We start from the raw sequence: 56,481 nt of genomic DNA, 5'->3' as shown, positions 1-56,481 counted from the left end.
CCAACCCCGGCTCCGGCGGCACCGGGGGCAACGGCGGCCGCGGCGGCAACGGCGGCGGTGGCGGTGGCGGCGGCTGGCGCGGCGGTGGCGGCGGCTCCGGCGGCGGCAACCCCGGCAACCTCTACGGCGCGGGCGGCGGTGGCGGCAGCGGCTACGCGGCCGGAGCCGAGGCCGGTGTCTCCGGGGCCACCCTGGAGTCGGGGGTCCAGCGCGGCGATGGCAAGGCCGTCATCTCCTTCCGCTACGGGACGTCGACCACCCTCACCACGGACACCGCCACCCCGCTGTTCGGGCACGCCGTCGCCCTGACAGCGACCGTGACGGGCTCCGGGGACCCGGCTGCCGCCGCCCCCGGCGGCAGCATCACCTTCTCGGACGGGGCCACCCCGCTCGCCACCGTCGCACTCGACGCCGGACTGGCCCGCTTCACCACGAGCGCCCTGCGCCCCGGCGCCCACCGGATCAGCGCCGCCTACACCCCCGACGCCGACCACACGGCGAGCTCCACCGGTGAACCGGCCGAGGTCACCGTCGGGTTCAGCCGGCCCTGTATCACCACCGACCACCGCGGACCGCTGACCGTGGCGGGCGGGGAATCGCTGTGCATCGCCTCCGGCGGAAGCCAGAGCGGTCCGCTGACCGTCCGGCCCGGCGGCGCGCTGTCCGTAGCGGACGCCCGCGTCACCGGTCCGTTCTCCGCCGACGGGGCGCTCGCCGTGTCCCTCTGCGGATCCGCGCTGAATGGCCCGGTCGCCGTGCGCGACACCAGTGGTTCCGTGCTGATCGGCTCCGCCGCGGGCGAGGGGACGGGCCCCGACTGCGCCGGGAACACGATCACCGGTCCCGTCACCCTGGAGGCCAACACCGGGGGCGTCGAGGTGGCGGGCGGCCGGATCGTCGGACCGCTGCGCTGCGAGGCCAACGAACCGGCGCCGCGCGTCACCGCGACCACCGTGGCCGGACCCCGGTCCCGCCAGTGCCGGTGATCGCGGCCCCGTAGCGAGGCGGCCTCGTAGCGACGCAGCCCCTCGGCGACGCGGCCCCGTGACTCCGCGGGCCCGGCAGGAAGCCGGGCCCGCGGAGTTCAGAACGTCCGGTCCAGCAGCGCGAACAGCGCGGCCCAGTGCCGCTCGTCCGCGGCCGCGTCGTAGGAGCTCGTGTCCGCCAGGGTGTAGCCGTGCCCCGCGCCGTCGTACACCTCGGCCCGGTGGCGGACCCCCGCCTCCGCCAGGGCCTTCCCCAGCCGGTCGATCTCCTCGGCCGGCAGCGTCGGGTCCTGGTCCGCGTGGCCGAAGTACAGCTCGGCGGTGACCCGGTGCGCCACCAAGTGCGGACTGTCCGCCGCGTCCGTGGCCAGGAACCCGCCGTGGAAACCGGCCGCGGCGGCCACCCGTTCGGGATACGTACCGGCCGTGAGCAGGGCCAGCCGAGCGCCCAGGCAGTACCCCGTGATCGCCACCGGCCCGGCGGCCACGTCCGGGAGGCCCGCGAGCCGCTCCAGATAGGCCTCCGCGTCGCGCATCGCCAGCTCGGCGGTGAGCGATCGCAGGGCCGGTCCGATCCGGTCGGAGAGCTCCGGCTGCCGGTCGAAGTCGACGAACTCCGGCAGCTCGAACACCGGTGCGCGCCCGTGGCGGTAGAAGAGGTTGGGCATCAGCACCACGTGGCCGGCCGCCGCGATCCGGTCCGCCACCGACTTGACGTGCGGACGGATCCCGAGGGCGTTCACGTACAACAGCACGCCCGGGTGAGGGCCTTCGCCGTCGGGCCGGGCCAGATAGGCATCGGCGGTGCCGTCCCGAGTGACGACCTCCACCGTCGTCCGGACTACCTCGCATGCGGTCGTCATGGCCGTCCCCCTTTTTCGTTTGGCGAAGGCCGCAGACTACCGTGATCGGAGTCTTGCCCCGGAGTGTCCGGAAACCGCCCTCGCCGGGCCCCAACCGGGGGCGTACCGTGGTCCGATGCCAGTAGTGGACATCAGCGCCAGCGCGGAAGAGTTCGACGCCGACCCGTACGCCTTCTACGAGAGGATGCGTGCGGCGGGGCCCGTCCACCGGATCGTCCTCAATGCCGGCGATCCCGAGCCGAGCTGGATGATCGTCGGGCACGAAGAGGGGCGCCGCGCGCTCAACCACCCGGCCCTGTCCAAGGACTGGCGCACTTCGGGCAACTTCGCGGACGCCCAGATCAGCGCCGTGAGCTCCAACATGCTGGAATCCGACCCGCCCCACCACACCCGGCTGCGGCGTCTGGTCTCCAGGGAGTTCACCGCGCGCCGGATGGAGGGCATGCGGGCGCGGATCCAGCAGATCGCCGACGAACTGCTCGACGCGATGGCCACCGGGCCGGAGCGCGCCGGCGACCTGATCGAAACGCTGGCGTTCCCGCTGCCGATGACCGTCATCTGCGAGCTGCTCGGCGTCCCCGACCTCGACCGGGCCAGGTTCCGCCACTGGTCCAACGAGATCGTCTCCCCCACCTCGGTCGAAGCGAACGGCGCCGCGAACCGGGAGATGGGGACGTACCTCGTGGAGCTCATCGGGGCCAAGTCCAAGGACCCCGGCGAGGACCTGCTCAGCGCGCTGATCCGGGCCAGCGACGAGGACGGGGACTCCCTGTCCTCCGACGAGGTGATCGGGATGGCCTTCCTGCTGCTGATCGCGGGCCACGAGACCACCGTCAACCTCATCTCCAACGGGGTACGGGCCCTGCTCGCCCACCCGGAACAACTGGCCGCCCTGCGCGGAGACTTCGACGGACTGCTCGACGGCGCGATCGAGGAGATGCTCCGCTACGACGGCCCCGTGCAGCACACCACGTACCGCTACGCCCGCGAACCCCTCGACCTGGGCGGCACCGTCATCCCGGCCGGGGCCACCGTGTTCGTCTCCCTGGGCGGCGCCGACCGCGACCCCGCCCGCTTCGAGGACCCCGGGGCGTTCGACATCGGCCGCGCCCCGCAGGGCCACTTGGCCTTCGGTCACGGAATCCACTTCTGCATCGGCGCCCCGCTGGCCCGCATGGAGGGCCGCATCGCCATCCGTTCCCTGCTCGAACGCTTCCCCGACCTGGCCGAGGACCGGGCGGCCGGCCCGCCGGCCTGGCTGCCGGGCACCCTGATGCACGGCGTGAGCCGCCTTCCGGTCCGCTGGTAAGCCCGGGGACCGGCCCGTTCCGGACGTGCCGACGGACCGGACCGGGTGCAGCCGGGTCCGGCCCGTCGTCCGGTCGTCCCTACAGGTCGAGTTGGTACTGGACCGTCGTGTGCGTGGGCACGTAGGCGAGGCTGTCGCTGATGTGCCTCATGTGCGTGTTGCTGTCGGCGGTGTCGGTCAGGAGGCCGCCGAGGTCCGGATGGCGCGCGTGGGCCTGCCGGATGGACTCGGCCTTCATCCATCGGCCGAGCCCGTGCCCGCGGTGCTCGGGCAGCACGGCGGTGCCGTAGTGCTGGCCGTCACCCTTGCCGTCGCCGGGGACGACGAGCTCGGTGAACCCGGCGATCGAGCCGTCGGCCGTGTCGATGGCGACGACCGTGTGCAGCTGGTCCCCGCGGTCTTCGACGGCCTTCGCCGCGGCCCGGACCCGGTCCACGTCCCAGATCGTGATGCCGTGGTCGGTGTCCTCCATGGGCATGTCGTCCATGGCCCGGCGCGAGGCGGCGAACGTCCGGGCGAGGCCGTCGGGGACGGTTCCCCGCCATGACTCCAGACGGTAGCCGGGGTGCGGACGTTCGATGATCGCGGCGAGGGCGGCGGGGTCCACGTCGGCCAGCGCCAAGCGGGCGAACCTCAAGGTGAGCACCTTGCGGAAGCCGTGGGCCGGCAGGAAGTGATCGGCGGGCGATCCGGCCTCCGCCTGCGCGGTGACGCAGCGTCGGGCGTTGTCCCGAGCGGCGGCCACGGCGGCCTCGAGGAGCCTCGAGCCGATGCCCTCGCGCCGCTCCGTGGGATGGACGTGGAGGGTCAGCTCGGCCAGGTGCTCTTGTCCGCCGTCGAACAGGCGCAGGAAGGCCGTCCCGACGGGGATGGAGTCGGCGTCGGAGGCCAGCCACGCGAGGCGTCGGCTGTGTGCCCCGTGAGCGGGGTCGGTCAGTGGGGTGATGCGGAGCGACAAGGTGTCTCCGTCGTGAGGAGGCGGAAGGGATCGGTGCGCGGGCTCTCCTGCTGGGCACTCGTGCGCATGTGCTCCACACCTCCTCGTCGACAGTGCCGGGTCGGAACGCCCCGGACGGCTCGGGCGAACCTAGCCGGGCCACCGGTTCCTGGGCAATGGATTAACGGGACGGGACGGCCGGGGCTGGTCAGTCGGCGGCGCCCCGCGCCAGGAGGCGTACGGCCTGTTCCAGGCGGGCCCGCCGGGTCTCCGGGGTGAGGGCCTGGAGGAGGGGCAGGGCGACGAGGTAGCGCCCGGTCCGGTCCAGGGCCTCGAAGGCCGCCCGGGCGGCCGGGTCCCCGGCCAGGGCCTCGGCGAGGTCCGGCGGCACCTCCGCCGTCCGCTGGGAGGCGTAGGCCCCCGCCCAGCGGCCGTCCTCCTGCGCCTTGCGCACCTCGGCGAGCCCCGGTTCGCGCATCCGTCCCAGGGCCGTCAGCTCGGTCACCTTGTCGACATTGACCTGCGACCAGAGGCTCCTGGGCCTGCGGGGCACGTACTTCTGCAGGTAAAACCGCTCGTCCAGGGACCGGCGCTGCCCGGAGATCCAGCCGTAGCAGAGCCCGATGTCGACCAGCTCGTCCGAGGAGACGGAAGCGATCCCGGACGCCTTCTTCGCCAGCCTGACCCACACGCCCTCGTGCCGGGTGTGGTGCCCGGCCAGCCACTCCTCGAAGGCCGCGCCGTCGGCGAACGCGATGACCTCGACGCCGTCCGGCGCGTCCGGCTCCTCCAGCTCGTTCATGCGGCCACATTAGTGGCCGCCCCCCGGAACGGACCGGGTGCCCGGCTGCGGGATAATGATCGCCGGTGCGGGCCCGGTTCGCACCGGTCAGCGCAGCGACCCGAGATGGAGCCCCCGATGGACGTACGCCACTTCGAGCGGATCACCGCCTTCATCGAGGCGCGGCTCACCCCGCTCTTCGCCGAGGAGACGGGCGGCGAGAACGGCTTCGGGATGGACGACACCTCCCGCGCCCTGCGCGCCCTGCGCAACGCGGCCCTGGAAGCCTCGGTGGCCAAGAGCCTCATCGCGCAGCGGGAGACGGCCGAGCCGGCCGTCCGCCGGGTCATCGACCAGGCGGTGGAGCACCACTGGGACGTGCTGCGCGGCATCGCCCGCCAGTGGGAGGACCACGCCGACTTCGTCCGCGAGTTCAAGCGCCACGCGTGGGAGCTCGACGAGGCCCCCGCGGCGGCCGTGGCCCCGTAGCCCCTAGCCCCTAGCCCGTAGCTCCTCGGCCGGGCCCCGGCTCGCCGGCCGGGGCTACCGCAGGTCCATGCCCGGGTCGTCGATCACGCGCTCCTGCTCGCTCTGCTCGCGCAGCCGGCGCGCCTTGTCCCGCAGTCGCCGGCTCTCGTCGGGGTCGGTCGAGCGGGTGGCGGCCTCGTCGAGTTCCTGCGCCTTGTCGCGCAGCTGCCGGGACCGGCCGTGGGATTCGCCTGCACTCATGATCACTCCTGGGCGCTGTGGGGGGACGCCGGGCGGCTTTCAGCGAACCAGCAGGACACCGCGGGCGCATCTCGAACGCCGCCCGCGGTCACGTACGGTCACCACCAGTAGGCGGGGTACCTCGGCGCCTTGCGGCGCACGCGGGAGGCCGCGTACCCGGTCAGGACGATCAGGACCGTCGACCCGAACAGCAGCGGGACGAACCGGGCCGCCGCCGGACTCTGGAGCACGACCACCACGGCGGTGGCGCAGGCGGGTGAATGCGGGGTGCGCGCGGCCATGACCAGCGCCAGCGTCACACCGGCGGCCACGGCGGCCCCCCAGGCACTGCTTCCGGCCACGGCCAGCACGCCGTAACCGACGGCCGCTCCCACCATGTGCCCGATGATCACCCCGCGCGGCTGCGCCAGCGGCAGCGTGGGCGCGCTGTGCACGAGGGCGGCGCTGGCCGCCAGCGGGGGGATGAGGATCGGCTCGTGGATCATCGCTCCGACCGCCACGAGCCACAGCAGGACCGCCGTGGCGGCGCTGATGCTGTGGATCGCGGCGGCGGCCGTGGGCCGGGCCGGGGCCCGGCCGCCGCTCATCCGGCGGCGGGGCGCCCCGGGGACTTGGGCCCCGGGGGAGCCGGCGGCGTCCGGGGAGCCGGAGGCGTCGGGGGACGAAGCGGGGTGGAGCGCGGTACTCATGGCGGCAGGTTTCCGGGCAGGGCGGCCGTCGGCCGGGCAGGGGCGGTACGGGGACCCTATCCGGAGCCCCGTCGCCGCCCGTCCCCGGGTCCGCCCGGCGGGGCGCACCCGGGGACGGCGACCGTCACGCGTTGGGGTCGAAGGGGATTCCGGCCGGTTTGGCCTTGGCCAGGTGGCCGTTGAACTGGCCGTCCTTGATGCCGAGCAGGGCGCTGCCGAAATCGGCCTGGCTCAGCTTGTCGCGCAGCCCGGCGGGGTAGCCGTTCCAGCCGACCAGCGTCGGGTACTGCCAGGTCCCCTTGTGGTTCTCCGGCGGCTCGTCGTTGGAGTTCGCGGCACGGAAGCAGTGCGTGCTCCAGCCGTCCTTGTGGTAGACGATCTTCGGGTGGGTGCCGTCGAAGCGGATCTGCGAGGCGGCGTGGACCTTGAAGTTGCCGTGCTCCGAGGTGGAGACGTAGGCGACCTGGTTGTTCTGGATCCACACCACGACGTGCTCCCAGTCGTGCCGGTGCCCGGCGCTGCCGGGGCCGAGGGAGACCTGGTCCTTCTCGAAGTAGAGCGCGTACATGACGGCGCACCAGCCGTTGTTGCACTTCGCGCGGGAGTAGCCGTTGGTGTTGTCGAGGTCGGAGAGGTCGCGGCACTGGCCGTTGACGTCGCCGCCCATCTTCAGGCCCCCGTTGAGGGTGCCGTCCGGACCGATGGCGGGACTGGAGTAACAGCCGTCGCGGTCGTAGTCGTAGGCCGGCTGGAAGGTCTGCTCCAGCCCGTCCGCGTTGCCGGGCAGGGCCGGGGGCGGAGCCGCGTACGCGATCCCCGGGACGGCGAGGACCAGCGTCGCGGCCCCCGCCGTGGCGGCGAGCATCCTGCGGGCCCGCCGGCCCGGCCCCCTGCGGGAACGTTTCACGGGCGGTACGTCGGCCATCGTGTCCTCCTCATCGGTCACACGGGCAACGCCCGTGCGGGAATGCGGAGTTCAGCTTTCCCGGCTCCCGCCCCCAGGCCAAGGGGCGGGAGCCTCCCGGTGTCCGGGAATCGCCGTCAGCGGTTCTCGGGGAGGTCCGCCTCCGCCGCGGCCGGGGCGAAGGCGAAGCCGCGCGCGGCGGCCTTGCCGGCGACCGGCGCCTTGCCGCAGAAGGCGGCTTCCAGGGTGCCGCCGAGGGCGGTGTTGGCCTGGCCGCGGTTGGAGGTGTTCGCCATGGCGGAGAGGGAGCTCTTGCCGTCCCGGGTGGTGAACGCGTAGGTGTAGAAGCCCTGCACGGTGCCCGTGTGCCCGTAGACCTGCGCACCGCAGGAGAGGTCGTAGCGGCGCAGGCCCAGCCCGTAGAACCGGGTGTTCGTGGCGTCGGTCGGCGTCACGGTGAGCATGGCGTCCAGCGTGGCCGGGCGCAGCAGCTTCCCGCCGAGCAGGGAGGACATGAAGGTGCTGAGGTCGGCCGCGCTGGAGATCATCGCGCCCGCGGACTGCGCCCAGGAGACGGTCTGTTCGGTGGAGTCGACCAGCGGGGCGCCGGCCTCGTCCGGGTGGAGGTAGCCGTTGGCGTGCAGGCCCTTGATGGCCGTGCCGGGGTGGACGTAGGAGGTGTTCTTCAGCTTGAGGGGCTTGATGATGCGCCGCTCGTACTCCTTGGCCACGGACTTGCCGGTGGCCTTCTCGATCAGCATCCCGACCACGACGAAGTTGGTGTTCGAGTACTTGTAGGCCACCCCGGGCTCGGTGGTCCTCGGCTCGGCGAGCGAGAGGCCGACGAGCTCCTGGTACGTGAACACCTTGTTCCGCACCGCCTCGAAGCCGGGCACGGTGTGCTCGAACATCGCGTTTGTGTAGTCCGCCAGGCCGCTGCGGTGGGTGAGCAGGTGGCGCACCGTGATCCGGTCGTCGGGCAGCAGGCCCGGAAGATAGGAGTTGACCGGCCGGTCCAGCTCGATCCGCCCCTCGTCCACCAGTTGGAGGAGGACCACCGAGGAGAACGTCTTGGTGACGCTGCCGATGCGGAAGCGGGCCCGCGTGTCCATCACCGCGCCGGTGGTCCGGTCCCGTACGCCCTCGACCCGGGTCCGGACCCCGTCCGGACCGGTGAAGCGGGCCATCGCCCCGGGGGCCCCGGCCGCCGTCGTGTTGCGCAACGCCTGGGTCAGCGCCTCCAGATCGGGCGCGGCGGCCGGCTGGAGCGGAGCCTGGGCGGCGGAACCGTGCGCGGTCGCCGCGTGGGCGGCGGTGGCGGGCAGCGTACCGCCGGCCACGACGGCGAGCAGGGCGGCGCCGACGGCCAGACGCCGTGCGCGGGGGAGGGACGGAAGGGTGGACTGGTGCGACGGGTACGACAGGTACGCAGACGGGCGCACGTTGCTCCTCGAAATGGGCCGGGCCGGCCGGCTTGGGGGGTTTGTGGTTCGTTTCCGACCTTACGGATGATCAACGACAGGTAGGCACGTTTTCCAGCCAAGCCGCCCCGCGGACGTAAATATTCGTCATCCACGCCTGATAGTCCGGAAGGTAGGACCAGGCGTCATTGGTGTAGCCGTCCGAGGTCACGGACTCCGCGTGCTTCTGGCACCCGACGCGGATGGTCGTCGGCCCGGGGAAGGCGTAGACGCGGGCGGCCCCCGTCGCGGGCTGCTCCTTGGTCCAGACACCGGTGCCCCAGGTCTGGAACACGTGTCCCGTGACCGGGCCGGTGTCCACGCGGACCGCCCCGTGATAGCCGTTCGACAGCCGGGCGTCGGTGACCTCACTGACCATCAGCTTGGTGCCCGACTGGCGGGCCTCCGCGACCTTCCCCGCCCCGAGGTAGAGGGCGATGTGGTGCAGGTCGCGGGAGGTCCCCCACACCAGCAGGTCGCCGGGGAGCAGCGGCGCGAGCCCCTGGGCGGCCGTGAAGCGGGCGGCCGCCCGGTGCGTGTAGTACTGCGCACTGGCCACCCCGTCGAGCGGGTCCGAGCCGGTGGCCCGCGCGTACGCGTGGCGGACGAACCCCGAGCAGTCGAAGCCGAGCCGTTCGGGATCGTGCTCGCTCGCCGGATCGGTGGGGTCCACCTGCCCGTACGTGGCACCGGGCGTGGGGCCGTGACCACCGCCCCAGGTGTACCAGACCCCCTTTCCCACCTGTTCGCAGCCGGCGGCGACGGCGCGCTCGGCCGCCGCCGAGGCCCCGGGGGCCAGGACCCGGCAATCGCCCTCGGCGGCCGCCGGGACGGCGGGGGTGCAGAGGAGCACGGCCAGGAGCGCGAGGAGCGTGCCGATGAGACCTGTGCGGCGCCACACGGCGCGATGCACGGCGCGATGCACGGCGGGAGACACGGCGGGAGGCGAGAGAGGCGGCGAGAGGGGAGACGCAGCGGGAGGCGCCATGGGAGACCTCGTTTCACGGGGCGTGGTGGTGGCGAAGCGCGGCCGTCCGACCGGCATTCGACCGGCGGCGCCGCACTCGCGACCAGCCTGTCGGCCCCCGCCGCGCCCCGTCGAGAGCCGGACGCGGCACCACCCGAACGGGCAACGGGAAACCCTGGAGGAAACCCCGGACGGCTTAGGAGACGGCCTGGCAGCGGCGCGCCGCCCCGGCGGGCAGACCGGGCGCCAGAGCCTGCCGCTCCCGCGGTCCCAGGCGGCCCACCGTCCGGCAGATGGCCGCCAGTCGGGCGCCGGGGTCCGGGTCCCACAGCCGCACGGTGCCGTCGTTGCTGCTGCTCGCCAGGGTCCGCCCGTCGGGGGAGAAGACGACCCCCCACACCGCGTTGGTGTGACCCGACAGCGCCGCCAGCAGCCGCTGACCGGGGACGTCCCACAGCCGCACCGTACGGTCGTTGCCGCTGCTCGCCAGGGTCCGCCCGTCGGGGGAGAAGGCGACGGCCCGCGCCGATCCCGTGTGCCCGGTCAGCACCGCCGTGACGCGCCGCTGCTCCGCGTCCCACAGCCGTACGGTGCCGTCGTTGCCGCTGCTCGCCAGGGTCCGCCCGTCCGGGGCGAAGGCGACGGCCCGCACCGCCCCCGCGTGACCGCTGAGCGCGGCGAGCGGGCGGCGCCCGGCCACGTCCCACAACCGGACGGTCAGATCGTCCCCGGCGCTGGCCAGGGTCCGCCCGTCGGGGCTGAAGACCACGTCGTTGGCGAAGTCGGTGTGCCCGGTGAGGGTGGCGAGGGGAGTACGGGCGGCGGTGTCCCAGAGGCGTACGGTGCCGTCGGCTCCGGCGGAGGCGAGGGTGCGGCCGTCGGGGGCGAAGGCCACTGAGAACACGGTCCCGGTGTGTCCGGTGAGGGTGGCGAGAGGAGTACGGGCGGCGGTGTCCCAGAGGCGTACGGTGCCGTCGGCTCCGGCGGAGGCGAGGGTGCGGCCGTCGGGGGCGAAGGCCACCGAGAACACCGTCTCGGCGTGCCCCGAGAAAGTGGCCAGAACCCGCCGTTCGGGCACGTCCCACAGCAGCACGGTGTGGTCTGCGTCCGCCGTCGCCAGGAGCTTCCCGTCGGGGCTGTACGCGGCGTGCCACACCTCCGTGAACGGACGCGCCGTCAGCACCGGACCCCGCAGGTCCCAGAGCACGACGGACTGGTCGAACGCGGCGGTGGCGAGCACCGACCCCGCCGGATCCACGGAGACGGCGAGCACGTAGTCGGTGTGGCCGGCCAGCGTGGCCGTGAGCCGGCCGCCGCGGACGTCCCACAGCCGGGTGGTGCCGTCGCCGCCGCCGCTGATGACGGTGGTGCCGTCCGGCGTGTAGGCCACGGAGTTGACGTCGTCGCTGTGCCCGGCCAGCGTCGCGGCCGCGCGCCGCCCGCCGACGTCCCACAGGCGCACCGTACGGTCGACCCCGCCGGTGGCGACCGTACGGCCGTCCGGCGCGAAGGCCGCGCCCAGCACCTCCCCGGCGTGCCCCTCCAGCACACCGGCCGGCTCCGCCCGCCGCGTGTCCCACAGCCGTACGGTCCCGTCGGCGCCGGCCGATACGAGGCTCCGGCCGTCCGGGGCGTACGCCAGGGTGTTGACCCGCGCGGTGTGCCCGGTCAGGACGGCGCGCACGCCGTGTTCCCCGGCCGTGTCCCGCAACTGGACGGTCCCGTCGGCGGTGGCCACGGCGAGGGTGCCCCCGTCGGGGGCGAAGGCCACCGCCCGGGCGCCCGCCGTGCTCGGGGGCAGCAGCGACACGGAGCCGCCGCCCGCTCCGCCGTCCGCGCCGAGCGGCCAGAGCCGGACCGGGCCGTCGGTGGAACCGGCAGCCAGGGTCCGCCCGTCGGGGCTGAAGGCGACCGCGCGCACCCGGCCGGGCGCGGTGAAGGCGGCGACGGGGCTCCGGTCGGCCACCCGCCTCAGCAGCACCTTCCCGTCGGAGCCGGCCGTCGCCAGCAGCCGGCCGTCCGGCGCGAAGGCCACCGCGTTGACCGGCCCGCCGTGTCCGTCGAGCCGTGCCAGGAAGGGCTGGGACTGGGTACTGAGCAGGGCGCCGCGCGCCTCGGGCGTCGCTTCGGCCCGGTAGGCCTCCCCGGCGAGCAGCATGGAGGCCTCGGGCTGGCCGGCGGACAGCGACAGCGACCGGGCCGCCAGCGCCTGGGAACGGGCGGTCCGCTCCTGGGCGAGCGCCCCCGCGCGCTGCTGGTACGCCACCCCGCCGGCGGTCAGCGCCAGCAGCAGCAGGACGACGAGCGTGGCCAGCATCCGCTGGTGCAGGCGGACCCGGAGCAGCTCCTGACGGTGGCGGGTCTCCTCCGCGGCCCGGCTCGCGTCGAGGAAGGACGCCTCCCGGGGGCCCAGCCGGCTGCGGCCGTCCAGCTCGTCGGCCCAGGTGCGGGCGGTGGCGAGGCGGCTGCCGCGGTAGAGCACGGACGGGTCGCGGGCCTCGCGCACCCATTCGTCGGCGGCCTGGGCCAGGTGCTGGTGGACGAGCAGCCCGGCCCGGTCGGCGCGGATCCAGCCGCGCAGCCGGGGCCAGGCGTGCAGCAGGGCCTCGTGGGTGATCTCGACGGTGTCGCTGTCCGCGCTGATCAGCCGGGCCCGGACGAAGGCGTCGAGGGCGGCCGCGGCCCGCACGGTGTCGGCCTGCCCCTCCAGCAGGGCGGTGCGGCCCATCCGGCGCCGGGTCGGCCCCGTGCCGTCGGCGATGTGCACCAGCCGGACGAGGAGCCGCCGGACCATCCGCTGCTCGGCCGGATCCAGCTTGGCGAACACCTGCTCGGCGCTGCGGGCCACGGCGCCCTGGAGGCCGCCGGCGTACTCGTATCCCGCGACGGTCAGCGTGGCTCCCTCGCGCCGCTGCCAGGTGGCCATCAGCGCGTGGGACATCAGGGGCAGGGCGCTGGAAGGAGCCTCCCCGGGCCAGGCGTCCGGCCCGCCGCCGGCGCGGGCCCCGGGGTCCGCGGCACCGGGATCCCCGGCGCCCGGTTCCCGTACGGGGTCCCGTACGTCCGCGTCCCGCAGCAACAGCGGGACCAGCCCCGGCTCCAGGACGAGCCCGGCGAGCTCCGCCGGGCGCGTGATCGATTCCCGCAGCTCCGCCACGGACATCGGGGGCAGGACGAACAGCCCGTCGCTGAACACGGCGGCCAGCTCCGGCAGGTCCAGGCACTCCCCGGAGAAGTCGGCCCGCACACCGAGCACGACGACGGCGGGGTCGTACCCGGCCCCGGGCGGCGCGGCCGGTGGAGGAACCGGGGGAGAGGCCGGGGAAACGCCCGGCGGCGAGGCCAGGGCGAGGAGCACCCGTACGAAGGCCCGGCGCTCCTCCTCGTCGGAGCAGAGGGTGAACAGCTCTTCGAACTGGTCGACCAGCAGCACCGGCCGCACCGTCGGGAGCCTGCGCCCGCCCGCGCCGGGGAGGGGGCCGATGCCGGACGTCAGCCGGTGGACGGATTCGAGCAGCAGTTCCGGGCGGGCCCTCAACCGTTCCGGGTTGACGCCGAGATCGCCCCCCACCACCTTGGCGGTGGCGTCGAGCAGTTCCCGCAGCGGGTGCGCGGTGGGGGTGAACCGGACGACCGGCCAGCCGTCGGCCCCCGGCGCCGGGAAGCCGCCGCTCCGCAGCGCCGGTACCAGACCCGCGCTGAGCAGCGAGGACTTGCCCGCGCCCGATCGGGCGACGAGGAGCAACGGGCCCTGGCCGAGCCGGTCGTGGACCCGTTCGACGAGGGCGGCCGTGGCCCGCTCCCGGCCGAAGAACCACCGGGCGTCCTGCGGGGTGAACGCCGACAGACCGCGGTAGGGGCACGCGCCGTCCGCCTGCGGACCGCGCTGGTGGGGCGGACCGGCCGGACCGGCTCGCGATCCTGCCGGGGGCGGCCCGGACCCGTCGATGCCGGGGGCGAGTTCCGGTACCAGCCCCAGGAGTTCGCCCTCGGCCCCGAGGGCCCGGTCGCAACTGCGGGCCACGTCGTGGGTGACCGGCTTCGCGCCGGTCTCGATCTTGCTGAGGTAGCCCTTGCTGTAGTGCGTCCGGCGGGCGAGCTCGCCCAGCGACAGGCCGCGCTGCACGCGCAGCCTTCTCAACCGGGCGGGAAAGGCCGCCGCTGTCCCGCTCGCGCGGTCCGGATCCCCCAAGAGGTCCCCCATGGCAATGTGCGCCCAGGCTGTGAGAGGCAGGTGCCCAGGCTAGCGCGGGGGTCGGACGGCCGACCGGCCAAGCGTGCGGTGTGGCGTGAAACGACGGCGTTCCGGAGCCCGGCCGCGGGCCGGTCTCCGGAACGTCCTTGCGCGTGCCGAACGGGCGTACCCGCCCGTGAGCCGCTAGCGGTTGAGGGTGATCGAGTTGATCGGCCCGAGGTCGGCGTAGACCCCGGTGCCCTGGGCGATGGGGTTGCCGCAGTTGGCCCCGTTGGAGCCGGCGCACAGGCGTGCGGTGGCCCCGCCGTACTGGTTGTTGAGGACCCAGTGGTTGCCGAACTGGTTGCTCAGGTTGTGCGCCCCGTAGCTGTAGAAGACGTGGCTCGGGCTGACGGCCGGGTTCTGGTTCTGCGGGTAGATGCAGACCGCCCCGTCCGGGCACCCGGCCCACGTGTCGGCCGGCTGCGCGCCGGACGCCCCGGCGGCTCCGCTCAGGGCGACGACGGCGGCGGCGGCGGTGGCGAAGGCGGCGGCGCCGCGGATCATCTTGCGCATGGTGGGTGTCCCCTCGGGTCTTGCTCCGTGCTGACACCAAGAGCCTGTCCCCGGCGGGCACCGGGGTCGACGGGTTTCCCGTCGCCCGTCGCCGGTCCGGCCCGGGAAACCCCCTGTGACCAGCGCACTCGCCGAAGGAGGGGCAACGGCCGTGCCCGCTCATTCGGCTCCTTCGGCCCAACGGTGATGAGGCCTTCGGGCGAACGCGCTGCGCGGCGCACCGGGCCGCCGCCACCGGGGTGATAGCCCGAGGGGACCAACACACCCCGGAGGTGCGGCCGCACATGACCAGGCGACTCGTGACGCGGCCCGCCCGCCGGCTCCCGCCCGGCGGCCGTCCCCTCGGCGAAGGCCGGACCGGCCGGGCCCGTACCCCGGGGCGCACGGGGTCCCCGGCCGCGGCCCGGGCGGCGACCCCGGTCGCCCCGGCCCTGCGGACCGCGGCCGGCTACGCCTGGCGGCTGCTGGTCGTCGGCGCGGCGGCGTACGCGGTCTTCGCCGTCCTGGGACGGTTCCACGAGATCGCCCTGGCCCTCTTCCTCGGTCTGGTCGCGGCGGCCATGCTGCGCCCGCCGGCCGGACTGCTGGCCCGGGTGATGCCCCGCGGGCTCGCCGTGGCCTGCTCGCTGATCGGCAGCCTGATCCTCGTGCTCGGCGCCCTCGCGCTGGTCGGCGAGGCTGTCGCGGGGGAATGGCCCGCGCTGGTCGGCGAGTTCAAGGTCGGGCTGGAGCGCATCCAGAACTGGCTCCAGGGTCCGCCGCTGCGGCTCGACGCGCACGCCCTGAGCGATGCCCAGTCGAAGATCGGGGACTACCTCTCCAGCCACCGCTCCACCCTGCTGAGCACGGCGCTGAGCGGCGCGGGACGGGTCGTGGCGGTGTTCACCGTGGTGGCCCTGGCGCTGTTCTGCTCCGTCTTCTTCATCCACTCGGGCGACCGGCACTGGAGCTGGTTCTGCGGACAACTGCCGCTGGGCGTACGGGACCGGGTGGCCGTCGCCGGACCCGCCGCGTGGCGGACCTTCACCGGCTACACCCACGGCATCGTGCTCGTGGCCGCGACCAACGCCGTCCTCGTGGGCGTCGCGCTCTACCTCCTGGGCGTCCCGCTGGCCGTCCCGCTCGCCCTGCTGGAGTTCGTCGCCGCCTTCGTCCCGCTCATCGGCTCCCCGGTGGCCCTCGGCGTGGCCGCCGTCGTCGCCCTCGCCACCAAGGGACCGCTCGTGGCGGCCCTGGTGGTCGCGCTCATCGTGGTGATCGGCCAGATCGAAGGGCACCTGCTGCATCCCCTGGTGATGAGCTGGGCGGTGCGCCTGCACCCGCTGGTGGTGGCCCTCTCGGTGGTCGCGGGAGCCATCGCCGCCGGGATCGTGGGGGCCGTGGTGGCGGTGCCCCTGGTCTCGGTGGCCTGGTCCGTGCACCGGTCCCTGCGCAAGGCCGGCACGGGGGACTGACCCTCGGGAGCCGAGGGGGCCCGGCCCCGCCTCGGCCCACGGGTTCCGGGTCCGCCTCGGTCCAGGCGTTCCGGTCCCGCCTCGGCTGAGGGGTCCGGTCCCGCCTCGGCCGAGGCGTTCCGGTCCCGCCTCAGCCCAGGGCGTCCACGACGGCCTCGACGTGATCGGCGACGGCGACGAGCAGCACCCGCGTGCCCGCCTCCACCGCCCGCCATCGGTGCTCCACCCCGCCGGTGAGATACAGCGTGTCGCCGCGGCCCAGGCGGTGGGTCCGCCCGTCGGCCTCGACCTCGGCGGCGCCGTCGGCCACGTACATCAGTTCGTCGTTGCGGTGCCGGAACGCGCGCTCGGCGTCGTGGTCCCCGGTGAACTCCAGGGCGTGCATCTGGTGCTGACCGCGTACGAGCGGACGGACCCGGGCCGTCGCATCCGTCCCGGAACCTTGCCCGGAACCGACCCCGGATTCGAGCCCGGATTCGAGCCCGGGATCGGCGTCGGCCCGCACGATGTCCACTCGGCGCGGGGTCTCCCCGGCGGCCAGCAGCTGCACGGCCGTGGTGTCCAGGGCGTCGGCCACCCGCTGGAGCGAACGCATGCTGGGGCGGGCCCGGTCGTTCTCGATCTGGCTGAGGAAGGGCGAGGACAGCCCGCTGCGCACGGCCACCTCGGCGAGGGTCAGGTCCAGAGCCCTGCGCCGTCTGCGGATGCCCGCACCGATCCGCCGCTCCGAGGTCTCGTCTTCCACCTGGCCGCCCACCCCGTTCCTCGCTCGCCGCCGCCTCTGACGATCATCTTCCCGCACCTCGCCGCGGGCTTCGCACTCCCTTCACAGTGCCGCAACAATGCGCCGCTAACTTCAAAGGAGATTGCTCGCATCAAACAAAGTTTCACGCTCCACAGGAGGACACCCGCATGCCCCCGGTCGACCAGAACTTCCGCCGCCGCCGCGGCACCGGTCTCATCGCCCTCGACCCCGCCGCCTCCGAAGGCGGGTACACCCTCTACGCCCCGCTCACCGGCACCGGCGAGGTCTACCTGATCGACATCCACGGCGAGGTGGTCCACGCGTGGCACCTGCCCTACCGCCCCGGCCGGCACGCCCGGATCCTCGCCGACGGGAACCTGGCCTACAGCGGCGTGCTCCCCGGTGAGGAGGCCCTCTTCCCGATGTGGCACAAGTACCGCGGCGGCGTGATGCTCGAAGCCGCCCCGGACGGCACGGTCCTGCGCGAACACCGCGATCCGCTCCAGCACCACGACGCCCACCACCTCGGCGGCGGCCGCGTCCTGTACACCGCGCTCGAACCCCTGCGGGGCGCCGACGCGGCGGGTGTGCTCGGCGGAGTGCCCGGCTCGGAGGCGGCCGACGGCACGGTGTGGGCCGACACCATCACCGAGGTCGACGCCGACGGCTCCGTACGCTGGTCGTGGAGCGCGGCCGAACACCTCGACCGGGCCGAGTACGCCCTGCACCCCGACTACGCGCGCGAACACTGGCCGCTGATCAACAGCGTCGTACCGCTCGCCGACGGGAACGTCCTCGCCAGCCTGCGCAGCGTCTCCGCCGTGGTCGTCATCAGCCGGGAGACCGGCGAGATCCTCTGGCGCACCGAGCCCGGAGTCGTCTCGCAGCAGCACGCCCCCACCGAACTCGCCGACGGCCGGGTGCTGGTGTTCGACAACGGCGTCTTCCGGCCCGGATCGGACGTCCCCTACTCCCGCGTCATCGAGATCGAGCGCTCCTCGGGCAAGGTGGTCTGGGAGTACCACGACCCCGCCCGCGAGGCCTTCTTCGCCCCGTTCATGGGCAGCGCCCAGCGCCTCGCCGGAGGCAACACCCTGGTCACCGACTCCCCGTCCGGCCGCCTCTTCGAGGTGACCCCCGAGGGCTACCTCTGCTGGGAGTACGTCGTCCCCCACTTCGGCGCCTACCAGGAGTCCGAGGTGCGCGGGCTGTTCCCGTCCGAACCCAACGCGGTCTTCCGCGCCTACCGGTACACCGCCGAAGAGCTGCCCTGGCTGGACAGAGAGGCCGCCCGATGAGCGCCGCCCCCACGCGGGACGCGAAGACCGCGGACCCGGTGGGCCCGGCCGGCCCGGTGAGTCCCGTGGACGAGCGGGTGCCGCTGCGCCGACTGGCACCGCTGTCCGCCCAGCACGTACTGGCCATGGTGGCCGCGCCCGTCTCCACCACGTTCCTCACCGGCCAGGCCCTCGGCCTCACCGCCGCGCACACCGCCTCCCTGCTCAGCGCCACCCTCGTGCTCTGCGGAGCCGGCACCCTGCTCCAGTCCCTCGGGGTGTGGCGGTTCGGGGCCCGGCTGCCGTTCGTCATGCTCCCCGGCGGGGCGGCCACCGCCCTCTTCCTGCAGATAGCCAAGGACCACGGCCCCGCGACCGCGACCGGCTCGGTGCTCCTCGCCGCCGCGCTGCTCTTCGCCGTGCTCCCCTTCTACGCCAAAGTCGTACGGCTCTTCCCGCCCCTGGTCATGGGCACCACCGTGCTGCTCATCGGGATCGCCATGATCCGGGTCGCCGCCCAGCTGGTCACCGGCCGCCCCGGGAGCCCCGGATACGCCGCGCCCTCGGCCGTCGTGCTGGCCGGAGCCACCATCGGCTGCACCGTGCTCTTCCTCATGGTGCTGCGCGGGATCTGGCGGCAGACCGCCGTGCTCCTCGGCATGGGAGCGGGCACCCTCATCGCGCTCGCGACCGGCCTCGGCCACTTCGGGCCCGTGGGCGGAGCCGGCGGGGGACTGACCCTGCCGCACCTCCTCCCGTACGGCGCTCCGCAGTTCGACGTGCTCGCCGCGCTGCCCCTGCTCGTCTTCAGCCTGACCACCCTCGCGGAGATCACCGGGCAGACCGTCCTGAACAGCGAGACCGTGGGCCGCGCGAGCGACCCCGGACGCGATGTGCCCCGGGTGGCCCGGGCCGACGCCCTGATCTCCGTGTTCGGCGGGCTCTTCGGCACCTCGCTGATGGTCACGAGCGCCGAGAACATCGGCATCGGGCGCCTCACCGGGGTCCGCAGCCGCTTCGTGACCGCCGGCGCCGGAGTGCTGCTCATCGCCGTCGGCCTGCTGGCACCCGTCTCCCGGCTGCTCGCCGCCGTCCCCGCACCCGTTGTGGGCGGATCCGCCCTGGTGATCTACGGGATCATCGCGGTGATGGGCGTCGACATGCTCGGGCGGACGGCGCCCGGCGCCGGCGGGGGTTCCACCGTGATCGCGCTGGCCCTCACGGCCGGACTGCTGCCGGTGGTGGCCCCCGACCTCTACCAGGGGTTCCCCACCTGGGCCCGGACCGTCCTCGGCAGCGGGGTGGTGGCGGGCACGCTCACCGCGGTCCTGCTCCACGCCCTCTTCCGCGCGTTCGGGAGCGGCGGGACACCCGGCAAGGCCGGTCCCGCGGACTGACGGCGGTGCTCCGCCGGGCTTGCGGCTATCCTCGCGCGGCGAAGGCGGGTACAACTGCTGTGCGAAGAGGGGAAGCCGATGCTGCGCGATGTGCGCGAGTGGTTCGACGGCGCGGCCGACGGCGAGATACGGGCACTGGAAGACGTGCCCGGCATCGATCCTGAGCGGCTGCGGGAACTGTGGTGTGCCGAACCGGAGCTGATGCTCCGCCTCGACGGCCTGCACACGGCCGCGCAGCGGGCCTTCGAGCGGCGCACGCGCGCCGCCGTCACGGACGAGCTGCTCCGGGCCCTGCGCGCCGTGGCCCAGGGGGCGGACGTGGCCCGGCTGGAGACGGCCGTCGCGCTGGCCGCGACGCGGCTGGAGGCCGATACGGCCACCGCCGGGGCGCGCGGCCTGAACACCGGACTGACCTGCGGGATCGTCGTCAGTCCGATGATCCTGCTCGTGGTCTTCGCACTGGGGGAGTGGGTGCCCCGGCTCTTCGGCGCGGGCCTCGGCTGCCAGGAGCGGCTCGCCCTGGCGGGAGCGCTGGTGTGTTTCGCCGGCGGCGCCATGGGCGCGGTCTTCAGCGTCATCGTCCGGCTGCGCGATCCCCGGCAGCTCATCCGCGACAGCCCCGGCGGGTCCGGTGGGTCCGGTGGGTCCGGCGGTCCGGCCGCGGATCCGGTCCAGCTGTCCCGGGCGCTGCGCCAGGAGGGCTGGTACCGGGTGGTGGTCGGGTGGTTCCTGGCCACCGCGCTCTACCTTCTCGTCGCCGGCGGGATCCTCACCCTCCTCACCCCGCCGGCCACCCCGGCCGAACTGTGCGGGCCCGGCCCGCTCTCCGCCGACGGACACGGGGCCCTGGTCAGGACCTGGTTCTTCTGGGCGGCCATCGGCTTCCTCGCGGGCCTGAACGAACGGTGGGCGCGCGGTCTGCTGCGCCACCCCTCGGCCGCCGGGGACGAGGCGGCCGTGCCGCCGGTGGACGGCTCACGGCGCTCGTAGACGAGGGGGTGCACACGCGTTTACCCTGGGGGTGAACGCGTGTGCACCCCCGCCGTCGGGCCAGTGTCCGGGAGCCGTATGTCCGCCACAACGCACCCCCGCCCCCGCCCGATGGTCGCCGTCCTCGCGTTCTGCGGGGCCGTCGTCGCCGTCATGCAGACCCTGGTCGTCCCCCTCCTGCCGCACATCCCGGACCTGACGGGCAGCAGCCGCGCCGCCGCGGGCTGGCTGGTCACCGTCACCCTGCTCACCGGCGCCGTCTGCACCCCCGTACTGGGCCGGGTCGGGGACATGTACGGCAAACGCCGCGTGCTCCTGGCCTCGCTGGGCGTCCTCACCGCCGGGTCCGTGCTGTGCGCGATCAGCTCCGACATCTCGGTCCTGATCGCGGGCCGCGCGCTCCAGGGCACCGCGCTCGCCGTCATCCCCCTCGGCATCAGCATCATCCGCGACGAACTCCCGCCGGAACGCGTCCTGCCGTCCATCGCGCTCATGAGCTCCACGCTCGGGATCGGCGCCGCGATCGGCCTCCCGGTCGCGGCCCTCGTCGTCGACCGCTTCGACTGGCACACCATGTTCTGGGCTTCGGCCGCCCTCGGAGTGCTGGACGTCCTCCTCGTCCTGTGGACCGTCCCCGAGTCCCCGACGCGCACCCGCGGCCGGTTCGACGTACCGGGCACCCTGGGCCTGGCCACCGTCCTCGTGGCCCTGCTCCTCGCGATCACCCAGGGCGCCGACTGGGGCTGGACGGCACCGCCCACGCTCGCGCTGCTCGTCACCGCCCCGGCCGTCGCCATCCTCTGGGGGCGCCACGAGCTGCGCACCGCCTCCCCGATGGTCGACCTGCGGGTCTCGGTGCGCCCCGCCGTGCTGCTCACCAACCTCGCGGCCCTGCTCATAGGCTTCGCCTTCTACGGGAACTCCCTGGTCACCGCCCAGCTCGTGCAGGAGCCGACGAGCACGGGGTACGGGCTCGGCGCCTCCCTCGTGGTGAGCGGCCTGTGCCTGCTGCCCGGCGGCCTGGCCATGGTCGCGCTGTCCCCGGTGTCGGCACGGCTCTCCGCCGCGTACGGCCCGCGGACCGCGCTGGCCCTCGGCGCGGCGGTCATGACGTTCGGCTACCTCGTCCGCTTCTTCACCAGCCACGCCCTCTGGCTGATCGTGGCCGGTGCCACGGTGGTCGCCTGCGGTACCGCCCTCGCCTACTCGGCGCTGCCGGCGCTCGTGATGCGGGCCGTCCCCGTGACCGAGACGGGCGCCGCGAACGGCCTCACCACCCTGATGCGCTCCGTCGGCCAGGCCTGCTGCAGCGCCGTCGTCGCGGCCGTACTCGCCCAGGTCACCTTCCGGGTGGGCGGACGCAGCGCCCCCACCTTGCACGCGTACCTGCTGATCTTCCTGATCGCGGGCGGCGCGGCGCTCGCCGCGCTGGCGGCGGCCCTCTGCCTGCCGCCGGGCAGGGCGGCGGCGTCCGCGCGGGCCGGTGCGGCCGGTACGGTCGGGGTGACCGAGTCCGCGCCCGCGCTCCGGGAGGGCACATGACCACCGCCGAGGAGTCGGGCCGCGACGCCATCGTGCGCGCCGCCCGCAGGGCCTTCACCCTGCGCCCCTACGCCGAAGTCACCCTGCGCGGCATCGCGGCCGACGCCGGCGTCAGCCCGTCGCTGATCGTGAAGCGGTTCGGCAGCAAGGAGGGGCTGTTCAACACGGTCGCCGACTTCGAACCGGCCGCCGACGCCCTGTTCGCGGCGGAGCCGGCCGTCCTGGGCCGCCACCTCGTCCTGACCGTGGTCCGGCTGCGCGACGAGCTCCGCGGGGACCCGCTGCTGCGCGTGGTCTTCTCGCTGGGCATCGACGACGAGCGCACCCTGCTGCGCGAGCGCTTCCGCGAACAGGTCACCGCCCGTCTCGCGGCCCGTCTCGCCGGCGCCGACCGGGAGCTGCGCGCCGAGCTGATCGCCGGCCAGCTGCTGGGCCTGGGCGCGACGCTGAGCCTGCACCGCCCCGACGGCGCGGGTACCCGTACCCCGCCCGGACGACTGGCGGACCTGTATGCGCCCGGGCTCCAGGTGCTCATCGACGGCGGCGCCGCACGGCGTGATCCGCGGGACCCGGTTAGCGTCGGGGGATGAGTACCGAACCGCAGAGCTTCGAGATCCTGCTGGTGCCCGAACACGTGGTGGAGGGGTCGGCCGATGACGCCGTCCGCTCGGCCGTCGTCGCACCGACCGGCCAGAACGGCGCCTCCGGCTACCCGCGCTACTCGGGTGACGGGATGGTGGCGGACATCGATCCGGTCACCCGAACGGTGGAAGCGCTCCTCGTGGACGGCTCCGAGCTCGACTACGGCCTCAAGCCCGTCCTGCACCCGCCCACCGACAGTCAGTCCTGACGCGCGGTTCCGCCGTGCGGCCCTGACAAGCGGTCCTGACGAACGGTCTTCATGAGGCGTACGGGCGGGGGGGGGGGGCCCGCCGCCCCCCCCCCCCCCCCCCCCCCCCCCCCGGGCCCCCCCCCCCCCCCGGGGGGGGGGCCCCCCCCCCCCCCCCCCGCCGGCCGGGCGGGGGGGGGCGGGGGGGGGCCCCGCCCGGGGGGGCCTCCCGCGGTTTGGCCGGGGGGGGGGGGGGGGGGGGCCCGCCCCGCCCCCCCCCCCGCCCGTACGCCGTCACCCGGAATGCCGTCACTCGAAGCGGGTGGTGTCCCCCGCGCCCCGCCGGACGATCTCGGCCTCGCCGCTGGAGAAGTCGATGACCGTCGTCGGCAGCGTCCCGCACTCGCCCGAGTCGACCACCATGTCGACGACGTGGTCGAGGCGGTCCTTGATCTCCCAGCCCTGCGTCATCGGCTCCGCCTCGTCGGGCAGGAGCAGCGTGCTCGACAGCATCGGCTCGCCGAGCTCGGCCAGCAGCGCCTGGACCACGACGTGGTCGGGGATGCGCACGCCGACCGTCTTCTTCTTGGGGTGCTGGAGCTGGCGCGGTACTTCCTTCGTCGCCGGGAGGATGAAGGTGTAGCTGCCGGGGGTGGACGCCTTGATCGCGCGGAAGACGTCGTTGTCGATGATGACGAACTGGCCGAGCTGCGCGAAGTTCTCGCACACCAGGGTGAAATGGTGGCGGTCGTCGAGCTGCCGGATGGACCGGATGCGGTCCACCCCGTCACGGTTGCCCAACTGGGCGCCCAGCGCGTAGCAGGAGTCCGTCGGATAGGCGACGAGCCCGCCCGCGCGGATGCCGTCGGCGATGCTGCCGATCGCGCGGGGCTGGGGGTTTTCGGGGTGTACGTCGAAGTACTTTGCCATCCGACGAGCCTACGGGATCCGGTGGTTCCGGCATCCTGTCCGGGCCGGGAGCTCCCCCAGGACAGGGTGGGTGGAAAAGGGTTAATTGTCCGGTTTTTATGCCGCCTGGACCATACCTTCCCGTGATTGCGATCATATTTGCCGCATCGGATGCATGAATTTTTCGGCGGTGTACATAGGGTGCGTGGATCGGCGGCCTGACTGTGGCCGATAATTCACGCACGAGGGTTTGCCACATATGACCGCCACTTCGCTGCCGCCCGCTGGAAAACCCCTCTCGACGGGACGTCGCAGAGAGGTCGAGGCGCAGGCCGGCGGGGTCAAGCGGAATATCGCATTCCTCTCCGCTCTCGTCGCCGCACTCATATCCATGGGGGCCTACAGCGCCGGCCTGGCGGCACGCGGCGTGTATCCCTTCGGAGACATCCCGCGCGCCACGAACGACCTGCGCCACCAGTACGTCCCCTTCCACACCCACCTCTGGGACCTCCTGCACGGCAACGCCCAGGGCGACCTCCTGTTCAACTGGCAGAGCGGGTACGGCGTCGGATTCCTCGGCGACTTCTTCACCTATCTCGGCAATCCGTTCTCCCTGCTGGCCGGCCTTCTGCCGCGGGAGCACGCGGAACTCTCCGTCTACCTCGTCAGCCTCTGCAGCATCGGCCTCGCCGCCGCGCTGATGACCGTGTACCTGGGGCGCCTGCGCCCCGGCTCGCCCTGGCTGCGCTCCCTGATCGCCGTCGGCTACGCCGTCTGCGGCTGGGGAGTCACCGAGGGCACCATCGTCCCGATGTGGACCTGGGGCCTGGTCGCGATACCGATGCTGGGCATAGCCGCCGACTGGTGTCTGACCGGCCGCCGCTGGGTGCTCGGCAGCCTCCTGTTCGCTTTGTGCTGGTACGCCAACTTCTACACCGCCGCCATGGCCACCATGGCCACCGCGCTCGTCTTCCTCGTACGGCTCCTGCTCGCCGACACCGACTGGCGCACCCGCGGCCGGGCGCTGTGGCGGGCCGCCACCATGACCGGCACCGGCCTGCTCCTCGCCGCCCCGGCCATCCTGGTGTGCGCCCTCGCCAACAAGCGGGCCCAGCCCACCGAGCTGTACGTGGTCAGCGTGAAGACCGACCCGCTGACCTTCCTGTCGATGCTCATACCGGGGACCCACCCGATCACGCCGGCACCGAACGTCTACGCCGGGGTGCTCGTCCTCCTCCTCGTCCTGACCCTGCCCTTCCAGTCGAAGGTGCACGTCCGCGAACGCCTCGCCTGGCTCTCGCTCATCGTGCTGACCGGGCTCTCCTTCGTCTTCGTCCCGACCGCCAAGCTCTGGCAGGGCGGGGCCCTCCCGCACGGCGCCCCCTTCCGCGAGTCCTTCGTGTTCAGCGGCATGCTGGCGATGGCCGCCTGGATCTGCCTCGCCCACATGCCCCGGCCCCGGGCCCTGCTCGGCGGCGCCGGCCTGCTGGCCCTGCTCGTCGCGGCCACCTACGACTACCCGGCGGTCAACCGGCACGCCCTCAAGGGCGTCCTGATCGGCGGCGCCGTCACCGCCGTCCTGCTGCTCTTCTACGCGCGCGGGCTGCGCCGACCCCTGCGCATCGGGGTCATGCTGCTGCTGGCCTTCTCCGTCTTCGCCGGCACCACCTACACCGTCTACGGCAACGCCGTCGCCAACGACCCCCGCCGCCGCGGCCCCAGCCGTCCCCAGACGATGACCGAGCTCGGCCGGAGCGCGCAGGAGGCCCTGGACGCACACCGGAACTGGCCCGCCACCCGCGCCGACGCCGGACCGGGGATCTTCGTCACCAACAACGACGCGATACTGGTCGGCGGCCAGGGCGGCTCCTACTACAGCAGCTACGTCAGCGTGGAGACCGCGACCGCCCTGCGCGGGCTCGGCCTCGGCCAGGGCATGGGCGGCCGCCACCTGTGGCCCGCGAACGACCCGGTCCTGCGGGCCCTGCTCGGCGTCGGCACCGTCCTCGAACCGGCCGGCGCGGACGGCGTCACCGTGCGCACCCTGCCCGCCCCACCGCTGGTCACCTTGCGCGCCAACGGCAGCGACCAGGCCTACGGGGCCCCCGAAGGCTCCGTCTGGGCCCGGCGCCAGGCCGCCCTCGGCGCCAAGGTCTACACCGTGCCCCCGCTGACCCGCGTCGGAGCTCCGGCCGCGCCCGCCCCGGCACCCGGGAAGGGCTTCCCCCTGACCAAGGGCACGGGCGAGGGCCCGGAGAGCTGGGCCACCTTCACCGGAAAGTGCACCCCCGGCGCACGCGCCTTCGTCTACGCACCCGACCTGAACGCGACCGCCCGGGCCGAAGGCACCGGCCGCCGCGACAGCTTCTCCGCCAGGCCTCCCGCGGTCAGCGCTCCGATCAAGGAACTGGGCAAGGCGGGAGCCGACGGCCGCTTCACCTTCTCCGTGCGCACCCCCAAGGACGGCCAGGTCCTGCCGCCCGACGCGCTGGGCTGCCTCGACCAGGCCGCCTTCGACGCGGCCGTGACCGGGCTGAAGTCCGGCGGGGCCACCGACGTCACGGCCGGCGGTCACTCCGTCGAGGCCCGGCTCCCCAAGGGCTCGACCGGCACCGCGGTGCTGGCCACCACGGCCTCCCCGGGCTGGATGTGCTCGGTGGACGGTGGCACGTCCCGCGCCCCGATCTCGTACCAGGGGCTGCTCGGCATCCCCCTGGGATCCGGCGGCGCCGACCGGGTGTCGTGCTCGTACACCCCCGAAGGGCTCCGGCCCGGGCTGGGCGCCGCCGCGGCGGGCCTGCTGCTCATCGCGGGCGTCATGGTCGGCGCGCGCCGGCGGTCCCGCCGGCGGTGATCCCGGTCACCACCGGCCCGTCCCACCGGGGCCGAGGGGAACAACGGGAACAATGAGCGCGTCGTCCTCGATCACCGATCCCACCGATTCCACGGAGTCGACGGAATAGGGGGAAGGAAGCACAGCGTGTACGACGCACTCGTGGCCGGTGCCTGGGGGCTCCTCGCCGGCAGCGCCCTGCTGGCGGGCGCGGCCCTCGGCACCTTCTTCGCGGTGCCGCGCCGGCTGATCGCCCTGATCATGGCCTTCGGCTCCGGCGTGCTCATCGCGGCGGTCTCCTACGACCTGATCGCCGAGGCCCACGACACGGGCGGCCTGCTCCCCACCGCGCTCGGCACGGCCGCGGGCGCGGCCGTCTACAGCGCGGGCAACGCCCTGCTGGCCCGGCGCGGCGGCCGGCACCGCAAACGCTCGGGCGGCCACCAGCCCTCCGAGGAGCAGCAGCCCGGCTCGGGCAGCGCCATCGCGATGGGAGCCGTCCTCGACGGGGTGCCCGAGTCCGTGGTGATCGGCGCGAGCCTGCTCGGCGGCGGATCCGTCGGACTGGCCACCATCGGCGCCGTCTTCATCAGCAACGTCCCCGAAGGCATGGCCAGCGCCGCCGGCATGCGCACCGCGGGCCGCGGCAGGCGGTACGTCTTCGGACTCTGGGGCGGGATCGCCCTCCTCAGCGGCGCGGCCGCGCTGCTCGGCAACGCCCTGCTCGGTGACGCCCCGCCGCAGGTCCTCGCCGCGGTCACGGCCTTCGCGGCCGGCGCCATCCTCGCGATGATCGCCGACACCATGCTCCCGGAGGCCCAGGAGGACGCCCACCTCGCCACCGGGCTGGTCACGGTGGCGGGCTTCCTCACCGCCCTGGGGCTGGGCGATCTGTGAGCGTGGCCGGCGTCGGTCCGTCCGGACGGACCGTGATGCTGTAGGCGGCCCCGTCCGGGACGGACAGGAAGGCCGGCACACGGCCCGGCAGCAGGTGTTCCAGCAGCACGACCGACTCGCGCAGCGCGAACTGCAGCCCGAGGCAGGCGCGGGGGCCGATGCCGAAGGGCACGTACCCGCCCGGGACGGACGGCCGCCCGCCCGGAACGGTGAAGCGCGGCGGGTCGAAGCGCTCGGGATCGGGCCACAGCACGGGGTCGCGGTGCGCGAGGTAGGGGCAGACGACGACGTCGGTGCCCGCCTCGACGGCGAAGCCGCCCAGGACGTCGTCCTCGACGGCGTGCCGGGGCAGGATCCAGGCGGACGGGTACAGCCGCAGCGTCTCGCTGACCAGGGCCTGGATCGCCTCGCGGCGTTCGGCGGAGCCAGCGGGGCCCGCCGCGAGGGCCCGGGTGCGGGCCTCGGGGTGGCGGTCGAGGAGCAAGTACAGCCAGGTCAGGGTGGTGGCCGTGGTCTCGTGCCCGGCGACCAGCAGCGTGACCAGCTCGTCGCGGATCAGCCGGTCGGTGTACTCGGGCCGCTCGGCGGACGCCTCCACCAGCAGGTGGAGCAGCCCCGGCCCGTCGGGGCCCGCGGAGCCCCGGCGGGCGGCGGCGACGGCCTGGTGGGCCACGGCGTCGATCCTGGCCAGATCGGCGGCGACCGCCTCCCCGGCGCCGGTGGAATCGGCGGGCAGCGTCGGCAGCGCCGCCACCACGGCCGCGACCGCGCCCAGTTCACGGTCGGTGTCCGCGTCCAGCGGATGACCGGTCAGGGAGCGCCAGATGGTGTCGAGGGCGAAGCGCCGCATCTCCTCGCCGACGTCGAAGACCTCCCCGGTACGGGCGTACGCGGCCCAGCGCCCGGCGGCCGTCCGCGCGGCCCCGGCGATCCGCTGCTCGTAGCGGCGCATCCCGGTCCCCGTGAACTGCGACTGCAGGAGGCGCCGTTGACGCTTCCACGCCTCGCCGGTCGCGGAGAGCACACCTTCCCCGACCAGCAGCCGGGCGCGGTGCGCACGCTTGACGTAGCGCTGCGGATGGAGGGCCAGCACCTGCTGGATCGCCTCCGGCCCGGTGACCAGCACGGTCGGCCGCTCGCTGGGCCCGGCCTCGGGCCCCCCGAGCCGGAACGCGCCGACCCCGCCGAGCCGCCCGCAGACCTCGGCGAGCAGCTCCACGAGCTGGCCTCCTCCCGCGCTCCAGCGTGCCACGACGGCGGGGTCCAGCTCGGGGACCGGGGGACTGAGACGGCCCACGGGACCGGCTTCGATGGCCATCGGTGTTCCCCTGTTCGTCCGTTCGGCCGTTCGCCGGCCGGGTGCGTTTCGACGGGTTCCGCCCGCGCCGGGCCGGCGGCAGCACGGACTGTACGGGACCGGGAACGGGCGGGGGTCGGCCTTCGGCCAGGTGCGGAGCCCCGTCCGGCGGGGCGCCGCGCACCGTCCGTTCCCGGTCCCGTTGGCCCTACGCCGGGCGGGTGTACCTGCGGCCCGCCTCCGGGCCCCGGCGGGAGGCGGCCCGTTGGATGGGGGTCCGGGGGATCGTGGTCAGGGGCCGGGACGCGCGATCGGCAGTGGATCGGTTCCTGAGGAGTGGCGATGGGCCCGTTCTCGTACTCGTTCCCGGCGGACGCCGCACGGGACGCGCTGAACCGCACCCAGGCCGCGATGCTGCTGCCCGCGGTCCTCGTGGGCGCCGGAGCGGGACTGGGCGCGGTGGCCTTCCGCTGGCTGATCGAGGTCTTCACCAAGGCGCTGTCCGGCCACGACGACTACTCCGCCGCCGGGCACGCCGACAACCCGTACGTGCCCTGGCTCGGACCGTACTTCGTACTGCTCGCGCCCGTGGTCGCGGGCGCGCTCTACGGACCGCTCGTCTACCGCTACGCCAAGGAGGCGCGCGGCCACGGGGTCCCCGAGGTGATGTACGCGGTCGCCCGCCAGGGTGGCCGGATCCCGCCTCGGGTCGCGGTGGTGAAATCGCTCGCGTCCGCGCTCTGCATCGGCGGCGGCGGCTCCGTGGGCCGCGAAGGCCCCATCGTCCAGATCGGGGCCGCCCTTGGCTCCACCGCCGGAGCCCTCCTGCGCATGCGCGAGGAACGGATGCGGCTGCTGGTCGCCTGCGGCGCGGCCGGCGGCATCGCCGCCACCTTCAACGCACCCCTGGCCGGCGTCTTCTTCGCGATGGAGCTGATCCTGCGCGATTTCACGGCCCGCGCCTTCGGCCTGGTGGCCGTCTCCTCGGTCACCGCCAGCGTGATCGGACGCGCGGCCCTCGGCGACCAGCGGTTCCTGGACCTGGTGCCGGTGAGCGCCGGTCACCTGGCCGCGTACGCCCTGTACATCCTGCTCGGCGCGGTGGCCGGAGCCGTGGGCGTGCTCTTCAGCAAGGTGCTCTACGGGGTGGAAGACCTCTGCGACGCCGTCTGGCGCGGCCGACCGGAATGGCTCCGTCCGGCCGCCGGCGGCATCGTGCTGGGCGCGATCCTGCTGGCCCTGCCCGAGATGTACGGGGTCGGCTACCCGGTCCTCGGCAAGGCGGCGGTGGGCGGGTACGCGATCGGATTCCTGCTCGTGCTGCTCGTCGGCAAGATCATCGCGTGCAGCGTCACCATCGGGATCGGCGGCTCGGGCGGCGTCTTCGCACCCAGCCTCTTCATCGGCGCCATGCTCGGCAGCGCCTTCGGGCAGACCATGGACGGCCTCGCCCCCGGAGTGACCGGTTCGGCCACCACCTACGCCGTCATCGGGATGGGCGCGGTCTTCGCGGGCTCTGCCCGCGCGCCGATCACCGCCGTCGTCATCATCTACGAACTGACCGGCGAGTACGGCATCATCCTGCCGCTGATGGTCGCCGTCGCCGTCGCCACCGGGGTCAGTCACGCGCTCAGCCGGGACACCGTCTACACGGCCAAACTCCGCCGCCGCGGGGTCGACCTGGACCTGACCGGCCCGGCCGCCGTCGAGGTCCGGACCGCCATGGGACCGCCACCACCCGCGCTCGCGCCCGGCACCGGCCTGCGCGAGGCGATCACGGCGATGATCGAGGCGGGCGCCGGGCGCTTGCCGCTGGTCGACCGGCACGGCCACTACGCGGGTTCGGTCGGGGCGCTCGCCCTCTCCCGGGCCCTGCACGCGGGACTCTCCGAGTACACGCCCGTCGAGACGGTACGGGACCACCCGCCGGCCCTGCTCGCCGGCCAGTCCCTCCAGGAGGCACTGCCGCTGCTCGCCGCGAGCGAGGGCGACGGCCTCCCGGTCCTGGACGAGGAACGGCTCCGCCTCCTGGGCTGGGTCTCCCACCGCTCGGCCCTGCTGGCCCTCTACCCGCCTTCCCAGCCCACCCCCTGACCCTGGATCAGACGGTCGGGGAGAGCTGGGAACGCACCCATGTGGGATCGGGGTTGGTGTGGGGCCGGCCGGCCACGATGACCGTGGGGACGGTCTCGTTGCCGTCGTTGGCCTCACGTGCCGCCTCGGCTCCCGCCGGGTCGCGCCAGATGTCGACCCAGTGCAGTCGGCCGGCGTTGCGGCCGAGCCGGACGCGCAGCCGTATGCAGTACGGGCATCCGGGCCGCCACAGGACGACCGGCCGGCCGTCGGCCGCACTGCGGCGCCGTGCCTCCAGCAGCGTGATCGGCCTCGGGAAGACGAGGGGCGAGTGCACGCCCGCGAGCACCAGGAACATCAGCAGGAGCACGGCGCCGGTGGCGGGGCCCCCCGTGAACACCGACCCCGCCGCGAAGGCGGAGCCGCAGACCAGGAGCAGCAGGGGCAACTTCCAGGCACGTGTCATGGTCACGCAGGCTACCGAGGAGACGAAGCGCTGCGCGAACCGGGTCGGCCCGGTCGGGACGCCGGCCGGGAGGACGCGCCTACGGGCGCTCCCGCACGATCGTGGCGGCTCACTCCCCGGCGGGCGGCAGGAGTTCACGCACCCGGCGGACGATCTCGGCCCGCTGGCCGGAACGGAGGCCGCCGGGGCACGCGTGGCCTCCCCAGGCGGCGCCACCCATGGCGTGGACGCCCAGACCGGGCTGATCCGGCCGTTCGCTGACGGCCGGCGGCCAGCCGTGCGCGCCGGCGCCCCAGGCGTAGATGCGGGCCACGGCCACGACTTGCGCCTCGGTGAGCGGCCGGGTGGCGAAACCGGAGGTCTCGACCGAGGCCCAGCCCCCGTTGCCGTCCACCTGCGCCCAGGCCCGGTCCAGTACGGACACGTACTGCTCCGTCTCCCCGTCCCGGGAGACCCAGAAGTGCGAGGAGGTCTTGATCCCGGGGGTGTTGAACCTCTCGTACAAAGAGCCCTCGCCCTCCTGGACATGGAGCACGAGCCCGCGCTGCGCGTCACGGTCGCCGTGGACGAAGTTACGCTCCAGCGGGATCTTCGCCACTCCGGGCATCCACCCGGAAGCGGGGGAGACGGTGGCCGAGGCGGTGGGCTGTCCCGCCGCCCGGCCACGGTCGTCCCCGGCCCTTCCGGCTCCGCCGGACCGGGCGGCGGCCACCAGGGAAGCGGCGGTCGCGGCAAGGAACACGGCGCCGCCGCCGGCGAGCAGGCGCCGCCTCGACGGAGGCGGGGGATGAGGGTTGGGATGGGGGTCGGGGTGGGGGTGGCTGGGGTGCATGAGCGATGTCCGGTTCCGGGTGGTGCTTCGCGTGGGGAATCCGCGTCGGGGAACGGCGATTCAACGGGGCGCTCATGATGGGGGCGTGATCGTTTGATGATCGTTCGACGACGGATGCCGGTCCCGGCCTGGCAGGCCCGGCCCGATGGATTGTGACCAATTGGTCATCCCGTGCGCATCACCTGCGCATATGCGCCACAGAGACTGGCGTCTGATCCAGAACGGCACGAGCAAGGCGGTGTACGGCATGACGGCGGTACCGGTGGAGGGCGAGACGCCCGGCGCGACGAGGGACGAGCACCCGGCGAGGACGCCGGGGCCGCACGATGCGCAGACACCGCCCCCCGCCCCCCGACCGGACCGGGCACCCGCGCCGACTCCCGCCCCCCGACCGGACCGAGAGCCCGCGCCGATCCCGGACCCGCGCACGGTCCGGGCGCCGGGGGCATCCCCCGCGACGACGGGCACACCCGATGCGGTGCCGGCGGCAGGGTCCGCGCCGAAGCCCAAGTCCGAGGCGATGCCCGAGTCCGAGCTGGGGGCCGGGTCCGAGCCGATGCCCGAGTCCGCGCTGATGCCCGAGTCCGAGCTGGGGGCCGGGTCCGAGGCGATGCCCAAGTCTGCGCTGGGGGGCGGGTCCGAGGAGATGCCCAAGTCCGAGCCGGCGGCCAAGTCCGAACCGACAACCGGATCCGCGCCGGTGGCCGGGTCCGTGGCCGATGCGGAGCCCGCGTCTGCGCTGGCCGGGCCCGCGACTACTGCTGAACCTGAACCTGCGTCGGATCCCGGCACCGGCCCTGAGGCTGGGGCCAGGGTTGTGTCAGCGTCTCCTGCCGAAGCTGAGGCTGCTTCTGCCCCGGCTCCTGCTTCCGCACTCGGGGTTGTTCCTGCGGCTACGGCCGGGGCTGCGTCTGCTGCCGAAGCAGAGACTGCTCCCGCTCCCGCTCCTACTCCTGGGCGTCGGGGTGGGCCTGCGGTTGAGGCCGGGTCAGGGCCTGCCTCCGCCGAAGCTGCGACTGCGCCTACTCCCGGATCAGCGGCTGGGCTTGAGGCAGAGCCTGAGGCCGAGGCCGCATCTGCCGCCCTTCCTGAGGCTGAGTCAGCCCCCGGACCCGCCTCCAGCTCCGCCCCCGGACCCGCGTCCGCCTCCGGCTCCGGCCCCGCCCAGGCTTCTGGCCCCGGCTCCGCCTCCAGCCTTGGCTCTGCCCCCGGCCCCGCCCAGGCTTCTGCCTCCGGCCCCGGCTCCGACTCTGCCCGCGGCTCGGTCTCCGGTCCCGGCTCCGACTCTGCCCCCGGCTCGGCCTCCGGCTCCGCCTCCGGCCCTGGCTCTGCCTCCGCCTCCGGCCCCGGCTCTGCCCACGGCTCGGCCTCCGGCCCTGGCTCTGCCTCCGCCTCCGGTTCTGCCTCGGCCTCGGCCTCGGGCTCCGGGTCTGGGGACGCTGCCCGCATGGGGCTCGTTTCGTGGACGGGGGCCGCTGTCGGGTCGGAGTCTGTGCCGGGCGGCGGTTCTGGCGCTGGTCGTCCCGTTCTGCCTCCTGAGTCGGACTCCGAGAAGACGAGCAAGTTCATCGCGCTCAAGCCGTTGGACGAGGTCCCCTCGGCGCCGGCGTCGGCGTCGGCGTCCGTGCCGACGTGGGCGGTGGCGTCAGGGGCTGCGCCGCTCCCTGCGCGGCGTGCCCCCGCCGGGCCGGCGGCTCCGGGCGCCCCGGGGCCCGGACAAGGATCGGGTTCCGTCCCGGCTCGGGAGCCCCGGCCGTCCGCGGGGACCGCCCCGGCTACGGGAGGGGCACTGGGTGTCGACCCCGGGCGGGGGACCAACCCGGCGCCGGGACGGGCTCCGAGTTGGGGAAGGGCGCCGGGTGCCGGCCCCGCGACGGAGACGGCCCCGGGAACCGCTCCGGCCCCGGGCGCCGATCCGGGCACCGCTCCGGCCCCGGGGGCCGGTTCGGTGTCGGGGCGGGTCCCGGGCTTCGGTACCGCGCAAGGGGAGGTTTCCGTCCCCGAGGGGACCACCGAGCAGCCGTTGCCCGCGCTCGGTCTGCTCGCGGAGCTCACCAATACCCCGCCGCCGCCCGAGACCCCCGGCCGGACGGTGGCCCGCCGGGTCCGGATCTGGGTGCCGCCGCTGCTCCTGCTGGTCGCCGTACTGGCCGTCGTACAGGCGCTGCGGCCGCTGCCCGACGCCGTCCTCACCAGCGGGGGCGCCGCGACCTCCGTCACCCTCGACGGCCGTTTCGAGGTGCCCTGGCCGGAGAAGGGCCAGGCCGCCGTACGGATCGGCGGCGCGGGCGACGTCGGGACGTTCGGGGAGCAGAAGCCCGTGCCCACGGCCAGCGTCGCCAAGGTCATGACCGCCTACGTGATCCTCAAGGACCACCCGCTGAAGAAGGGCGAGGACGGCCCGCAGATCGAGGTCGACGCCAAGGCCGTCGCGGAGGGCGCCTCGAAGAGCGAATCGCGCATCGAGGGCCTGACGGCCGGCACCCGCTTCTCCGAGCAGAACATGCTGAAGATGCTGATGATCCCCTCGGGCAACAACATCGCCCGCCTGCTGGCCCGTTGGGACACCGGAAGCGACTCCGAGGCCGCGTTCGTGGAGAAGATGAACGCCGAGGCCAAGGCGCTCGGCATGACCTCCACCACGTACACCGACCCGAGCGGACTCGACCCCAAGACCGTGAGCACCGCCGCCGATCAGCTGAAACTGGCCGAGGAGGTCATGAAGTCCGACGCGTTCCGGGCGATCGTCAGGCTCCCCCAGGCGTCCGTCCCCGGTCTGAGCGAGCCGCTCATCAACAACAACGGCGACCTGCTCATCGACGGACTCAGCGTCAGCGGCATCAAGACCGGATCCAGTTCGGCGGCCGGCGGCGCGCTGATGTGGGCGGCGTACAAGACGGTGGGCGACAAGACCCCGCTGATCCTCGGCACGATGCTCGACCAGCACGTCACCGGCGCCGACCCCGACGGCGCCAACAGCCTGAAGCTGGTCAAGCAGAACAGCAAGAAGGTCATCGAGGCCGTCCGCGGGGCACTGATCCCGGCCGGCGCGATCAAGAAGGGCCAGGTCGTCGGTTACGTGGACGACGGGCTCGGTACCCGGACCCCGGTGGTGGCCACCCGCGACACGACCGCCGTAGCCGTGCCGGGGCAGCAGCTCGCTCTCAGCCTGACCGTCGACGGCGACGGCCTCCCCACGCACGCGCCGGCCGGCACCGGGATCGGGACCCTGACCATCGGCACCGGACCGGGCGCCCCGACGGTCCCCGTGGCCCTCCAGAAGGACCTGTCCGAACCGTCCCTCGGCGCGAAACTCCTCCGCCTCGGCTAAAGGTTGTTGCAGAAGGTCCGGCTTCGGCAGTCCGGAGTGGTGTTTGACCTGTTGGTTCACCGTGTCGTGGCGAGGTTGTGCATGGTGGCGACGGCTTGGACGGCGTGGTGGAGGCCGTTGCCTTTCTGGCGGCAGTCGCGGAGGATCTTCCAGTTCTTCATGCGGGCGAAGGTGTGCTCGACGCGGGCGCGGACCCGTCGGTGTTCGGCGTTGTCTTCTTCCTGGCCGCGCAGGAGGGGGCGTCCGGCTCGTCTGCGGTGCGGGACGATCAGCCCGGTGCTCAGGTAGGCGCCGTCCGCGATGACCGTCGTCCCGGCCGCCGTCACCGGCAGGTCCGAATCCCGCCAGACGTGGGCATCGGCCTTGTTGCCCGGTGCCGGCCGTGCCGAGGCGACGACCAGGCGGCTTTCCGCGTCGATGATGACCTGCACGTTTGCCGAGAACCGGTAGTTGCGGGACGAGGCGGCCACGGTGCGGTCGCGGACCGGGATCAAGGTGCCGTCCACGATCCACAACCGGTCCACGTCGGCGACCGGCCGCGGGGCCGGCTCCAGCGCGAGGAGCGGTCCGAGCTTGTTGATCACCCGGCAGACGGTGGCCGGGGAGATCCCGAACAGCGGCGCGAGCTGGCGCATCGTGAGGTTCGTGCGGTAGTACACCGCCACCAGCAGCACCCGGTCCGCCAGCGGCAGACACCACGGACGCCCACCACCGGGCCCGTCACCGCCCCGCTCCCGCACCACCTTCACCAGCTTCGCGAACCGCTCGAACCGCAAGCCGGTGAACGTCTCAACCCACAACACCTCAGCCCGCAACACCCCACCCATACAAGAGAAATGCCCCATCACAGACGTTCTGTAACAACCTTTAGGGCCTGTTTGAGAAGTTGCTGGTGTGCTGGGTGGGTCGTCCGGGAAAGTCGCGGGCGGCCATCCAGATCGTGAGGTCGCGGGCGATCCGGTCGATGCTGGTCTCGCTGACGACGTCGTGTTCGCGGCGGGTGTTATCGCGGCGGACGACCTCGTAGCCACCTTCGTCCAGGACGGCGACGGAGGTGAACCAGACCGGGTCGTCTTCGTCGGGCTGGATGACGACGAAGGTGTTGTCCGAGTCGTTGAGGTCGTCGATCAGCATGAACAGGGCATCCTCGGACGGGTCGTCGATGTGGTCGCCGCTCTCGCTCTCGGCCCGGTAGTACGCAGCCCCCATCGTCCCTGTCTCCCCTCAACCCGCTGACTCGATCGCGGCCAGAATGGCATGCGGGACCGACACGTCCGGCAGGTCACAGCCATTCGTTGATCGCGGCGATGAGGACGGTGGCTCCGAAGCGGACCGCGAGTTTGTCGAAGCGGGTGGCAACCGCCCGGTGCCGCTTCAGCCGGTTGATGCCGCACTCGACCGCGTGCCGGGCCTTGTAGTCATCACGGTCGAAGGCCGGAGGCCGCCCGCCCGACATCCCCCGGCGCTTACGGTGACCGGCCTGATCGGACGGTTCCGGAATGGTGCGGCGGATCCCGCGCCGCCGGAGATAGGCACGGTTCGCGCGCGATGAGTAGGCCTTGTCGGCCCGCACCCGCAACGGGCGGACCCGGGGCCGGCCCAGGCCGAGACGAGGGACCCGGATAGCTTCCAGCACTGCCGTGAACTGCGGGCTATCTCCCCGCTGACCGGCTGTGACCAGCAGGGATAACGGCCGCTGGCCTTGCTCACAGGCCAGGTGAATCTTTGTGGTCCAGCCGCCGCGGGACCGGCCCAGGCCGTGATCGTCCGGTTCGGACCGGTGGCCGCCCGGCGGCTCTTTCTGGGTTCGACCGTCCCGACGGGCGCCGGCCGCGTGTTGATGCGCCCGGCAGATCGTGGAGTCGACGTTCACGTCCCAGGTGATCAGCCCGGCGGCATCCGCTCGGGCCTGCAACCCGGTCAGCACCGACGACCAGACGCCATTGCGCTGCCAGCGCCGGAACAGCCCATAGACCGTCTGCCACGGACCGTATTCCGTGGGCAGATCACGCCACGGGGCGCCGGTACGCACCCGCCAGCGGATTCCGTCGATCAACCGCCGCCGGCACACCGAAGCCTTGCCCACCCCCGCGACCGGCAACAACGGCCCCAGCACCGCCCACTGGCCATCTGAAAGATCCCCTCGCCCCACACCGAGATCATCACGGCACGAGCCGAGACACGGACCCCAGTTCTAAAGCACGACCTAGGCGCTGTCGTCAAAGTGGCCTCGGTGAGACCCGTGGCATCCAGCACCGTAGGCCGCGCGGCGGCATCCAGGTGAGGGGAGACGCTCCGATATTCCGGCAGCTGTGGCCACTGGCTGCGCCGATATCCTCTCCGAGAACAGCCCCGACGAATTGCGAGAAGCCAGTGATCCGAGACCTGTACAACGTCCGGGTGCAGCCTAGGGAAGGCGGCTCCACGCCGCTGACCGAGGAGGAAGAGCAGCGCGTGCGGGCGGTGTTCTTCAGCGATCTCGGCAACACCATCGCCGAACGAGGCTGGGTCCGGTTCCCGGCATACTCGCCGGAGGAACGTCGCCGACTCGTCGATGTCGCGCACCGTCTCAGTGCTCATTGGGGGCAGCAGGTGTTCATCGAGGCCGAAGACCAGTGCGCCATGAAGCTCTATCTCGCCGGGCACGGATCGCAGCCGGCGAATCCGTTGCTGCCGTAGGCGGGAAAACGCTGTCTGCGTGACTAGTGGATCATGGTCGGGTGATAGGTCGCCATGAACTGTCGGACGCCGAGTGGGAGTTCATCCGTCCTCTGTTGCCTCGGTCGGAACGGGGGAGGAAACGGCTGGATGACCGGACGGTCCTGAACGGGATCGTCTGGAAGTTCCGGACGGGCACGGCTTGGCGGGACGGCCCGGAGAGGTTCGGATCCTGGGCCACGCTGCACACCCGCTTCCGTCGATGGGCCAAGGACGGCACCTTCGAGCGGATGCTCCGGGAAGCACGGGCACGGGCGGACGCCGCCGGTGAGGTCAACTGGTTGGTATCAGTCGACTCCACCATCGTCCGCGCCCACCAGCACGCTGCCGGGGCCCGAAAATGGGGGCTCCGCAGCCCTGGTCTTGGACGCTCCCGAGGCGGTCTGACCAGCAAGATTCATCTTGCTTGCGATGCCTTGGGCCGCCCGCTCGCGTTCACCGTCACGGGCGGCAACACCAACGACGGCACTCAGTTCACCGACGTGATGGTCGCGATACGGGTACCTCGCATCGGCCCGGGACGGCCCCGGGTGCGGCCTGCCCCCGTCTTGGGCGACAAGGGATACAGCTCCAGAGCTATCCGCACCTGGCTACGGCGGCGCGGCATCGGCCACACCATCCCCGAGCGGGCCGACCAGGTCCGCAACCGGCTCCGGCGCGGCAGCCTCGGCGGTCGCCCTCCGGCCTTCGACAAGGAGCTCTACAAGCGGCGCAACATCGTGGAACGGTGCTTCAACCGCCTCAAGCAGTGGCGCGGCATCGCAACCCGGTACGACAAGACCGCCGAGTCCTACCAAGCCGCCGTCACCCTCGCATCGCTCCTGATGCGGGCGTGACATTTGACGACACGCTCTAGGGCCGCCTGTCGCGAAGGCGGGTCCTTGTGCTCCGTGCCATGACCCGGGAGGTAATGGCACGGAGCGGTCGGCACGGGCGAGAATGCCGATCTCGCCGCGTCGGCCGGACGCGGATGCCGGATCGGAGTGATGAGTCGTGTCCACAGCCGTACCCGCAACCACCCGCGCCGTGCTGGAGGAACTGCTGCGCCGGATCGGCGAGGGCGATCCCGAGCGCATCGCCGAGATGTACGCCGAACGGGGCGACTGGAGACTGGACTGGCCGGAGGCCGAGCACGGCCGGCCCGCCACCCCGTGGATCCGCCATCGTGCCACCCGTGCCGATGCCGCCGCTCATTTCCGCGAACTCGCCGAGCACCACGTGCCCGGGCAGGCGGCGACCGAGATCGAGCGCGTCCTCATAGACGGAAACGACGCGGTCGTGCTCGGCGAGATCCGTCAGACGGCCCGCCCCACCGGACGCGCCTATCGCGCCCGGTTCGCGTTGCACCTCACTGTCGAGGACGGCCTCGTCACCCGGCACCATGTCTACGAGGACAGCCTTGCCGTCGCCCAGGCGTTCGATGTGAAGGAGCCGGGCGGGGATCGCTGAGGCATCGGCGAAGTCGTCGGCCTCAGCCACGCACGGGTATACGGGCGTCGCCTAGCGCGCGCCCGGGAGCCGGACCGTCACCACGAGACCGCCGGCCGGACGGGGGGCGAGGTCGAGGGTGCCGGTGTGGGCGCGGACGATGCTCTGCACGATGGCCAGACCGAGGCCGGCGCCGGCGTGCTCGTCGGTGCGTACGCGTTCCGTCGCGCGGCGGAAGGGTTCGGTGAGCGTCGGGACCAGTTCCGGCGCGAGCCGGGGGCCCGTGTTCTCGACCCGCAGCACGCTCGTGCCGCCGTCCTCCTCGGTGTGGACCGTCACGGTCCCGCCGGTGGGGAGGTTGTGGACGACGGCGTTCTGAACGAGGTTCGTCACCATCCGCAGCAGGAGCTCCGCGGAGCCGTCGGTCCGGGCCGCCCCGCCGGTGACGTCGAGGTTGATGCGGCGCTGCTCGGCGAGGGGGAGCAGGGTTTCGGCGGCTTCCTCGGCGAGGAGCGAGAGGTCGACGCCCTCGCGGGCGAAGTCCGCGCGGTCGCCGTGGCTGAGCAGCAGGAGGGCCTCGGTGAGGTCGATCGCCCGCGCGTTCACGACGTGCAGGCGTTCGATGAGCTCGCCCCGGTCGAGGGTCGGGTCCTTGCGGGCCACGTCGAGGAGCGTCCGGGAGATGGCCAGGGGGGTGCGCAGCTCGTGGGAGGCGTTCGCCGCGAACCGCTGCTGCTCGGCCACGTGGGACTCCAGCTGTTCGAGCATCGAGTCGAACGCGTCGGAGAGTTCACGGAATTCGTCCTGGCGGCCCGTCATGTGGATCCGGTGGGACAGCGACCGGTTTCCGGCCGTCCGCGCCGCGTCCGTGATCCGGGTGAGGGGCGCGAGCATCCGCCCGGCGAGGATCCACCCGCCCACGAGGCCGAGCACCAGCAGGAACGCCAGTACCGCGGCCGCCCTCGGAGCGAAGACGCGCAGGAGGTTGGAACGGATGGGGAACACGCCGTTGGCGGGGGGCTCGGCGGACACGATGAGCGCGCGGTCGGGGACGTACCGCAGGAGGAACAGCCACACCGCCGCGAGCAGCAGGACGCCGGCGACCATGAGGAATCCGGCGTAGCTGAGGGTGAGTTTGGAGCGAACGCTCCATCCGGGGGCTCTCTTGGCAACCCGGTGCACGACCTGGTGCACGACCTGGTGCACGACCTGGTTCATGCCCTGGTTCATGAGGTGGTGCTCCCGGTCTCCGGCTGGGCGTCGATGCGGTAGCCGACACCGGGCACCGTGGCGATGATCCACGGTTCGCCGAGCCGTTTGCGCAGGGCCGAGACGGTGATGCGCACGGCGTTGGTGAGGGGGTCCGCGTTCTCGTCCCAGGCCCGTTCCAGCAGGTCCTCGGCGCTGACGACCCCGCCCTCGGCGGCGACGAGGACTTCCAGCACGGCGAACTGCTTGCGGGTGAGCGCGACGTAGCGCCCGTCGCGGAAGACCTCCCGGCGGAAGGGGTCGAGCCGCAGGCCCGCGATCTCGCGGACCGGGGGCCGGGCGTACGCGCGCCTGCGGTCGAGCGCCCGCAGCCGCAGGACGAGCTCCCGCAGCTCGAACGGCTTGGTGAGGTAGTCGTCGGCGCCGAGCCCGAACCCGGACGCCTTGTCGTCGATCCGGTCGGCAGCGGTGAGCATGAGGATCGGGATGCCGCTGCCGGAGGCGACGATGCGGCGCGCGACCTCGTCGCCGGAGGGGCCGGGGATGTCACGGTCGAGGATCGCGAGGTCGTAGGAGTTCACGCCGAGCAGTTCCAGGGCGGTGTCGCCGTCGCCGGCGATGTCGGCGGCGATCGCCTCCAGCCGCAGGCCGTCTCGGACGGCCTCGGCCAGGTAGGGCTCGTCCTCGACGATCAGTACGCGCATGCCCGAAGCCTAGACACCGGGACATATCGCCGTCGTATGCGTGGCGCCCATCGGGTACGGGCGTCAGCCCGCCGGAGACAGGACGGGCTCGGGCCGGTCCGACGGCTCCGGCGCCGTGGTGCGCCACCAGCGGCGCGAAGCCAGCGCGGCCAGGGCGGCGCCGGTGGCGTTGACCAGGACGTCGTCCACGGAGGAGACCCGGTCCAGTTGCAGGACGTACTGCGCCACCTCGATCAGGACCGAGCATCCCGCCCCGAGGGCCAGCACCCTCGGCACGGAGGCCAGTGCCGCCCACCGCATCGGGGCGAAGAACCCCAGCGAGGCGAAGACCAGCAGGTTGCCGCCGATGCCGAGCGGCCCCATCGTGACGAGGTCGCGCAGCGGTACCAGGCTGAACCGGCCGGGAACGATTCCGGCTCCGGACCCCGGCATCATGGTCATCCACACGAACGGCAGCGTCCCGTGCACCATGCCGACCTCGGCCAGGGAGATCCGCCACGCCGATGCGACGCCCGCGGCACGCCGGCGGCGCGCCAGGGCCCACACGAGCAGCAGGGCCGGCGGCACGGCCACGAGGGTCATGAGGACCACGCCGTTGAACGTGTCGAAGCATCCGTGCCACTGCCCGGCCATGCACCTCGGCGCGGACATCAGGAGCGGCCCGCGCATGACGTACAGGACGCTCGCCGCGCCGAGGGCCGCCAAGCCGAGGAGTACGACCCTGCGCGTGCGGCGGGGCGGTGGCGACGGGGAGGCGTTGTGGTTCATGTTCCCAGGGGAGTCGGTGGGCCGTTGCGAGGCCGTATGCGATTTTCGATACGCCCGCGATAGGGCAGCGATGAGCCGCCTACAGCGGCGCCTCGACGACGAAGAACAGGAAACAGGGTGTGCTCGCAAGGTCCTGGAAGCCGTCGGGGAACAGCTCCCGGGCAGCCGGGTCCGGCTGGGGTTCGCTGATGACGGACAACCGGAACCCGGCGGCGGCGAAGGCACCGGTCATCGCGTGCAGGGACTTGCGCCAGAACGTCATCGGGACGGCCGTCCCGATGAAGGTCCAGTCGAAGGAGTAGCTGCCGGCCGCGAAGTAGTCGGGGCGGGGGTCCTGGATCGTGTAGGCCACGAAGGGGTGGTCCACGGACGCGATCAGACGGCCGCCGGGCCTGAGGACGCGCCGCAACTCGGCCAGCGTCGGTCCCCAGTCCTCCAGGTAGTGCAGCACCAGCGACGCGACCACGTCGTCGAACGCGCCGTCGGCGAACGGCAGGCGCTCACGCAGGTCGACCAGGTGCAGGGCCGCGTCGTCACCGAGCCGCCGCCTGGCCAGCGCCAGCATGCCGGCGCTGGAGTCGAGGCCGGTGACGACCGCACCGCGATCGCGCAGGGCCGCGGTGAGGGGGCCCGAGCCGCACCCCGCGTCCAGGATCCGGCGGCCGGAGACGTCCGCAGCGAGGGCCAGCATCGCGGGCCGCTCGTAGAAGGCGTTCACGAGGCTGCCCTCGTTCTCCGCCGCGTACGCCTCGGCGAAGCCGTCGTAATCATTGGCCCGATCCTGACCCTGACTCTGATCCCGATCATGTTCCATCGCGGCAGCCTAGTAGTCACATGATCTGCCGGACCAGGGGCTGAGGCGGGGGAGCCGGCCGCTCGGGCGGTGTCCACCCGCTCCACGCGGGAACGGCTTCGCATGCCGAGAGCCAGGCGGCCGGGACGCCGCCGGTGCCGGTGCGCGCCGCTACGACTCCGCCCGCGATCGCGCACGTCGTGTCGCGGTCGCCCCAGCCGCCGACGGTCTGCCACAAGGCCTCCGGCAGGTCGTCCAGCTGCCCCGCGGCGGACCACAGGGCGAACGGCACGGTGTCGCGGGCCGAGATCCGCCATCCCGAGCCCAGTATGGACGCGGCACGGTCCACCGGCGTGGCCGCGGGGAGTCCGGCGGCCACCCGCAGCCCGGAGCCGACCTCGCTGCCCGGTACGTACCCGGCGACCTCCCGGAGGAACTCCGCGCGGACCGGGGCGTCGTGGCCCGCGCTCGCCGCCGCCAGCGCGGCGGCCACCGCCACGGCGACGGCGCCCGCGACCGCCTCGGGATGGGCGTGCGTGGCCCGCGCGGAGAGCCGGGCTTGCGCGGCGGCCTCCTCCGGGTCGTTCCGGAACCAGGCCCCGAGCGGAGCGACCCGCATCGCGGCGCCGTTGCCGTAGGAACCCTGCCCGCCGAACTGCTCGCCGGTGACATCCCGCCAGGCCTCGCCCGCGCCGATCCGTTCCAGCACCTCGTGCATGGAGGCCCCGTACTTGCGGCCCGAATCCCGCGCGTACTCGGCGGCGAACTCCCGTGCCAGAGCGCCGGGCCGGACCTCCCCGTGAGCCGTGAGGTGGGCGAAGAGCACGAACGCCATGGCGGAGTCGTCCGTCCACCGCCACGGGGCGGGGCGGAGCCCGCGAGCCGCCCACTGCTCCTCGACGTTCTCGCCGGAGAGAGTGAACCAGCTGTCGCCGAAGGCATCGCCCATCACCAGCCCGTCCAGGGAGGCGTGGGCGGATGGGGCGTACGGCGGGCGGCTCATCGGAGGTCCTTCGGACGGGGTGGACTGGCCGGGCCATCCTCTCCGTCCGCGGCTGCCGCGCGCGAGCCGATTAGGGCGCGTCCCCCTCGGGTCCCGTCCCCCTCGGGTCCCGTCCCCCAGGCCGTCAGGCCCCGTCGACGACGACCCCGGTGTTCTGGCAGGCGGTCAGCAGCCAACGGTCGTCCGGCTGCTTCGCGATGACGTACAGGGGGGCGCCCTCGCTCTCCTCGCCCGGGGAGACGTAGCGCTGGCGGACCTTGACGGCCGCGACGTCGGGGCGGATGAAGAGCACGTGGACCACCTCGTAGGTGACCTGGCCGTCCCAGTTCGCCGCGGGCAGCACCTTGCGGGTGAACTCCGAGATCGCCTCCAGACCGATGAGGACCTTGCCGTGGGCCGTCGTCCAGATCGCGTCGGGGTGGAAGAGCCCGAGGAACTCCTCGGGGTCCTTGGTCCGCTGGGAGTGCTCGACGGTGGCGACGAGCCGGCCGATCGCTTCGATGTCCGCCGCGCGGGACGGTGATTCCGTGGTCATGGGGATCATGGTGATGCCTCAAGCACGGTTGAGGTCAAGTGTGTTGAGGTGTGAAGTTCCCCGGCGGCCGGATCGCCTACGGATCGCCTACGGGGCGCCTGCGGATCCCTACGGGATCGGAGACACGGTCACGCAGCCGCCGGCCATGGCTGCCTCGCCCTTGGCCTCCTTGATGACCTTGCCCTTGTAGATGACCTTGCAGGTGAGGTCGGCGCTGTTGTCGACCGAGCTGGGGGAGACCGCCGGGGGCATGATGCCGCGCAGCGTGACCGTCTTCGACCAGGCGGTGCCCGGCTGCTCGGCGGTCACGAGGTTCGGCGCGATGGCCGTGCCGCCTCCGTCGTGGAAGGAGACGGAGTCGACGGTCTTGCCGGTGACCTCGTAGGTGACCTCATAGGTCTCGTCCACCACCTTGTCGACCTGCTCCACGGCCTTCTCGGTCGTGGCGGTGGAGCAGCCGGCGGCGGCGAGCGCCAGGCAGGCCAGGGCGAGGGCGGGGAGAGTGGCGGGGGATGATTTGCGCATGGCTGGAGGGTAAAGTTAAAGAATCCGTAAAGTCAATTTCGGGTCAATGGGTGGGGCTCGCCTGGGGGGATTGGCTGTGCTGCGGCCTTTGCTAATCGGAAATCCTGGAGCGCGTCACGCCTCCTTGCAGCTGCCTCCGGCGGCGTCCGGAGTGAAGGACTTCGCGAGGGAGGCGTCCAGGGTGAGGCCGGCGCCGGTGGTCCGGGCTCCGGTGAGGCTGACCCCCTCGGGCAGGTCGCCGACCTCCACGGTCCGGGGTGCGAGCTGCTCGGCCAGGCCGCCCGCCCCGGGCAGCCCGCGCACGGTGGCTATCGGCAGTTCGCGCCCCAGTACGGTCACCGTGTTCGGGGTGATCGTGAGGCCGCTCGCCGTGGTGTCGGTGCTCGCGTGCACCGTGACGGGCAGGCCCAGACCGCCCACGGTCCCGGTGAGGGTGAGCCCCTTCGCGTCGCCGCCCACCTTCAGGCCCTCGATGCCCGCGGTGGCTTCCCCCGAGTCGGCCAGGCGCTTCTGCAGGGCTTCGTAGGGGATGGTGACCGTCGCCCGGCCGCCGCTCATGCCGCCGTCGCGCGTGACGTCGTACAGGTCGGCCTTGACGTCCACGTCCATGTCCATGCCGGCGCGTCGTACGTCCTCGGCCGCCAGGTGTACGGAGCCCACCTGGCCGGTCAGCGCGCGGAGTCCGGCGAAGGTGCCGGAGAGCTCCGCGGTGACGGGTCCGCGGGCCTGGAGGCGACAGCCCGCCGCCCGTGCGATGCGGTCTTGGGCGGTGTGTTCGACCGCGAGGTCGGCCGCGAAGGCGCCGATCAGGGCGGTGGCTATGCCGGCGGCGACCAGGGCGGGGGTGCGGCGGAGCTTCATGGTGCGGCGGATCCGATCTGCTTCAGCATTCCGAAGGCCTCCAGCAGGAGGGCGGAGGGCGGGGTGTCGGTGAAGGTGCCGTTCGCACGGCGCCGGCGTTGGGTGCGCAGGACGGCGCGGACGGCGGACAGGGCGGCGCCGGCGATCACCCCGGCGCGCAGGTCGGCCTCGGGGGTGTCGGCGGGGAGCCGGTTCAGCACGAGGAGCGTGAGCCGGTCCTCGAATTCGGCGAAGAGCTGCACGAGTTGGGCGGCCACCACGCGCTCGTCACCCGCGATGGCCACCGAGTGGGTCAGGGCGGTGAGGCTGGACGCCGCGAACGGGGCCACCGCGGCGATCAGGGCGTTGCAGACCGCGTCGAGCGGGGCCTCGTGCGCCGGGCGCCGGGCCAGTTCCGCCTCGACGTACGCGAACAGGTCGACGCTGTCGGGCAGGAGCAGTGCTTCCTTGCTGTCGAAGTAGCGGAAGAAGGTGCGCTCGGAGACGTTCGCGCAGGCGGCGATGTCCGCGACCGTGGTGCCCGCGAAACCGTGCTCGGCGAACAGCGCGGCGGCGCCCTCGCGCAGCAGTGCGCGCGTCCGCTCCTTCTTCCGCTCGCGCAGGCCGTGCTCGGCCGTCGCCGCCTCCGGCTCGGAGTGGGGCGGGGGCGCGGAGACGGGCGCGGCCGGATCTTGGTTCACCGTCGAAGCCTAGCAATGGCGTCAGCCCTGTCAATCGTCATGACTGACAATTGTCAGTCGTGACATTTTCTGCCAAGGTGTTTCGTGTCAGTCCTGACACTTCCTGGAGGCGTCGTGCAATCCCCTCTCGGCCGAACGAGCCGTCGTGGCCGTCGCAGCCATCGCAGCCGACTCGGCCGCCTCGGCGGCTTCTGCGCCCGCCACCCCGTCTGGGTGATCGCGGCCTGGCTCCTGCTGCTGGCCGGCGCGATGGCGGGCAGCCGGCTCGCCGCCCCGGTCTACAGCGACCAGATCAGCCTCCCGAGCACGCAGTCCCGTACCGGCGCCGACCTGCTGGCCGCGTCCGCCCCCGGGGTCGGGGATCCCAACGGACGCGTGGTCTTCCACGTCGATTCCGGCTCCCTGGCCGGGCACCGCCAGGCCGTCGACGAGAGCGCGGCCCAGCTCGCCCGGATGCCCCACGTCACCGCCGCGTCCCCGGTCGTCACCAGCGCGGACGGCCGTACCGCCTACACCACCGTCTCCTTCGACCGGCAGGTCAAAACCCTCGGGCACGAGTACACCGCCACCCTCGACAAGGCCACCGCCGCGGCCCGTGCCTCGGGCGTGGAGGTCGCGTACGGCGGGGACCTGAACCAGGTCGTCCGGCCGCCGGCCGACGACAAGGCGCGCGAGGCGGCGGGCGTCCTCGTGGCCCTGCTGATCCTCCTGCTCGCCTTCGGCAGCGTCGCCGCCGCCCTGCTGCCGCTGCTTACCGCGGTGGTCAGCGTCGGTGTGGGGCTCGGAATCGTCGGCATCGTGGCGGGCGTCGTCAGCTTCGCGACCGCCGCCCCCACCCTGGCCACCATGATCGGTCTCGGCGTGGGCATCGACTACGCCCTCTTCCTCACCACCCGCTTCCGCCAAGACCTCCTCGACGGGCACGATCCGGTCGACGCGGCCGCCCGTACCGCCGCCACCAGCGGACGCGCCGTCCTGGTGGCCGCCGTCACCGTCGCGGTGGCCATGCTGAGCCTGTACACCTGCGGACTGACCTTCATCGGCCGCATGGGCCTGGCCGCGACCCTCGTCGTGGTCGTCACCGGGGCGGCCGCCCTGACCCTGGTGCCGGCCGCACTGGGCCTGGTGGGGCGCCGGATCGACCGGTTCACGCTGCGCCGCCCGGTCGCCGAGACCTCCGGTGACCAGGACGGCTGGCACCGCTACGCCGCCCTCGTGGCGCGGTACCCGTGGAAGTTCCTCACCGCGGGCACCCTGCTGCTCGCGCTGTGCGCCGTACCGCTGTTCTCGATGCGCCTGGGCCACGTGGACGACGGCGCCGACCGGGCGGGCAGCACCACGCGCACGGCCTACGACTGGATCGCCGAGGGCGAGGGTCCCGGCTTCGGCCCCGGGGCCAACGGCCCCTTCCTCCTGGTGGCCGATCTCCACGGGGCCACCGTTCCGGCCGACCGGATCGGCGCCGACCTCACGGCGGCGCTGCGGGACACGGCCGGGATAGCCCGGTTCACCCCGCTCGCGCCCAGCCCTGACGGCCGCCTGCTCGTCTCCACCGTCACCCCGGCCACCGGACCGCAGAGCGCCGGCACGGGCAGCCTGTTCACGACGCTGACCGGGACCACCCTGCCGACCGCGCTCGACGGCACCGGCGCGGAGGGCTATCTCACCGGATCCACCGCCGGGCAGCTGGACTTCCGCGACACCGTCAAGGACCGGCTGCCCCTCATCATCGGCATCGTGCTGGCCGCCGCGCTCGTCCTGCTGACCTTCGTGTTCCGCAGCGTGGTGGTTCCGCTCAAGGCGGTCGTGCTGAACCTGTTCACGACCGCCGCGTCCTACGGGGTCCTCGTCGCGGTGTTCCAGTGGGGCTGGGGGAGCGGGCTGATCGGGGTGTCGGAGCCCGTCCCCATCGAGTCGTTCGTCCCGATGATGATGTTCGCGATCGTCTTCGGCCTCTCGATGGACTACGAGATCTTCCTGCTCTCCGCCATCGCCGGTTCCTGGCACCGCACCGGGGACAACACCCTGGCCGTCGGTACGGGCCTGGCGGCCACCGGCCGGGTCATCTCCAGTGCGGCGCTCATCATGACCGCGGTCTTCCTGTCCTTCGCGGCTTCGCCCACGGTCGTGGTGAAGATGCTCGCGGTGGGCCTGGCGGTGAGCGTGATCCTGGACGCCACCGTGGTGCGGCTGGTGCTGGTCCCGTCGGCGATGTTCCTGATGGGCCGGGTCAACTGGTGGCTGCCGCCCTTCCTGGACCGGCTCCTGCCGCGGCCGCACGGCGAGGAACGGCCGGAGGGGTCGCGGGGGCCGGGCGCGGCACCGGAGGGGGAGGAAGCCGGAGCCGGAGTGGGAGCCGGACCGGCGGCCGGAGCCTGACGGCTGGGGGCTGGGGGCTGGGGGCTGCGGGCAGCGGCAGCCGCAGCCGCAGCCGCAGTCCGCAGTCGTGGGCACGGGCAGCGGTCGCGGTGAGGCATGATCGGGGGATGTCTGATCGCATCATCGCCGCCTGCGACGGGGCGGCCAAGGGAAATCCCGGGCCGGCCGCATGGGCCTGGGTCATCGCCGACGCCCACGGGAACCCTGAGCGCTGGGAGGCCGGGCCGCTCGGCCGGGCTACCAACAACGTGGGCGAACTCACCGCCCTGCAGCGGCTGCTGGAGGCCGTGGCCCCCGGCACGGCCGTGCAGGTGCGGATGGACTCCCAGTACGCCATGAAGGCCGTGACCCAGTGGCTCCCGAACTGGAAGCGCAACGGCTGGAAGAACGCCGCGGGCAAGCCGGTGGCCAACCGCGAGCTCGTCGAGAGCATCGACGCCCTGCTGACCGACCGGGACGTGGAGTTCCGCTACGTCCCCGCGCACCGCGAGGACGGTGACCACCTGAACGCGATCGCCGACCAGGCGGCCAGCGACGCGGCCGTGAGCCAGGAGCCGGCCGGTACCGCGCTGGGTCACGCGTCCATGCCGGTCCCGGCGCCGGCCCGCAGCACTCCGGCCCGCAGCACCTCGGCCCGCGGCGCCTCCGCCCGCCGGACGACCGGAGCAGCGCCGGCCAAGAGCGCGACCGCCACCAAGACCGCCGGCCGGGCCGGGGTGACCATCAAGGCCAAGTTCCCCGGCACCTGCCCCTGCGGGAAGCAGTACGCGGCGGGGGAGAAGATCAGCAAGCTCGGATCGCGCTGGGGGCACCCCGACTGCGGCGGAGACCCGGACGCCGGATAGCGCCCGCCGGGCGCGGCCGGGGAGGGCGGGTTCTACGCAATCCTTTCGTTCGAAAGGAAACGTAAGTTTCCGCTCGCGCGCGCTACCCTGACCTCGACCAGGGACGCAGTCGAGGGGAGCTCCACCGTGCACGCAGAGGAACGACAGCAGGCGATCCTGCGCCGGGTCCGCGAAGCGGGCTCCATGCGCGTCACGGACTTCGCGGCGGAGCTCGGCGTGTCCGTGGTGACGGTGCGCAAGGACGTCGAAGTCCTGGCGGAGCGAGGCCTGCTGGCCCGGGTGCACGGCGGTGCGATGCTGCCCGAGGACTGGGCGGAGACCGCCCCGGTGACCGCCGCCCCGGCGGCGGCCCGCGCGGCCTCGGCCGCTCCCGCCGCGGGGGCGGGGACCGGAGCCGGGGCCGGCCGGCCGCTGGTCCTCGGGCTGATCGTGCCCTCGTCCGCCTACTACTACCCCGAGGTGATCAAGGGGGCCCGGGAGGCGGCGGACACCCTAGGGGTGCGGCTGACCCTCGCCGTGTCCACGTACGACGTGCAGACCGAGAAGGCGCAGGCCGCGCGGATGGTGGCGGACGGCGTCGACGGGCTGCTGCTCGCGCCCTCGGCCGGCGACGGCAAGCCCGGCGGCCAGTGGTACGAGGAGCTCGGCGTTCCCGTCGTCCTGATCGAGCGCCGCCCCGAACAGCAGGCCTCCGCCGCCGAGCACGTCGGCACGGACCACGGGTACGGAGCCAGGCTGGCGGTGCGCCACCTCCTGGACGCCGGTCGTCGCAGGATCGCCCTCGTGATGCGCGGCGGGACCCCCACCGCACCCTGGATCAAGGAGGGTTACGACGCGGCGATGGCCGAGGCGGGCCCCGGTGTCGCCGGGCACGCGCTCTTCCTCGACCTGGCGGAGCACGGCGCGGGCGAGGCCGCCTACGAAGAGGTGATGGCCGCCTTCGTCGAAGCGGTGCGGGAGGGGCGCGTCGACGCCGCCCTGGTCCATCCCGACCACGAGGCCATGGTGCTGATGCAGCGGCTGCGCGGCGCCGCGCTGTCCGTGCCGGGCGATGTGGCGCTGGTGTCGTACGACGACGAGGTGGCCTCCCTGGCCGACCTGCCACTGAGCGCGGTGGCGCCTTCGAAGCACGAAGTCGGTGTCACGGGCGTGGAGTTGCTCGTACGCCGGCTGCGCGAGCCGGGCCGGCCCAGACGGCGGATCGCCATCCTTCCGGAGCTCCGGGTGCGCGCTTCGAGCGAGGCCTAACCGTTACTTCGCTTTCCTTTCTCAAACTTTCCTTTTCTATTGACTCGCTTCTCCTCTGGCCGAATGATGTGCATCACCTCGCCGCATCCACGGCTCGCACCTGAGGAGCAGAGCAGTGAAGCTCACTTCCCGTACCTCCCGCGCCGCCCTCGCCGCCTTCTCGCTGGCCCTGTTCGCCACTGCCTGCGGTGGGAGCGAGGGGGCCGCGTCCAAGGCCGACGCCGCCCCCAAGGGGCCGGTCAACCTGACCTATTGGGGCTGGACCGGCGGCGCCCAGCAGGTGGTGGACGCCTTCAACGCGTCCCACCCGAACATCAAGGTCACCTTCTCGGCCATCACCGGCGGGCCGGACGGGTACGCCAAGATCAGTAACGCGATCAAGGCCGGGAACGCACCCGACGTCGCGGGCATCGAGTACCCGACCCTCCCGGAGTTCGTCAGCCAGGGCTTCCTGGCGGACATCACCGCCCCGGCCGGTGCCACCGTGAAGGCGAAGTTCCCCCAGGGCGTCCAGGACCGGGTGACCCTCGGCGGCAAGACCTGGGCCGTGCCGTACGACGCCACGCCCAACCTCCTCTACTACCGCAAGGACCTCTTCAAGAACGCGGGCGTCGAAGTCCCCAAGACCTGGGACGAGTACAAGGCCGCCGCCGAGAAGATCAAGGCCTCCGACAAGAACGTGCGCATCGGCGGCTGGGGCAACGACGACGCGCCCCTGCTCGCGGCGCTCTCCTGGCAGGCCGGTGCCAAGTGGTACGGCACCGAGGGTGATGGCTGGAAGGTCGACATCAACGACGCCCCTTCCCAGAAGGTGGCCTCGTACTGGCAGGGCCTGGTCAAGGACGACCTGGTGATGAACCTGAAGATCAACGGCCCCGAGTTCGCGAAGGCCAAGGCCGACGGGGTCATGGCCAGCTTCATCGGCGCCTCGTGGAGCGCGGGCGGCACGATGACCGCCCTGGCCAAGGACTCGGGCAAGTGGGGCGTCGCCCCGCTGCCGCACTGGGGCACCCCGGCCACCGGCATGTTCGGCGGCACCAGCTACGCCGTCACCAAGGGCAGCAAGCACGTCAAGGAAGCGGCCGAGTTCGCCACCTGGGCGGCCACCAGCCCCGAGGGCGTCAAGGCCCGCCTCAGCAGCCTGAAGTCGCCGAGCAGTAGCCTGCCCGCCAGCCCCGAGCTCCGTCCGATCGCCGCCGCGGCCTTCGACGACAAGGGCTTCTTCGGCGGTGACAAGGTCTACGAGATCTCCGGCGCCCAGGTCGACACCATCGTCCCGGGCTGGGTCTGGGGACCGGTGCAGACCGCCACCAACACCGCCATCCAGGACGCCGGGCTCAAGGGCACCCTGGCCGACGGACTCGCGGCCGGACAGGCCGCCGCCGAGGCGGCCATCAAGGGCCGGGGGCTCAACCTCGCGAAGTAGGCGCCGCCGCGGGGCCCGAAGCCTTCTCGGCACCCGGGCCCCGCCCCGCCCCGCTCCGCCCCGTTCCGAAGTGAACTCCCCTCCCCGTCCGTTCCTCCGTAGCGCACCCACCAAGGAGATCCGGTGGCAGCACCACTCACTCGTTCAGCGCGCGGCGCCGCGCCCGTGCGCCGGCCAGGCCAGGGCGGGGCGGTGCTCGTCTTCCTCGGCCCGTTCTTCCTGCTCTTCACCGCGGTCCTGGTCCTGCCCGTCGCGTACGCGCTCTGGATGAGCTTCTTCACCGAGCAGTCCTCCGGTCTCGGATTCGGCGGCACCGAGCGGGTCTTCAGTGGGCTCGGGAACTACACCAAGGCGCTCGGCGACCACGGCTTCACCTCCTCCTTCCTGCACGTGGCCGCGTACTGCGCCGTCTACATCCCCGTGATGATCGGCGTGGCGCTCGCCCTGGCCCTGCTCGTCGACTCGGCCGCGGCCAAGGCCAAGCGACTCGTCCAGTTCGCCGTCTTCATGCCGCACGCGGTTCCCGGGCTGATCGCGGCGATCATCTGGACCTACCTCTACACCCCCGGCCTGAGCCCGGTCCTGGACTGGATCGAAGGGGCGGGCGGCCAGTGGGACTTCTTCGCCCCCGGCAGCGTCCTGCCCTCCCTGGTGAACGTCGCGGCCTGGCAGTGGATCGGCTACAACATGATCATCTTCTTCGCCGCGCTGCAGGCCGTGCCCCGCGAGGTCATCGAAGCGGGCGTCATGGACGGCGCCGGTGAACTGCGCATCGCCCTGCGGATCAAACTGCCGATGATCCGCTCCGCCGTGTTCCTCACCCTCCTGTTCACCTGTGTCGGCGTGGTCCAGATTTTCGGCGAGCCGATGCTCCTGTCGAAGCGGGCCGGCTCGATGGGCTCGGACTGGTCTCCGATGATGTTCATCTACAAGGCGGCCTTCGAGCGGCACGACTACGGCCTCGCCTCCTCCGCCTCGCTCATCGTGGCCCTCGTCGCCGGCACCCTCTCCTACGTCGTCACCCGGATCGGAAAGCGAGGTGACTCGGCATGAGCACCCAGACCGCCCCCTCGGCCCCGCCCGAGGCCGCTCCCGGAGCCGAACCGGCGCCCGCCCCCGGAGCCCCGACCGCCCGGCGGGCGGCTCGCACGACGGCCGCGAGGCCGCGCCGGAGCGGTGCCATGGCCTCCAGGGCCGTGGTCAACGCCGTGCTCCTGGTGGCGGTCCTCTACACCCTGATGCCGCTGACCTGGCTGCTGATCGCCGCCACCAAGAACCACGCCGACCTCTTCGGGACGGCGGGCTTCGCCTTCGGAGACTTCCACTTCTTCGACAATCTCCGGGCCGTCTTCACGTACGGCGACGGCATCTTCGGTCGCTGGCTGCTCAACAGCCTCCTCTACTCCGTCGTCGGGTCACTGGCGTCCTCGCTGATCAGCGTCGCCGCCGGATACTGCTTCGACAAGTACGAGTTCCGCGGCAAGGGCGCGCTCTTCGGCCTCGTCCTGACGGGCACCCTCGTGCCCAGCGTGATCATCACCCTCCCGCAATACCTCCTCGCCTCCGAGGTCGGGATCGTCAACACCTACTGGTCGGTGCTCGTCCCGGCGCTCGTGAACCCCTTCGGCGTCTACCTGGCACGGGTCTTCTCCGAGGGCTACGTACCCGGTGAGGTCCTGGAAGCCGCCCGCATCGACGGGGCGAGCGAGCTGCGCGTCTTCCGGTCGATCTCGCTGCCGATGCTCCTGCCCGGCTTCATGACCCTCTTCCTCTTCTCCTTCACCGGGAGCTGGAACAACTTCTTCGGCCCGCTGGTCATGCTCAACGACCAGCACCTGTATCCGGCGGTGCTCGGCATCTACAGCTGGAACCAATTCGTGCTCGAGCGACCGGAGTTCTATTCCCTGGTGATCACCGGATCCCTGGTGGCCGTCGTCCCGCTCGCCCTCGCCTTCGTCGGCCTGCAGCGGTTCTGGCGCTCCGGACTCTCGGCGGGAGCGCTCAAGTGACGAACCCCGACCCGACCCGCGAGCCCGCCCCATCCGGTGCCCCCGACGCGCCCCGCAAGCCCCGCACCCTCCTCGCCATGGACCGGGCCACGAAGGCCGCCCTGCTCGACGAGCAGGCCCTGGCCCGGCTCGGCGGCACCGCGCTGCTGGACCCCGCACACCTGGTCACCGACTTCGCCACCGCCGACCCCGCGCGGCTGCGCGAAGCCGAGGTCCTGCTCACCGGGTGGGGCTGCCCGCCCCTTACCGAGCAGGCCCTCGAGCTGCTCCCCTCCCTGCGCGCGGTGGTGCACACCGCCGGCACGGTCAAGGGGCTGATGACGGACGCGGCCTGGCGGCGCGGGCTGACCGTCACCAGCGCGGCCGAGGCCAACGCCCGGCCCGTCGCCGAGTTCACGGTCGCCGCGATCGTCTTCGCCAACAAACGCGTCCTGACCACCTCCCGGGCCTACCGGGAGGCCCGCACGCAGCTCAACCCGCTCACGCTGTACCCCGGGATCGGCAACTACGGCAGGACCGTCGGCATCATCGGCGCCTCCCGCATCGGCCGCCGGGTCATCGAACTGCTGCGCTCCTACGACGCCCACGTACTGGTCCACGACCCGTACCTGGACGGGGACGAAGCCAGGGCCCAGGGGGTCGAGCCCGTCGACCTGGACGAACTGATGGGCCGCAGCGACGTGGTGACCGTGCACGCACCCGCGACCGCCGAGACCCGCCACCTCCTCGACGCCCGCCGCCTCGCCCTCATGCGCGACGGCGCGACCCTCGTCAACACCGCTCGCGGAACGCTCGTCGACACCGATGCGCTCACCGCGGAGCTGGTCTCCGGCCGGCTGCACGCCGTCCTCGACGTCACCCACCCCGACGTCCTGCCGGCCACGTCACCGCTCTACGACCTGCCCAACGTACTGCTCACCCCGCACATCGCCGGATCCCTCGGCAACGAGCTCGGACGACTCGCCGCCTGCGCGGCCGAGGAGTTGGAGCGGTACGCCCGAGGACTCCCCTTCGCCTACGCCGTCCACCCGGCGAGCCTGGCCCACTCGGCCTGAGCGCCCCCGCCGCCGAACCACGAAAGCCCACCATGACGCTCGGTCCCGCAACACCACTCGCCGGTCCCGCCGCACCGCCCCTGGTGCCCACACCGGAACAACTCGCCTGGCAGGAGGCCGGATTCGGGATCTTCCTGCACTTCGGCATCAACACCTTCAACGGCGTCGAGTGGAGCGACGGGACCCTGGACCCGGCCACCTTCCGGCCGGCCCGGCTCGACGCGCGCCAGTGGGTGCGCACCGCCGCCGAGGCCGGAGCGCAGTACGTCGTGCTGACCGCCAAGCACCACGACGGCTTCTGCCTCTGGCCGACCGAAACCACCGCCTACTCCGTGGCCTCCTCGCCCTGGAAGGACGGAGCGGGCGACGTGGTCGCCGAACTGGCCGAGGCCTGCGGGGAGGCGGGCCTCGGCCTCGGGCTGTACCTCTCGCCCTGGGACCGCAACGCGGACTGCTACGAGCAGCCCGCCGACTACGACTCCTTCTACCTCCGCCAGCTCGCCGAACTCTGCACCCGATACGGCCCGTTGTGTGAACTGTGGTTCGACGGCGCCGGCTCCGAGGGGCGCACGTACGACTGGGACGCGGTCATGGACGTGATCGACCGGCACCAGCCGGACGCCATGGTCTTCAACATGGGCCGTCCCACGATCCGCTGGGTCGGCAACGAGGAGGGGCTGGCGGCCGACCCCTGCCGCTACGTCACGCACTCCACGGACATCAGCCTGTACGACGACGGGCGCACCGAGCTCGACTCCGCCGCCTACCTGCCTCCCGAATGCGATGTCCCCATCCGGGGCGACTGGTTCTGGCAGCCCGGGAACCACGACACCCTCAAGAGCCGTGAGGAGCTCCTGGAGATCTGGTACTCCTCCGTCGGGCTGGGCGCGGGCCTCCTGCTGGGCGTCCCGCCCGACCGGCGCGGTCTGATCGACGACGCCGACCGGAACCGACTTCTCTCGTTCGCGGCGGAGTTGGGGCGGCGGCTCGGCGATCCCGTCTCCGCCGCCCTCACGGCCGAGGGCGACGACCTCCTCGCGGACTTCGG

52 protein-coding genes (2 of these 52 only partly in view) are annotated in these 56,481 nt (G+C 72.9%); 25 read left to right on the top strand and 27 right to left on the bottom strand.

All coding sequences use genetic code 11. The features are described 5' to 3' along the window. Window positions 1–986: the 3' portion of an Ig-like domain-containing protein gene (locus ACFYYB_RS00960; protein ID WP_389432423.1), read on the top strand. Its footprint begins 787 nt before the window's first position; only the last 986 of its 1,773 coding nucleotides appear in the window; its start codon lies beyond the left edge, outside the window; the stop codon is at window positions 984–986. A gap of 98 nt (window positions 987–1,084) precedes the next feature. Here the strand turns inward: ACFYYB_RS00960 and ACFYYB_RS00955 are convergent, their stop codons facing one another. Beyond that, window positions 1,085–1,849: a dienelactone hydrolase family protein gene (locus ACFYYB_RS00955; RefSeq protein ID WP_389432422.1), complete on the bottom strand. Its 765-nt coding sequence runs from the start codon at window positions 1,847–1,849 to the stop codon at window positions 1,085–1,087. A gap of 115 nt (window positions 1,850–1,964) precedes the next feature. Between ACFYYB_RS00955 and ACFYYB_RS00950 the strand changes: the two genes are divergently transcribed. Beyond that, window positions 1,965–3,158 carry a cytochrome P450 gene (locus tag ACFYYB_RS00950; RefSeq protein WP_389432421.1) on the top strand — a complete coding sequence of 398 codons (1,194 nt, stop codon included), beginning with the start codon at window positions 1,965–1,967 and terminating at the stop codon, window positions 3,156–3,158. Window positions 3,159–3,237: 79 nt separating this feature from the next. On the opposite strand, the gene ACFYYB_RS00945 is transcribed toward ACFYYB_RS00950, so the two are convergent. Together ACFYYB_RS00945 and ACFYYB_RS00940 are read right to left on the bottom strand one after the other, a co-directional pair. Beyond that, window positions 3,238–4,116, bottom strand: coding sequence for a GNAT family N-acetyltransferase (locus ACFYYB_RS00945; RefSeq protein WP_389432420.1), 879 nt, complete (start codon window positions 4,114–4,116; stop codon window positions 3,238–3,240). A 187-nt stretch (window positions 4,117–4,303) separates the two neighbouring features. Then, a complete protein-coding gene (locus ACFYYB_RS00940) occupies window positions 4,304–4,897 on the bottom strand; it encodes a YdeI family protein (RefSeq protein WP_389432418.1) in 594 nt (197 codons plus the stop codon). Window positions 4,898–5,014: 117 nt separating this feature from the next. On the opposite strand from ACFYYB_RS00940, the gene ACFYYB_RS00935 reads away from it, so the two are divergent. Further along, the gene (locus ACFYYB_RS00935) at window positions 5,015–5,365 is read left to right on the top strand and encodes a hypothetical protein (protein ID WP_389432416.1); all 351 of its coding nucleotides are present in this window, start codon (window positions 5,015–5,017) and stop codon (window positions 5,363–5,365) included. A gap of 54 nt (window positions 5,366–5,419) precedes the next feature. On the opposite strand, the gene ACFYYB_RS00930 is transcribed toward ACFYYB_RS00935, so the two are convergent. The 7 genes from ACFYYB_RS00930 to ACFYYB_RS00900 all read right to left on the bottom strand — a co-directional run bounded on the left by ACFYYB_RS00930 (window position 5,420) and on the right by ACFYYB_RS00900 (window position 14,375). Continuing rightward, window positions 5,420–5,605, bottom strand: a complete 186-nt coding sequence (locus ACFYYB_RS00930) for a DUF6381 family protein (RefSeq protein WP_284717145.1) — start codon at window positions 5,603–5,605, stop codon at window positions 5,420–5,422. Window positions 5,606–5,703: 98 nt separating this feature from the next. Then, window positions 5,704–6,294 carry an HPP family protein gene (locus ACFYYB_RS00925; RefSeq protein ID WP_389432414.1) on the bottom strand — a complete coding sequence of 197 codons (591 nt, stop codon included), beginning with the start codon at window positions 6,292–6,294 and terminating at the stop codon, window positions 5,704–5,706. Window positions 6,295–6,418: 124 nt separating this feature from the next. Beyond that, a complete protein-coding gene (locus ACFYYB_RS00920; protein WP_389432413.1) occupies window positions 6,419–7,219 on the bottom strand; it encodes an NPP1 family protein in 801 nt (266 codons plus the stop codon). Window positions 7,220–7,335: 116 nt separating this feature from the next. Continuing rightward, window positions 7,336–8,550, bottom strand: coding sequence for a serine hydrolase domain-containing protein (locus tag ACFYYB_RS00915; protein ID WP_389433434.1), 1,215 nt, complete (start codon window positions 8,548–8,550; stop codon window positions 7,336–7,338). Between the two features lie 160 nt (window positions 8,551–8,710). Continuing rightward, complete coding sequence (locus ACFYYB_RS00910) at window positions 8,711–9,559, bottom strand: C40 family peptidase (protein WP_389433433.1); 849 nt, start codon at window positions 9,557–9,559, stop codon at window positions 8,711–8,713. Window positions 9,560–9,821: 262 nt separating this feature from the next. After that, the gene (locus ACFYYB_RS00905; protein WP_389432411.1) at window positions 9,822–13,829 is read right to left on the bottom strand and encodes a helix-turn-helix domain-containing protein; all 4,008 of its coding nucleotides are present in this window, start codon (window positions 13,827–13,829) and stop codon (window positions 9,822–9,824) included. Between the two features lie 174 nt (window positions 13,830–14,003). Continuing rightward, on the bottom strand, window positions 14,004–14,375 hold the full coding sequence (locus tag ACFYYB_RS00900) for a hypothetical protein (protein WP_327302527.1): 372 nt from the start codon (window positions 14,373–14,375) through the stop codon (window positions 14,004–14,006). 284 nt (window positions 14,376–14,659) lie between these two features. Here ACFYYB_RS00900 and ACFYYB_RS00895 point away from each other — a divergent pair, with 284 nt between their 5' ends. Then, complete coding sequence (locus ACFYYB_RS00895; protein WP_389432410.1) at window positions 14,660–15,829, top strand: AI-2E family transporter; 1,170 nt, start codon at window positions 14,660–14,662, stop codon at window positions 15,827–15,829. Between the two features lie 130 nt (window positions 15,830–15,959). Here ACFYYB_RS00895 and ACFYYB_RS00890 read toward each other — a convergent pair whose 3' ends face one another. Next, window positions 15,960–16,574 (bottom strand): helix-turn-helix domain-containing protein, encoded by a 615-nt coding sequence (locus ACFYYB_RS00890; protein WP_389432408.1) that lies wholly within the window; start codon window positions 16,572–16,574, stop codon window positions 15,960–15,962. Window positions 16,575–16,741: 167 nt separating this feature from the next. On the opposite strand from ACFYYB_RS00890, the gene ACFYYB_RS00885 reads away from it, so the two are divergent. The 6 genes from ACFYYB_RS00885 (at window position 16,742) to ACFYYB_RS00860 (ending at window position 22,630) form a co-directional block, all read left to right on the top strand. Next, complete coding sequence (locus tag ACFYYB_RS00885) at window positions 16,742–17,872, top strand: aryl-sulfate sulfotransferase (RefSeq protein WP_389432407.1); 1,131 nt, start codon at window positions 16,742–16,744, stop codon at window positions 17,870–17,872. Beyond that, window positions 17,869–19,248 carry a uracil-xanthine permease family protein gene (locus ACFYYB_RS00880; RefSeq protein ID WP_389432406.1) on the top strand — a complete coding sequence of 460 codons (1,380 nt, stop codon included), beginning with the start codon at window positions 17,869–17,871 and terminating at the stop codon, window positions 19,246–19,248. Before ACFYYB_RS00885 ends, ACFYYB_RS00880 begins: the two co-directional genes overlap by 4 nt. A gap of 78 nt (window positions 19,249–19,326) precedes the next feature. Next, window positions 19,327–20,238: a hypothetical protein gene (locus ACFYYB_RS00875; RefSeq protein WP_389432405.1), complete on the top strand. Its 912-nt coding sequence runs from the start codon at window positions 19,327–19,329 to the stop codon at window positions 20,236–20,238. A 78-nt stretch (window positions 20,239–20,316) separates the two neighbouring features. Next, entirely contained in the window at window positions 20,317–21,780 is a 1,464-nt protein-coding gene (locus tag ACFYYB_RS00870) for an MFS transporter (RefSeq protein ID WP_389432404.1), read from the top strand. Next, window positions 21,777–22,370, top strand: coding sequence for a TetR family transcriptional regulator (locus ACFYYB_RS00865; RefSeq protein WP_389432403.1), 594 nt, complete (start codon window positions 21,777–21,779; stop codon window positions 22,368–22,370). The genes ACFYYB_RS00870 and ACFYYB_RS00865 overlap by 4 nt, the downstream gene beginning before the upstream one ends. Then, window positions 22,367–22,630, top strand: a complete 264-nt coding sequence (locus ACFYYB_RS00860; protein WP_389432401.1) for a hypothetical protein — start codon at window positions 22,367–22,369, stop codon at window positions 22,628–22,630. Before ACFYYB_RS00865 ends, ACFYYB_RS00860 begins: the two co-directional genes overlap by 4 nt. A gap of 288 nt (window positions 22,631–22,918) precedes the next feature. Here ACFYYB_RS00860 and ACFYYB_RS00855 read toward each other — a convergent pair whose 3' ends face one another. Then, window positions 22,919–23,539, bottom strand: coding sequence for an L-threonylcarbamoyladenylate synthase (locus ACFYYB_RS00855; RefSeq protein WP_327302518.1), 621 nt, complete (start codon window positions 23,537–23,539; stop codon window positions 22,919–22,921). Window positions 23,540–23,777: 238 nt separating this feature from the next. On the opposite strand from ACFYYB_RS00855, the gene ACFYYB_RS00850 reads away from it, so the two are divergent. Both ACFYYB_RS00850 and ACFYYB_RS00845 read left to right on the top strand, forming a co-directional pair. Continuing rightward, a complete protein-coding gene (locus ACFYYB_RS00850) occupies window positions 23,778–26,372 on the top strand; it encodes a YfhO family protein (protein ID WP_389432400.1) in 2,595 nt (864 codons plus the stop codon). A gap of 126 nt (window positions 26,373–26,498) precedes the next feature. After that, window positions 26,499–27,248, top strand: coding sequence for a ZIP family metal transporter (locus ACFYYB_RS00845; RefSeq protein ID WP_389432399.1), 750 nt, complete (start codon window positions 26,499–26,501; stop codon window positions 27,246–27,248). On the opposite strand, the gene ACFYYB_RS00840 is transcribed toward ACFYYB_RS00845, so the two are convergent. Continuing rightward, a complete protein-coding gene (locus ACFYYB_RS00840) occupies window positions 27,220–28,566 on the bottom strand; it encodes a cytochrome P450 (protein ID WP_389432398.1) in 1,347 nt (448 codons plus the stop codon). The genes ACFYYB_RS00845 and ACFYYB_RS00840 overlap by 29 nt on opposite strands. Before the next feature lie 390 nt (window positions 28,567–28,956). On the opposite strand from ACFYYB_RS00840, the gene ACFYYB_RS00835 reads away from it, so the two are divergent. Continuing rightward, complete coding sequence (locus tag ACFYYB_RS00835) at window positions 28,957–30,639, top strand: chloride channel protein (RefSeq protein ID WP_389433432.1); 1,683 nt, start codon at window positions 28,957–28,959, stop codon at window positions 30,637–30,639. Window positions 30,640–30,646: 7 nt separating this feature from the next. Here ACFYYB_RS00835 and ACFYYB_RS00830 read toward each other — a convergent pair whose 3' ends face one another. Together ACFYYB_RS00830 and ACFYYB_RS00825 are read right to left on the bottom strand one after the other, a co-directional pair. Beyond that, window positions 30,647–31,084 carry a glutaredoxin domain-containing protein gene (locus tag ACFYYB_RS00830; protein WP_389432396.1) on the bottom strand — a complete coding sequence of 146 codons (438 nt, stop codon included), beginning with the start codon at window positions 31,082–31,084 and terminating at the stop codon, window positions 30,647–30,649. A gap of 109 nt (window positions 31,085–31,193) precedes the next feature. After that, window positions 31,194–31,826, bottom strand: a complete 633-nt coding sequence (locus ACFYYB_RS00825; protein WP_389432395.1) for an N-acetylmuramoyl-L-alanine amidase — start codon at window positions 31,824–31,826, stop codon at window positions 31,194–31,196. 2,038 nt (window positions 31,827–33,864) lie between these two features. Between ACFYYB_RS00825 and ACFYYB_RS00820 the strand changes: the two genes are divergently transcribed. Next, window positions 33,865–35,247 (top strand): D-alanyl-D-alanine carboxypeptidase family protein, encoded by a 1,383-nt coding sequence (locus ACFYYB_RS00820; RefSeq protein ID WP_389432393.1) that lies wholly within the window; start codon window positions 33,865–33,867, stop codon window positions 35,245–35,247. Window positions 35,248–35,303: 56 nt separating this feature from the next. Here ACFYYB_RS00820 and ACFYYB_RS00815 read toward each other — a convergent pair whose 3' ends face one another. The 3 genes from ACFYYB_RS00815 to ACFYYB_RS00805 form a co-directional block, all read right to left on the bottom strand. Continuing rightward, on the bottom strand, window positions 35,304–36,074 hold the full coding sequence (locus tag ACFYYB_RS00815) for a transposase (RefSeq protein ID WP_389433431.1): 771 nt from the start codon (window positions 36,072–36,074) through the stop codon (window positions 35,304–35,306). A gap of 40 nt (window positions 36,075–36,114) precedes the next feature. Next, window positions 36,115–36,456 (bottom strand): hypothetical protein, encoded by a 342-nt coding sequence (locus ACFYYB_RS00810; protein ID WP_389432391.1) that lies wholly within the window; start codon window positions 36,454–36,456, stop codon window positions 36,115–36,117. A 73-nt stretch (window positions 36,457–36,529) separates the two neighbouring features. Then, window positions 36,530–37,399: an IS5 family transposase gene (locus tag ACFYYB_RS00805; protein ID WP_389432389.1), complete on the bottom strand. Its 870-nt coding sequence runs from the start codon at window positions 37,397–37,399 to the stop codon at window positions 36,530–36,532. Between the two features lie 221 nt (window positions 37,400–37,620). Between ACFYYB_RS00805 and ACFYYB_RS00800 the strand changes: the two genes are divergently transcribed. The 3 genes from ACFYYB_RS00800 to ACFYYB_RS00790 all read left to right on the top strand — a co-directional run bounded on the left by ACFYYB_RS00800 (window position 37,621) and on the right by ACFYYB_RS00790 (window position 39,414). Next, window positions 37,621–37,926 carry a hypothetical protein gene (locus ACFYYB_RS00800; protein WP_351172280.1) on the top strand — a complete coding sequence of 102 codons (306 nt, stop codon included), beginning with the start codon at window positions 37,621–37,623 and terminating at the stop codon, window positions 37,924–37,926. Between the two features lie 41 nt (window positions 37,927–37,967). Then, the gene (locus ACFYYB_RS00795; RefSeq protein WP_389432387.1) at window positions 37,968–38,801 is read left to right on the top strand and encodes an IS5 family transposase; all 834 of its coding nucleotides are present in this window, start codon (window positions 37,968–37,970) and stop codon (window positions 38,799–38,801) included. Between the two features lie 157 nt (window positions 38,802–38,958). Further along, on the top strand, window positions 38,959–39,414 hold the full coding sequence (locus ACFYYB_RS00790; RefSeq protein WP_389432386.1) for a nuclear transport factor 2 family protein: 456 nt from the start codon (window positions 38,959–38,961) through the stop codon (window positions 39,412–39,414). Window positions 39,415–39,465: 51 nt separating this feature from the next. Here the strand turns inward: ACFYYB_RS00790 and ACFYYB_RS00785 are convergent, their stop codons facing one another. The 9 genes from ACFYYB_RS00785 to ACFYYB_RS00745 all read right to left on the bottom strand — a co-directional run bounded on the left by ACFYYB_RS00785 (window position 39,466) and on the right by ACFYYB_RS00745 (window position 46,471). Beyond that, window positions 39,466–40,500: a sensor histidine kinase gene (locus tag ACFYYB_RS00785; protein ID WP_389433430.1), complete on the bottom strand. Its 1,035-nt coding sequence runs from the start codon at window positions 40,498–40,500 to the stop codon at window positions 39,466–39,468. Between the two features lie 119 nt (window positions 40,501–40,619). Then, on the bottom strand, window positions 40,620–41,306 hold the full coding sequence (locus tag ACFYYB_RS00780; RefSeq protein ID WP_389432384.1) for a response regulator transcription factor: 687 nt from the start codon (window positions 41,304–41,306) through the stop codon (window positions 40,620–40,622). A gap of 63 nt (window positions 41,307–41,369) precedes the next feature. After that, window positions 41,370–42,074: a VanZ family protein gene (locus ACFYYB_RS00775; protein WP_389432382.1), complete on the bottom strand. Its 705-nt coding sequence runs from the start codon at window positions 42,072–42,074 to the stop codon at window positions 41,370–41,372. 79 nt (window positions 42,075–42,153) lie between these two features. Beyond that, on the bottom strand, window positions 42,154–42,888 hold the full coding sequence (locus ACFYYB_RS00770; protein ID WP_389432381.1) for a class I SAM-dependent methyltransferase: 735 nt from the start codon (window positions 42,886–42,888) through the stop codon (window positions 42,154–42,156). 16 nt (window positions 42,889–42,904) lie between these two features. Then, entirely contained in the window at window positions 42,905–43,870 is a 966-nt protein-coding gene (locus ACFYYB_RS00765; protein ID WP_389432380.1) for an ADP-ribosylglycohydrolase family protein, read from the bottom strand. Between the two features lie 124 nt (window positions 43,871–43,994). Then, on the bottom strand, window positions 43,995–44,414 hold the full coding sequence (locus ACFYYB_RS00760) for an SgcJ/EcaC family oxidoreductase (protein ID WP_389432379.1): 420 nt from the start codon (window positions 44,412–44,414) through the stop codon (window positions 43,995–43,997). Between the two features lie 99 nt (window positions 44,415–44,513). Then, window positions 44,514–44,930 (bottom strand): hypothetical protein, encoded by a 417-nt coding sequence (locus ACFYYB_RS00755; RefSeq protein ID WP_389432378.1) that lies wholly within the window; start codon window positions 44,928–44,930, stop codon window positions 44,514–44,516. A 114-nt stretch (window positions 44,931–45,044) separates the two neighbouring features. Next, a complete protein-coding gene (locus tag ACFYYB_RS00750) occupies window positions 45,045–45,791 on the bottom strand; it encodes a DUF2993 domain-containing protein (RefSeq protein WP_389432377.1) in 747 nt (248 codons plus the stop codon). Continuing rightward, window positions 45,788–46,471, bottom strand: a complete 684-nt coding sequence (locus ACFYYB_RS00745; RefSeq protein ID WP_389432375.1) for a TetR/AcrR family transcriptional regulator — start codon at window positions 46,469–46,471, stop codon at window positions 45,788–45,790. The genes ACFYYB_RS00750 and ACFYYB_RS00745 overlap by 4 nt, the downstream gene beginning before the upstream one ends. A gap of 114 nt (window positions 46,472–46,585) precedes the next feature. Between ACFYYB_RS00745 and ACFYYB_RS00740 the strand changes: the two genes are divergently transcribed. The 8 genes from ACFYYB_RS00740 to ACFYYB_RS00705 form a co-directional block, all read left to right on the top strand. Then, complete coding sequence (locus ACFYYB_RS00740) at window positions 46,586–48,850, top strand: MMPL family transporter (protein WP_389432374.1); 2,265 nt, start codon at window positions 46,586–46,588, stop codon at window positions 48,848–48,850. 107 nt (window positions 48,851–48,957) lie between these two features. Further along, window positions 48,958–49,695, top strand: a complete 738-nt coding sequence (locus tag ACFYYB_RS00735; RefSeq protein WP_389432372.1) for a ribonuclease H — start codon at window positions 48,958–48,960, stop codon at window positions 49,693–49,695. Window positions 49,696–49,821: 126 nt separating this feature from the next. After that, window positions 49,822–50,943, top strand: a complete 1,122-nt coding sequence (locus tag ACFYYB_RS00730) for a substrate-binding domain-containing protein (RefSeq protein WP_389432370.1) — start codon at window positions 49,822–49,824, stop codon at window positions 50,941–50,943. 115 nt (window positions 50,944–51,058) lie between these two features. Continuing rightward, window positions 51,059–52,369, top strand: a complete 1,311-nt coding sequence (locus ACFYYB_RS00725; protein WP_389432368.1) for an ABC transporter substrate-binding protein — start codon at window positions 51,059–51,061, stop codon at window positions 52,367–52,369. A gap of 123 nt (window positions 52,370–52,492) precedes the next feature. Continuing rightward, entirely contained in the window at window positions 52,493–53,422 is a 930-nt protein-coding gene (locus ACFYYB_RS00720; protein WP_389432367.1) for a carbohydrate ABC transporter permease, read from the top strand. Continuing rightward, complete coding sequence (locus ACFYYB_RS00715) at window positions 53,419–54,378, top strand: carbohydrate ABC transporter permease (protein ID WP_389432365.1); 960 nt, start codon at window positions 53,419–53,421, stop codon at window positions 54,376–54,378. The genes ACFYYB_RS00720 and ACFYYB_RS00715 overlap by 4 nt, the downstream gene beginning before the upstream one ends. A gap of 77 nt (window positions 54,379–54,455) precedes the next feature. Next, entirely contained in the window at window positions 54,456–55,433 is a 978-nt protein-coding gene (locus ACFYYB_RS00710; RefSeq protein WP_389433429.1) for a hydroxyacid dehydrogenase, read from the top strand. A gap of 32 nt (window positions 55,434–55,465) precedes the next feature. Beyond that, a protein-coding gene (locus tag ACFYYB_RS00705) for an alpha-L-fucosidase (RefSeq protein ID WP_389432364.1) crosses the window boundary here: on the top strand, window positions 55,466–56,481 show its 5' portion. The gene runs 286 nt beyond the window's last position; the window shows 1,016 of its 1,302 coding nt (coding positions 1–1,016); it begins with the start codon at window positions 55,466–55,468; its stop codon lies beyond the right edge, outside the window.

Source organism: Streptomyces sp. NPDC002886 (assembly GCF_042888445.1).
In the GTDB taxonomy this organism is placed as follows: domain Bacteria; phylum Actinomycetota; class Actinomycetes; order Streptomycetales; family Streptomycetaceae; genus Streptomyces.
The sequence above is the reverse complement of the archived record's forward strand: the minus strand, read 5'-3'. Positions and strand labels throughout refer to the sequence as shown.

Coding starts and splice junctions, on each gene's coding strand:
- ACFYYB_RS00715 (WP_389432365.1), top strand. CDS start 53,419: ATGAGCACCCAGACCGCCCCCTCGGCCCCGCCCGAGGCCGCTCCCGGA.
- ACFYYB_RS00870 (WP_389432404.1), top strand. CDS start 20,317: ATGTCCGCCACAACGCACCCCCGCCCCCGCCCGATGGTCGCCGTCCTC.
- ACFYYB_RS00905 (WP_389432411.1), bottom strand. CDS start 13,829: ATGGGGGACCTCTTGGGGGATCCGGACCGCGCGAGCGGGACAGCGGCG.
- ACFYYB_RS00865 (WP_389432403.1), top strand. CDS start 21,777: ATGACCACCGCCGAGGAGTCGGGCCGCGACGCCATCGTGCGCGCCGCC.
- ACFYYB_RS00900 (WP_327302527.1), bottom strand. CDS start 14,375: ATGCGCAAGATGATCCGCGGCGCCGCCGCCTTCGCCACCGCCGCCGCC.
- ACFYYB_RS00830 (WP_389432396.1), bottom strand. CDS start 31,084: ATGACACGTGCCTGGAAGTTGCCCCTGCTGCTCCTGGTCTGCGGCTCC.
- ACFYYB_RS00850 (WP_389432400.1), top strand. CDS start 23,778: ATGACCGCCACTTCGCTGCCGCCCGCTGGAAAACCCCTCTCGACGGGA.
- ACFYYB_RS00895 (WP_389432410.1), top strand. CDS start 14,660: ATGACCAGGCGACTCGTGACGCGGCCCGCCCGCCGGCTCCCGCCCGGC.
- ACFYYB_RS00940 (WP_389432418.1), bottom strand. CDS start 4,897: ATGAACGAGCTGGAGGAGCCGGACGCGCCGGACGGCGTCGAGGTCATC.
- ACFYYB_RS00880 (WP_389432406.1), top strand. CDS start 17,869: ATGAGCGCCGCCCCCACGCGGGACGCGAAGACCGCGGACCCGGTGGGC.
- ACFYYB_RS00735 (WP_389432372.1), top strand. CDS start 48,958: ATGTCTGATCGCATCATCGCCGCCTGCGACGGGGCGGCCAAGGGAAAT.
- ACFYYB_RS00920 (WP_389432413.1), bottom strand. CDS start 7,219: ATGGCCGACGTACCGCCCGTGAAACGTTCCCGCAGGGGGCCGGGCCGG.
- ACFYYB_RS00935 (WP_389432416.1), top strand. CDS start 5,015: ATGGACGTACGCCACTTCGAGCGGATCACCGCCTTCATCGAGGCGCGG.
- ACFYYB_RS00955 (WP_389432422.1), bottom strand. CDS start 1,849: ATGACGACCGCATGCGAGGTAGTCCGGACGACGGTGGAGGTCGTCACT.
- ACFYYB_RS00750 (WP_389432377.1), bottom strand. CDS start 45,791: ATGAAGCTCCGCCGCACCCCCGCCCTGGTCGCCGCCGGCATAGCCACC.
- ACFYYB_RS00950 (WP_389432421.1), top strand. CDS start 1,965: ATGCCAGTAGTGGACATCAGCGCCAGCGCGGAAGAGTTCGACGCCGAC.
- ACFYYB_RS00710 (WP_389433429.1), top strand. CDS start 54,456: ATGGACCGGGCCACGAAGGCCGCCCTGCTCGACGAGCAGGCCCTGGCC.
- ACFYYB_RS00840 (WP_389432398.1), bottom strand. CDS start 28,566: ATGGCCATCGAAGCCGGTCCCGTGGGCCGTCTCAGTCCCCCGGTCCCC.
- ACFYYB_RS00860 (WP_389432401.1), top strand. CDS start 22,367: ATGAGTACCGAACCGCAGAGCTTCGAGATCCTGCTGGTGCCCGAACAC.
- ACFYYB_RS00765 (WP_389432380.1), bottom strand. CDS start 43,870: ATGAGCCGCCCGCCGTACGCCCCATCCGCCCACGCCTCCCTGGACGGG.
- ACFYYB_RS00770 (WP_389432381.1), bottom strand. CDS start 42,888: ATGGAACATGATCGGGATCAGAGTCAGGGTCAGGATCGGGCCAATGAT.
- ACFYYB_RS00835 (WP_389433432.1), top strand. CDS start 28,957: ATGCTGCTGCCCGCGGTCCTCGTGGGCGCCGGAGCGGGACTGGGCGCG.
- ACFYYB_RS00930 (WP_284717145.1), bottom strand. CDS start 5,605: ATGAGTGCAGGCGAATCCCACGGCCGGTCCCGGCAGCTGCGCGACAAG.
- ACFYYB_RS00780 (WP_389432384.1), bottom strand. CDS start 41,306: ATGCGCGTACTGATCGTCGAGGACGAGCCCTACCTGGCCGAGGCCGTC.
- ACFYYB_RS00815 (WP_389433431.1), bottom strand. CDS start 36,074: ATGGGTGGGGTGTTGCGGGCTGAGGTGTTGTGGGTTGAGACGTTCACC.
- ACFYYB_RS00925 (WP_389432414.1), bottom strand. CDS start 6,294: ATGAGTACCGCGCTCCACCCCGCTTCGTCCCCCGACGCCTCCGGCTCC.
- ACFYYB_RS00785 (WP_389433430.1), bottom strand. CDS start 40,500: ATGGTCGCCGGCGTCCTGCTGCTCGCGGCGGTGTGGCTGTTCCTCCTG.
- ACFYYB_RS00755 (WP_389432378.1), bottom strand. CDS start 44,930: ATGCGCAAATCATCCCCCGCCACTCTCCCCGCCCTCGCCCTGGCCTGC.
- ACFYYB_RS00775 (WP_389432382.1), bottom strand. CDS start 42,074: ATGAACCACAACGCCTCCCCGTCGCCACCGCCCCGCCGCACGCGCAGG.
- ACFYYB_RS00885 (WP_389432407.1), top strand. CDS start 16,742: ATGCCCCCGGTCGACCAGAACTTCCGCCGCCGCCGCGGCACCGGTCTC.
- ACFYYB_RS00810 (WP_389432391.1), bottom strand. CDS start 36,456: ATGGGGGCTGCGTACTACCGGGCCGAGAGCGAGAGCGGCGACCACATC.
- ACFYYB_RS00855 (WP_327302518.1), bottom strand. CDS start 23,539: ATGGCAAAGTACTTCGACGTACACCCCGAAAACCCCCAGCCCCGCGCG.
- ACFYYB_RS00875 (WP_389432405.1), top strand. CDS start 19,327: ATGCTGCGCGATGTGCGCGAGTGGTTCGACGGCGCGGCCGACGGCGAG.
- ACFYYB_RS00760 (WP_389432379.1), bottom strand. CDS start 44,414: ATGATCCCCATGACCACGGAATCACCGTCCCGCGCGGCGGACATCGAA.